Annotated in this window: 48 protein-coding genes and 1 tRNA gene (2 of these 49 cut by a window edge); 23 read left to right on the top strand and 26 right to left on the bottom strand. The window is 29.9% G+C overall.

Annotated elements, in window-relative coordinates; translation table 11 throughout:
* The 14 genes from BMY86_RS09800 to BMY86_RS09730 form a co-directional block, all read right to left on the bottom strand.
* On the bottom strand, positions 1-473 hold the 5' portion of the coding sequence (locus BMY86_RS09800; protein ID WP_091468405.1) for a DarT ssDNA thymidine ADP-ribosyltransferase family protein. The gene continues 208 nt to the left of window position 1, outside the view; 473 of the gene's 681 nt are visible here — the first part of the coding sequence; it begins with the start codon at positions 471-473; the stop codon falls past the left edge of the window.
* 11 nt (positions 474-484) lie between these two features.
* Positions 485-2,002, bottom strand: coding sequence for a 3'-5' exonuclease (locus BMY86_RS09795; RefSeq protein WP_091468402.1), 1,518 nt, complete (start codon positions 2,000-2,002; stop codon positions 485-487).
* Positions 2,003-2,045: 43 nt separating this feature from the next.
* Positions 2,046-3,626, bottom strand: a complete 1,581-nt coding sequence (locus BMY86_RS09790; RefSeq protein ID WP_091468398.1) for an ATP-binding protein — start codon at positions 3,624-3,626, stop codon at positions 2,046-2,048.
* 12 nt (positions 3,627-3,638) lie between these two features.
* Complete coding sequence (locus tag BMY86_RS09785; protein WP_091468395.1) at positions 3,639-5,642, bottom strand: AAA family ATPase; 2,004 nt, start codon at positions 5,640-5,642, stop codon at positions 3,639-3,641.
* 5 nt (positions 5,643-5,647) lie between these two features.
* On the bottom strand, positions 5,648-5,860 hold the full coding sequence (locus BMY86_RS09780; RefSeq protein ID WP_091468391.1) for a DNA modification system-associated small protein: 213 nt from the start codon (positions 5,858-5,860) through the stop codon (positions 5,648-5,650).
* 19 nt (positions 5,861-5,879) lie between these two features.
* The gene (locus tag BMY86_RS09775; protein WP_091468387.1) at positions 5,880-7,490 is read right to left on the bottom strand and encodes an AAA family ATPase; all 1,611 of its coding nucleotides are present in this window, start codon (positions 7,488-7,490) and stop codon (positions 5,880-5,882) included.
* A 4-nt stretch (positions 7,491-7,494) separates the two neighbouring features.
* Entirely contained in the window at positions 7,495-8,133 is a 639-nt protein-coding gene (locus tag BMY86_RS09770; RefSeq protein WP_091468384.1) for a hypothetical protein, read from the bottom strand.
* Between the two features lie 15 nt (positions 8,134-8,148).
* On the bottom strand, positions 8,149-10,308 hold the full coding sequence (locus BMY86_RS09765; RefSeq protein ID WP_177177162.1) for a PIN domain-containing protein: 2,160 nt from the start codon (positions 10,306-10,308) through the stop codon (positions 8,149-8,151).
* Positions 10,301-13,939 (bottom strand): DEAD/DEAH box helicase, encoded by a 3,639-nt coding sequence (locus BMY86_RS09760; protein WP_091468376.1) that lies wholly within the window; start codon positions 13,937-13,939, stop codon positions 10,301-10,303. The genes BMY86_RS09765 and BMY86_RS09760 overlap by 8 nt, the downstream gene beginning before the upstream one ends.
* Before the next feature lie 228 nt (positions 13,940-14,167).
* On the bottom strand, positions 14,168-16,462 hold the full coding sequence (locus BMY86_RS09755; protein ID WP_091468372.1) for a DEAD/DEAH box helicase: 2,295 nt from the start codon (positions 16,460-16,462) through the stop codon (positions 14,168-14,170).
* A 6-nt stretch (positions 16,463-16,468) separates the two neighbouring features.
* Positions 16,469-18,223, bottom strand: coding sequence for a site-specific DNA-methyltransferase (locus BMY86_RS09750; RefSeq protein ID WP_091468711.1), 1,755 nt, complete (start codon positions 18,221-18,223; stop codon positions 16,469-16,471).
* Between the two features lie 2 nt (positions 18,224-18,225).
* Positions 18,226-20,070 (bottom strand): DUF262 domain-containing protein, encoded by a 1,845-nt coding sequence (locus BMY86_RS09745; RefSeq protein WP_091468369.1) that lies wholly within the window; start codon positions 20,068-20,070, stop codon positions 18,226-18,228.
* 429 nt (positions 20,071-20,499) lie between these two features.
* Complete coding sequence (locus tag BMY86_RS09740) at positions 20,500-21,210, bottom strand: hypothetical protein (protein WP_245745648.1); 711 nt, start codon at positions 21,208-21,210, stop codon at positions 20,500-20,502.
* A gap of 1,255 nt (positions 21,211-22,465) precedes the next feature.
* Positions 22,466-23,518: a hypothetical protein gene (locus BMY86_RS09730; protein ID WP_091468359.1), complete on the bottom strand. Its 1,053-nt coding sequence runs from the start codon at positions 23,516-23,518 to the stop codon at positions 22,466-22,468.
* A gap of 881 nt (positions 23,519-24,399) precedes the next feature.
* Here BMY86_RS09730 and BMY86_RS09725 point away from each other — a divergent pair.
* The gene (locus tag BMY86_RS09725) at positions 24,400-25,047 is read left to right on the top strand and encodes a hypothetical protein (protein WP_143065637.1); all 648 of its coding nucleotides are present in this window, start codon (positions 24,400-24,402) and stop codon (positions 25,045-25,047) included.
* Between the two features lie 460 nt (positions 25,048-25,507).
* Here BMY86_RS09725 and mnmE read toward each other — a convergent pair whose 3' ends face one another.
* From mnmE to BMY86_RS09695, 6 genes are all read right to left on the bottom strand, one after another.
* A complete protein-coding gene (gene mnmE / locus BMY86_RS09720; protein ID WP_091468351.1) occupies positions 25,508-26,902 on the bottom strand; it encodes a tRNA uridine-5-carboxymethylaminomethyl(34) synthesis GTPase MnmE in 1,395 nt (464 codons plus the stop codon).
* A 414-nt stretch (positions 26,903-27,316) separates the two neighbouring features.
* Positions 27,317-28,435 (bottom strand): DNA polymerase III subunit beta, encoded by a 1,119-nt coding sequence (gene dnaN / locus BMY86_RS09715; protein ID WP_091468708.1) that lies wholly within the window; start codon positions 28,433-28,435, stop codon positions 27,317-27,319.
* 70 nt (positions 28,436-28,505) lie between these two features.
* Positions 28,506-30,188, bottom strand: a complete 1,683-nt coding sequence (gldG, locus tag BMY86_RS09710; RefSeq protein WP_091468704.1) for a gliding motility-associated ABC transporter substrate-binding protein GldG — start codon at positions 30,186-30,188, stop codon at positions 28,506-28,508.
* A 2-nt stretch (positions 30,189-30,190) separates the two neighbouring features.
* The gene (gldF, locus tag BMY86_RS09705; RefSeq protein ID WP_091468348.1) at positions 30,191-30,916 is read right to left on the bottom strand and encodes a gliding motility-associated ABC transporter permease subunit GldF; all 726 of its coding nucleotides are present in this window, start codon (positions 30,914-30,916) and stop codon (positions 30,191-30,193) included.
* 208 nt (positions 30,917-31,124) lie between these two features.
* The gene (locus BMY86_RS09700) at positions 31,125-31,421 is read right to left on the bottom strand and encodes a putative quinol monooxygenase (RefSeq protein ID WP_091468345.1); all 297 of its coding nucleotides are present in this window, start codon (positions 31,419-31,421) and stop codon (positions 31,125-31,127) included.
* 184 nt (positions 31,422-31,605) lie between these two features.
* Positions 31,606-32,436 carry an SAM hydrolase/SAM-dependent halogenase family protein gene (locus tag BMY86_RS09695; protein WP_091468342.1) on the bottom strand — a complete coding sequence of 277 codons (831 nt, stop codon included), beginning with the start codon at positions 32,434-32,436 and terminating at the stop codon, positions 31,606-31,608.
* A 108-nt stretch (positions 32,437-32,544) separates the two neighbouring features.
* Between BMY86_RS09695 and BMY86_RS09690 the strand changes: the two genes are divergently transcribed.
* The 3 genes from BMY86_RS09690 (at position 32,545) to BMY86_RS09680 (ending at position 35,108) form a co-directional block, all read left to right on the top strand.
* A complete protein-coding gene (locus BMY86_RS09690; protein WP_091468340.1) occupies positions 32,545-33,495 on the top strand; it encodes a PhoH family protein in 951 nt (316 codons plus the stop codon).
* Between the two features lie 51 nt (positions 33,496-33,546).
* A complete protein-coding gene (locus BMY86_RS09685) occupies positions 33,547-34,059 on the top strand; it encodes a hypothetical protein (RefSeq protein WP_091468337.1) in 513 nt (170 codons plus the stop codon).
* 101 nt (positions 34,060-34,160) lie between these two features.
* Positions 34,161-35,108: a phosphoribosylaminoimidazolesuccinocarboxamide synthase gene (locus tag BMY86_RS09680; RefSeq protein WP_091468335.1), complete on the top strand. Its 948-nt coding sequence runs from the start codon at positions 34,161-34,163 to the stop codon at positions 35,106-35,108.
* 87 nt (positions 35,109-35,195) lie between these two features.
* On the opposite strand, the gene BMY86_RS09675 is transcribed toward BMY86_RS09680, so the two are convergent.
* A complete protein-coding gene (locus BMY86_RS09675) occupies positions 35,196-35,912 on the bottom strand; it encodes a tRNA threonylcarbamoyladenosine dehydratase (RefSeq protein WP_091468333.1) in 717 nt (238 codons plus the stop codon).
* Positions 35,913-35,922: 10 nt separating this feature from the next.
* The gene (locus BMY86_RS09670) at positions 35,923-36,570 is read right to left on the bottom strand and encodes a TatD family hydrolase (RefSeq protein WP_091468330.1); all 648 of its coding nucleotides are present in this window, start codon (positions 36,568-36,570) and stop codon (positions 35,923-35,925) included.
* 93 nt (positions 36,571-36,663) lie between these two features.
* Here BMY86_RS09670 and BMY86_RS09665 point away from each other — a divergent pair, with 93 nt between their 5' ends.
* The 4 genes from BMY86_RS09665 to BMY86_RS09650 all read left to right on the top strand — a co-directional run bounded on the left by BMY86_RS09665 (position 36,664) and on the right by BMY86_RS09650 (position 41,103).
* The gene (locus tag BMY86_RS09665) at positions 36,664-37,902 is read left to right on the top strand and encodes an MDR family MFS transporter (protein ID WP_091468325.1); all 1,239 of its coding nucleotides are present in this window, start codon (positions 36,664-36,666) and stop codon (positions 37,900-37,902) included.
* 65 nt (positions 37,903-37,967) lie between these two features.
* Positions 37,968-38,327 carry a BlaI/MecI/CopY family transcriptional regulator gene (locus tag BMY86_RS09660; protein WP_091468321.1) on the top strand — a complete coding sequence of 120 codons (360 nt, stop codon included), beginning with the start codon at positions 37,968-37,970 and terminating at the stop codon, positions 38,325-38,327.
* Position 38,328: 1 nt separating this feature from the next.
* Positions 38,329-40,017 (top strand): M56 family metallopeptidase, encoded by a 1,689-nt coding sequence (locus tag BMY86_RS09655; RefSeq protein ID WP_091468316.1) that lies wholly within the window; start codon positions 38,329-38,331, stop codon positions 40,015-40,017.
* 132 nt (positions 40,018-40,149) lie between these two features.
* Complete coding sequence (locus BMY86_RS09650) at positions 40,150-41,103, top strand: hypothetical protein (protein ID WP_091468312.1); 954 nt, start codon at positions 40,150-40,152, stop codon at positions 41,101-41,103.
* 146 nt (positions 41,104-41,249) lie between these two features.
* Here the strand turns inward: BMY86_RS09650 and smpB are convergent, their stop codons facing one another.
* Entirely contained in the window at positions 41,250-41,708 is a 459-nt protein-coding gene (smpB, locus tag BMY86_RS09645; protein WP_091468309.1) for an SsrA-binding protein SmpB, read from the bottom strand.
* Between the two features lie 125 nt (positions 41,709-41,833).
* On the opposite strand from smpB, the gene BMY86_RS09640 reads away from it, so the two are divergent.
* The 4 genes from BMY86_RS09640 to BMY86_RS09625 all read left to right on the top strand — a co-directional run bounded on the left by BMY86_RS09640 (position 41,834) and on the right by BMY86_RS09625 (position 43,126).
* Positions 41,834-42,112 carry a hypothetical protein gene (locus BMY86_RS09640; RefSeq protein ID WP_245745646.1) on the top strand — a complete coding sequence of 93 codons (279 nt, stop codon included), beginning with the start codon at positions 41,834-41,836 and terminating at the stop codon, positions 42,110-42,112.
* A 13-nt stretch (positions 42,113-42,125) separates the two neighbouring features.
* A complete protein-coding gene (locus tag BMY86_RS09635; protein ID WP_091468302.1) occupies positions 42,126-42,761 on the top strand; it encodes a hypothetical protein in 636 nt (211 codons plus the stop codon).
* A gap of 90 nt (positions 42,762-42,851) precedes the next feature.
* Positions 42,852-42,998, top strand: a complete 147-nt coding sequence (locus BMY86_RS09630; protein WP_091468298.1) for an SsrA-binding protein — start codon at positions 42,852-42,854, stop codon at positions 42,996-42,998.
* Between the two features lie 54 nt (positions 42,999-43,052).
* Positions 43,053-43,126, top strand: a tRNA-Arg gene (locus BMY86_RS09625).
* Positions 43,127-43,259: 133 nt separating this feature from the next.
* Here the strand turns inward: BMY86_RS09625 and BMY86_RS09620 are convergent.
* On the bottom strand, positions 43,260-43,493 hold the full coding sequence (locus BMY86_RS09620; protein ID WP_091468295.1) for a helix-turn-helix domain-containing protein: 234 nt from the start codon (positions 43,491-43,493) through the stop codon (positions 43,260-43,262).
* Between the two features lie 81 nt (positions 43,494-43,574).
* Between BMY86_RS09620 and BMY86_RS09615 the strand changes: the two genes are divergently transcribed.
* The 11 genes from BMY86_RS09615 (at position 43,575) to BMY86_RS09565 (ending at position 55,621) form a co-directional block, all read left to right on the top strand.
* Positions 43,575-44,504, top strand: coding sequence for a hypothetical protein (locus tag BMY86_RS09615; RefSeq protein WP_091468292.1), 930 nt, complete (start codon positions 43,575-43,577; stop codon positions 44,502-44,504).
* 164 nt (positions 44,505-44,668) lie between these two features.
* Positions 44,669-45,838, top strand: a complete 1,170-nt coding sequence (locus tag BMY86_RS09610; protein WP_091468289.1) for a site-specific integrase — start codon at positions 44,669-44,671, stop codon at positions 45,836-45,838.
* 3 nt (positions 45,839-45,841) lie between these two features.
* A complete protein-coding gene (locus BMY86_RS09605) occupies positions 45,842-46,153 on the top strand; it encodes a hypothetical protein (protein ID WP_091468285.1) in 312 nt (103 codons plus the stop codon).
* A gap of 51 nt (positions 46,154-46,204) precedes the next feature.
* Positions 46,205-46,666, top strand: a complete 462-nt coding sequence (locus BMY86_RS09600) for a hypothetical protein (protein WP_091468282.1) — start codon at positions 46,205-46,207, stop codon at positions 46,664-46,666.
* The gene (locus BMY86_RS09595; RefSeq protein WP_177177161.1) at positions 46,663-47,685 is read left to right on the top strand and encodes a hypothetical protein; all 1,023 of its coding nucleotides are present in this window, start codon (positions 46,663-46,665) and stop codon (positions 47,683-47,685) included. The genes BMY86_RS09600 and BMY86_RS09595 overlap by 4 nt, the downstream gene beginning before the upstream one ends.
* Before the next feature lie 420 nt (positions 47,686-48,105).
* Positions 48,106-48,396: a helix-turn-helix transcriptional regulator gene (locus BMY86_RS09590; RefSeq protein WP_091468277.1), complete on the top strand. Its 291-nt coding sequence runs from the start codon at positions 48,106-48,108 to the stop codon at positions 48,394-48,396.
* 1 nt (position 48,397) lies between these two features.
* On the top strand, positions 48,398-50,737 hold the full coding sequence (locus BMY86_RS09585; RefSeq protein ID WP_091468274.1) for an N-6 DNA methylase: 2,340 nt from the start codon (positions 48,398-48,400) through the stop codon (positions 50,735-50,737).
* A 128-nt stretch (positions 50,738-50,865) separates the two neighbouring features.
* The gene (locus tag BMY86_RS09580) at positions 50,866-52,113 is read left to right on the top strand and encodes a restriction endonuclease subunit S (RefSeq protein ID WP_177177160.1); all 1,248 of its coding nucleotides are present in this window, start codon (positions 50,866-50,868) and stop codon (positions 52,111-52,113) included.
* Positions 52,113-53,897, top strand: coding sequence for an ATP-dependent nuclease (locus tag BMY86_RS09575; RefSeq protein ID WP_091468266.1), 1,785 nt, complete (start codon positions 52,113-52,115; stop codon positions 53,895-53,897). The genes BMY86_RS09580 and BMY86_RS09575 overlap by 1 nt, the downstream gene beginning before the upstream one ends.
* Positions 53,898-55,244, top strand: coding sequence for a restriction endonuclease FokI C-terminal domain-containing protein (locus BMY86_RS13180; RefSeq protein ID WP_245745644.1), 1,347 nt, complete (start codon positions 53,898-53,900; stop codon positions 55,242-55,244).
* Positions 55,245-55,279: 35 nt separating this feature from the next.
* The gene (locus BMY86_RS09565) at positions 55,280-55,621 is read left to right on the top strand and encodes a hypothetical protein (protein WP_143065636.1); all 342 of its coding nucleotides are present in this window, start codon (positions 55,280-55,282) and stop codon (positions 55,619-55,621) included.
* A gap of 378 nt (positions 55,622-55,999) precedes the next feature.
* Here BMY86_RS09565 and miaE read toward each other — a convergent pair whose 3' ends face one another.
* Both miaE and glyA read right to left on the bottom strand, forming a co-directional pair.
* A complete protein-coding gene (miaE, locus tag BMY86_RS09560; protein ID WP_091468697.1) occupies positions 56,000-56,587 on the bottom strand; it encodes a MiaE family protein in 588 nt (195 codons plus the stop codon).
* A 95-nt stretch (positions 56,588-56,682) separates the two neighbouring features.
* Positions 56,683-57,671, bottom strand: partial view of a serine hydroxymethyltransferase gene (gene glyA, locus BMY86_RS09555; RefSeq protein ID WP_091468260.1) — the 3' portion only. The gene runs 286 nt beyond the window's last position; only the last 989 of its 1,275 coding nucleotides appear in the window; its start codon lies beyond the right edge, outside the window; the stop codon is at positions 56,683-56,685.

Below are 57,671 nucleotides of genomic sequence, written 5' to 3'. Positions count from 1 at the left end.
CTTGAATTATAAGAAGTTACAACATTGATCGAATTATCGAAAAGTTTTTTAAATTTTTCAAAATCACCTGTTACTCCAACATTTCTTTTGTTATGACTATTTGCTGCATTAGTAACAGAAAACAGTGTGTTTTTTTCATAAATATATTTAGGATTAATTTTCAAAACACACCAGGTTATATGATTATGTTCAGATGTTTTTTGTTGGAATCTACTAAACAGAAATGAATTAGGATGTTGTATTGAAAGGTTTATGTAATTTTTATCATCGAAACGAAAATCATCAGTAAATTCGATGTAGTCAAAAATATCTGTTTGATAGATATCGAATTGTTCAAGCAAAGCCCTAGATAATATTTTACCCTGTTCGAATATGCTAAGTAGATTTATACTAGGTGTAAAGTGAATTAAATATTCAATTCCTCTTTTAGTTATTTCATTTTCAAATTCAATATGATTATTTTTTAATTCCATAATTTCACAGTTTAAAATGGTAAATCATAGTCAGGAAAACTGGATTGATTGGAAATCCTATTAACTACATCAAGATATTTTTCATCTATTTCAGCCAAATAACGAGATGGATTGCCACTAGATAGAAGATATAGTTTTTCTCTAGTTCTTGTCATTGAAGTATACAAAAGTCTTCTTTCAGTTGAAATGTGAAATTCATCATCAGGGTCATTAAAACCCTCTGGATATGGAATTACATTATCATTCAAATCTATTATAAATACATTGTCAAATTCTAGACCTTTAACCGATGATAAAGTGCAAAGTTTAACCTTATCACTTTCAAAATCTATTTTTGAAGGATCAAATAATTCTTGTACTTCAAAACTATGAGTCTCTAAATAATTTTTAATACTTCTTATTCCTGTGTGGTTACGATGCAAAATTACAGTTGAATTTATGGTAGTATTTTTCTTAAGTTCATTCAATTCATTTATTAAAAATTCACATTGTCTCTCCCAATTTTCAAAATAAGCAATTTTTGGTTTATCACCACCTGGCCTGGCACTTTCAACAGTAGTAAAGTCTGTTTTGTCTTTTTCATTCGATAACAATGAAAGTGCTGCTTTTATAACGGAAACAGTGTTTCTGTAATTTTTTTTAAACTCTATAGTCCTTCCTCCTCTAAGATTTAAACCAACTTCACTCCAATTGAATCCACTTTTATAAATTCTTTGTGCTGCATCGGCAATAATTGACAAACTTTTTGTTTGTTCCGAAACTAATTTAGTAATTACTAAAATTTGTGCCTTACTAAGATCCTGTGCTTCATCAACAATTATATGAGAAAAAGGAGGGGTAAAATTTATTTTTGAATTGATAATTTTAAGGCATAATAAAGCATAATCCTCAAAATCCACTAATCCTTTGCTAATCAATTGGTCATTATAATCAGAATAAATATTCCAAATAATTTCTTTATCGTTTTTTGTTACCCTGTCACTAGTTCCTCTACCTGTTCTTTTAGCATCAAGATATTCTTCTTTATTTTGAAATGCTTGTCCTTTCATCCATGAAATTTCATCTACGAAGAAATCAATATTTTTATTAGTTATATTATGAACAGAATATTTTGATTTTACAGATGCGATTAAATTTTTTTGAGAAGAACCCATAACAGTTTTACCATATAAAGGTATTCCATTTGCTTCTATAAAATGGTAAGCCCATCTGTCAAAATTAATGACACTAACGCCATTAATACCTATTGGTTTTATAGGATTAATTTCATCATTATACTCATTATATCCACCTGATATAGACGATTTAATAGCATTAATGTATTTAACTAATATTTTATTGTAAGTGAAAATTACAACTTTTGCCTCTTGAAAAAGGTTTGATTGAGTATCAATCAAATGTTTAGCTCTGTAAAGAGCAACAGTAGTTTTACCACTACCAGCAACACCCTTAATTTGAATAGGCTCAGTTACTTGTAAAAACAAAACTCTTTTCTGCTCTCCAATTAGTTTGATTGGTCTTAGTGGCATAATATTTTTTTTTAGTTATAATTTAATAATATAGAGAATGGAATTATATCAAATGTCTTACTTTAATTTTCTTATATTTTTTACCTAATCCCATTAGAATGGCATCGTTGTTTTTGATAATGAGTTCTCCTTTTTGAAGGCCTGCAATGGCTTGTTTTATTTCTACTAATTCACTTCCCGATACTCCATACATGTCTTTTAGTACACTATCATTGATGGATTGTTGTTTCATTATTAATGGATATTGGGCGTTTGCGTAGAAATCAAAGAATTTACTTTTATAAGCATCCATGTTTTGGGTTGCAAGTATGATACTCATGCCTTTGTTACGACCTACAGCTATTAAATCGCGAAGTGGTTTGTTATCAAAGCCTAACATGTAATGCGCTTCATCAATGATGGTGAAGTGGCGTAGTTCTACTTTTTCTTTGTCATTGGCCTGTACAGGTAGGTTTTCATATATAGCATTTAGTTTAGAAACTATGAAATATACTATGGCTTTACCAATTGGACCATCGTTTGGAAATTTATCCATTTTTACAATGAAGCTGTTACCGATTAAGTCGATACGATCTTCGTTTGAAAACAAATTGGAACGTTCTAATTGACTCAAAACTGCTTTTACACTGTCGGTTTTTTCTCTGTCTTTTTCGGGTTGAAGTTCTGTATAACTTTCGATTATTTGAGTAAAATTGATAGGTTTCCCTTTAGTGTCTTTATATGCATTAATTATTGCTGATGACAGTCTTTCACTCATATTAGCACTAATAGTTGCTCTGTCTATTGATAACAAAGCATTGGCTAATTCTGTTGAGTATAGGTTGATTTCATTTTGTGTTTTGCCTACAAAATTTTTGAAAGGTGTAAAAGGTAAAGGGTCTACCATTGGGTCTAAAATAGCCGAACGGTCTACTTCAAAATGACGCAACCAATCGTTGTTTGCCATGTCGGAAAACTCTCCTTTGTAGTCAAAGAACAAGAAGTTAACTGGATAATTACTTTCTACAGATAGTGAACGCATTTCGTTCATTAATACTGCTAATAAATTTGATTTACCAGAACCTGTAGTACCTGCTACCAAAATTTGTGTATTGGTTACATTTTTACTATTCATATCTAAATAGGCATTGATGTCGCCATCATAACTACCGATATTTAAATTTAAGAATGGAATTTGACCTGCTTTTATAGACGCTGCAGTGCTTACTTTTAACCAATCATGTAAAGTATTACCTTTCATCAGAATGTCAAAACCTCTAAATATTTCAGCATTTACCACTTTACTTTTTGAGATATTATCTTCCCAATTGATATCTAAATTGTGGTATCTTAACTTAATTAATGATGCTAGTATTCCGTTTAAATTGTGAACTGTAAATAGCGTTGGGTGAATACTATTTGAAGACATTTGCATGTTCAAATCGTCTTTTGTTCTTTTTTCTGTGTCGGACAAACCTGCGATTAAACACATACGCATCAATTTAGCATTACCTTTAGGGGTCACGTTTTTATGATTGTCTGTATAGTGTTTTAAATTTATATATTTTTCTAAACGTTCACGCAAATCATTCATTTTTGAATTTAGTGCTTCCGCTTGTCTTAAACCTGTTTCTATTGCTGCCATAACTTACTAGTATTAATTTGGGAAATACCCTTCAACTACTTCTGTTAATTGATTTTCTTTATCGCGAACTAATGTGAATTTTTTTGCAATAAAATTTTCAATTTTTTCTAAATCGATATGTTTTCTTATTTCGCTATCGGTACTTAACAAAATGGTTTGATGTGATAACTTAGGGAAATAGTTTTCTAGAAGAGAAGCTCTACTACTTTCATCTAAATATCCCATTACTGTATCAATCATTACAGGTGGATTATAATCTCCGAAATAATGTAAAGATTTTAAAAGCACCTGGATAATAATTTGTTTAGATGCTGCATTTAATTCCTCTAAATAGATTTCATTACCTGCTTTGTGATAAATTTTGAATGAAAGATTACTTAAATCTTCTGATAGTTCTACACGATCAATTTGATTTTCATAAGCCACTAATGTTGTATTTAAGTCATTTTTCATGGCTTCTTCAATGCGTGACTTTTTGTTAACCAATAATGCGTTTGATACTTTTGTAAATAATGGTCCTAATTTTTTAAGCAATTCCAATTTTGGATTAGGAACTTCTTCATCTGATAAGTCGAATTTTTTGATTTTAGTATCTAATTTTTCAATATCGGATTTGTAGCCTTTGATAGTTTCTTTGTGCTCTTTTATTTTTAGTTCGTTTGCCTCGAAGCTTTGAATGATTTCATCACCACCGCCAACATCACTTTTTCTTAAATCTAACAACTGAATTTTTAAATTTGGTAAAGTAGCTAGTTCTTTTTCCAAACTTTCTTTTTGCTGTTCTATTATGTTAAATTGATTGATGCTAGACCAACCCAGTAATTGTTCCAAATTAGTTACATCATTTTTATCGATAAAATCATAATCGGTTTTGGTATTGTCTTGATTTGATTTTTTTATGATGTATTCTTTAAGTAATCCTTTTTGTTCGTTTGTTAGTTCTGATTCTATTAAATTGTTTTCTTTTAAGAATGCTATTACTTTTTCTGAAATTTTAGTAATATGCTCTGGTTCAATAAAATCATTGTTGTTTTTTTGACTTTTTTCAGCTAAAATTAACTCGATTTCATTCTGAATGATGGAAATGAGTTTAGGTATAAATACCTGAATTTCTATATCATTTAAGAATCTTTCTGATTGTTCTATAAATAATGTTTCTCTGTTGAGAATGTCTTCTATTTTTCTTTCTACTAGTTGTATTTGTTCTTTGATATTTGCTTGTAGATTTTTACCTTCTTTAGCACTTTCATAGAACTCCTTTTGACTTAATGAATAGCTTAACGCACGTTCGTAATGCGTGTTGGTTGCTACTATTAATTCTTTAATTTTCTTCTTTTCTTCTAATAGATTTTTGTATTGATTACGTTCTTCTTCAATTTCAATACCTTGTGCAATGTATTCTTGTGTTAAAATATTAGTTGCATTGCCTAATTGAATGTATTTATTGAACCCCATTACGTTTTCAATATTTTCTTTGATGACTCTGTTCAGGTATTCGTCTTTTAATAAATTACCTGCTTCCATAGCATCAAACAAGAAATATTTACTCAATTCTTGTGGTAGATTGGCTTTGATGATTTTATTTACTTCGGCTTCTTTTTTTACTCTTTCTGCATGAGGCGTTGCTGTACCATATTGAAACACATCGCCATTAAGATTTAGTGTTACTGCTTCAACTGGGCTGTTTTGTGCATTGATGGTGTATAAACGCTTGATTATGTATTTGTAATCATTATGAAGCACTTTACCTGTGAAGTGAATTTCAAGTTCGATTTTATTAGAACTATTTCCTTCATTTTTTGCTCTTTCTCCAGCGTTTTGTAATTTGTTGAAGTGTTCAAAGTCTTTCACTTTTAAACCGTAAAGGGCATAGTAAATGGCTTGAAACAAGGTGGTTTTACCACCACCATTTTCACCACCAATTAAAATAATAGGCTGCTCTTCGTTAACCGTTAAGTCTAAATCGAGCTCGCGATAGGTTTTAAAATTTTTGGCAATAATTCTGGTAATTAGCATAATCCTTATATTTTGTTTAACGCCTTTTCGATGATTTTTTCAATCTTTTTGCTGTCAATATCTTCGTTATTGATTTTTAGATTGTGGAATTCTTTTAATATATTTTCTTGTAACCATTCAAAATCTAAGCCTTGTTCTTCTGTTAGATTTTTAATGATATCCATATCTTCTTTACGGATTCCGTAGTGAATGAATGCTGTATCTAAACCTTTACTCATAGTTCTATGTTTTTGAAAATTAGAAAATATCTTCTTCTTTTTCTCGTTTTGTTTGAATTATTAAATTTTCAGAATCACTTTCTGCGACTTCAAATTTTTCATTATTTTTCTCAGCACTTGCTAATCTAGCTCTAGTTGAAGCCCATTCTCTTAATCCATCAATTTTTTTCTTCATTGTTTGTGCAAGTGGTACAATTTGTTCGATTGCTTTTTCTAAATGAATAATAGAAATTTGATGGTTTTCTGGGTTGTCTATATAAGAAAGAAACATAGCCTCTTTTACAACTTCTTCAATTTCAGCACCATTAAAATGTTTTGTTTTATCTGCTAAATTATCAAAGTCGGTAATGTTTGATTGACCATTTTTATCTAAGTGTATTTTTAAGATATTTTTTCTTTCTTCTTTTGACGGTAGATCCACAAAGAAAATTTCATCAAAACGTCCTTTTCTCAATAATTCAGGTGGTAAATCACTTATATTGTTTGCTGTTGCCACAACAAAAACAGGTTTTGTTTTTTCTTGCATCCAAGTTAATATTGTAGAAAAAACTCTTGAATTAGTTCCTCCATCTTTTTCACCACCGCCTACACTCAGTCCTTTTTCAATTTCATCAATCCATAAAACACATGGAGCAACAGCTTCTGCTGTAGCAATTGCTAAACGTATATTGTTCTCACTACTTCCAACTTCAGCTTGAAATACTTTTCCAATATCTAATCTTAATAATGGTTGTTTCCACTCGGTAGCCACACATTTAGCTGTTAAACTTTTACCACAACCTGGAACCCCTAATAGAAGTATTCCTTTTGGTTCTTTTAAACCAAAGTTTTTTGCTTTTCTTTCGAAAGCTTTACTTCTTTGTTTTAACCAATTTTTTAGATTATTTAATCCTCCAACACTTTTTTCAAGTTCCTCATTTACTTGATAGTAATCTAAAATTCCACTTTTTTTAATTATCTGTTCTTTTTCATTAGCTATAATTCTCGCTGCTTCTTTACTATTTAATCCTACTTTTTCTTTGGCTAACCTAAAAGCTAAATCTGCTTCCATATCTGTCATTCCTAAAGCAGAATCGATTAGAAAGTTTTCTAAATCGGGATTTACATTTTCATTTGAAATGATAGTAGATAATCTAGTTTTTAAATCATCCTTGTCAGGCAGTGGAACATTGACAATTGTAAGATATTTTTCTAACTCATCTGGTAATTTTAGAAAAGGAGAAAGTAGAATTAAATGTTTGTCATACGCTTTTAATATGGAAGATAGTTTACGCAAGTAAACAATTACTTTATCATCTCTAAAATATTTATGGAAGTCTTCTACAATATAAATTTCTTTGGTCTTATTATCGGTACTCTCAGCATCTCTTTTTATGAATTCTAAAAGTTCTTGATAGCCTTTAGTTTCTCCATACGCCTTGTGTCTTTCTACTTTTTCAAGTCTATTGTTTTGTGTTTTTAAATGTGTTTGTAAACCATCAACATTATCCCAAGAATAAAATGAATAATCTAATTCAAAAGCAATTCTTCTTAATTTTTGCATAACACGACCATATTCAGAAGTGGTCAAATAAAGCAAAGGGTAGTTTGCTTTCAACATATCTTTAATATCTTCAAATGTATTGTCCATGTTATTAGTTTTTAGCGATTATTTTATTATTGATTGTACAATATGATTTTGTTTTATATCGTTCTGGAACTTCTTTTCTTTTAATTTCTATTCCTTCACGTCTTGTTGTACCAAATGAATGATCAATTTTTGACATTGCTTCATCTGCTAATTTATGTAAATCTTCTGGTATATAATTAGAATCTGTTATTACAGTACCATCATTTAAAATTGTAAATTGAATTTCGGTGCGTTTTTCATCTTCATTTTCAATTTTAGAATAACCCACCATATAAAAACGTTCTACTTCATCAGAATTAGCAATAAAATCATAATCTTTCTTGAATGTAAAGCCTGCTGCTTCAAACTCCTTTAGAATTGTTTCTTTTGCATATATTCTGTTTAATTCATAAAAAGTATCTTGTAATTCGAGTACAAATTCTTTAGCATTTTTGATGTAATAATTGTTGTAGCTGACCATATCACCTTTAACTTTTAAAAGGTATTCGCCTCTTAAATTTTCTTTTTGATTGGCATTAAGTACAACTAATTCGTTATTTATTATTTCATATTTCCATCCTAAATTATCACAGGCTTTCATAAGCACTTCTTGATTCATTACTTGTGGATTTCTAAGAAATTTTGAGGATTCAAAACAAGACATACTCTATTTTTTTAGTTATAAAAATTTATTTGCAAATTCTTGATAATTTAAGACTTTCATTTCTACTGTTTTGGCTTTTTCAATTAGTCCTTTATCTTCAGTCACTAAGTAACCTTTTTGATCTTGATACATTAAGGCCGTAGCAAGTATCATGTTATCCGGTGATCTTTTATTAAAATCTGGTGGTAACAAATTTAAATTTGCTTTTGTTCTGTGGATATTATTACTCTTTGAAGAAGATATACTTCTAATAATTTTTGTTGCCGTTTCTTTGAGTTGTGGATTGGTTTTAAAACCATCTAACTCGTCCAATACTTTGGCTGCAATGATTATTTTATGTTTCTTATTAATTTTTGAAATTATGTCAGGATCATTTATGAAAATATTTGTGTCAATTATGAAAGGGTATACCCTTTTAGCTTCTTCAAATTCTTCAATTTTATTATCAATATTTAATTTAATTTGTTCAAAACGATTAACTAGCTTTTTATTGTTTTTATTAATTTGAGTTTTTATTTTTTCTAGTTTTTTCTTTAGATTATATCCTTCATTTTCATTAGTAATCGTCTCTAAATCTTCTTCAAATTCATCAAAATCTTCGTTTATTTGCTCTTCAAGTCTTTCTAATCGGTTTTCTTTAAAACTCTCTATCAATTGAAGCGCATCATCAATAGTTTCTTCATACATGCCTAAACCTTCAAATACTCTTAGTTTTACATTGTAAAAATCTAGTTTTTCAATTTGTTCAATTGATGCTATATCTTCTTCCATGTCGTTTTGAATACTTCTATTTATTTCATCACAGATTGATAGTGCATAATCATTAGAAAACTCGGTTTTGATATAATCTTTTATTTTAATTCCTCTATCATCCAATTTGTTCTTATTGAAAAATGATTTGGAATATTTTCCTATTTCGCCAATTACAATTTCATAATAATTTGCATCCTCATCTGTTTCAATTATGAAAAACGAATTTTTTACATTCTTTTTAGTAATGAAAAAATTATCAGAATCATTTGCTAGCGCGAGTAAACTTTCATATCTAGCATCATCTTCATCTTTCAAAATTTCTGGAAATACAATAAATATTTTAGATTCGATGTTTTCAATTTTTTGTAAAATTTGAAAAATTTGGTCAAAAATAGATTCAGAACAAAATGTTAAACATATGTACAAATCATATTTGCTATGATGTGGAACTAAAGAACTAAAATTATTTAAAAAGAAATATTCATCAAATAAATCTTTAGTTAACAACTCATTTTTTACTTGAATTAATGGATTGTTTTTATCAATATGCCTTATAGCTTCTTCATAAACTTCATTATATTTTACTTCAGATTTTACAGTTTCCTTACTATCTAAAGCTGCTAGGATTTCATTTTTAACATAGCTCTCATTATTTATCCATTGGCTAAATGATTTTTGTGTTTTTTTATTTTTCTCATCAAAACAATAAGCCTTAAAAATCTTTTCGTGACTATCATAAGTTATTGCAATGGGGTATGTTTTGTAAAAATCTTGTTTACTTACAACTATTGCATCAGTAAAAGAATTTTTCTTTTCAATATTGTATATATCGGGGATTTGCGTTGCTGCAATCTCTTTTATAAAATCTTCATCTTTAAAATCGATTGAAATTCCAAGATAGTTATGTACTGCGATTCCTTTAGTAAATTCAAAATTTTCTTTTGCCTTCAAATTATCACCTGTTGTGTGATCAAAGTATAATTCAAAGGGTTTATTGATTGTAACTTTAAATTTAGATTTCATTTTAGCATATTCTCTTCCAGTAGGTGTAAGTCTGCATCTTGAAAAATTGATATCACCACCTTCAATCATTTTACCAAACTCATCTGAAGCAAGAGACTGTAATGCTTCCATTAAAATTTCTTTTTCAGCAACATCTAAATACCGTTTTGGATTTGAAGATTCATAAACATTCATACCCAAAATATCACCAATTTGCTCAAAGCTCAATTGTTCATCTATTGTTAATAATTGACAAATTACTTTATCAAAAGGAGTAAAAGGAATAGCCTCTGTACAAGTAGCTAAATAATTGACTTTAGAAAAAATAAAATCATAATTTAGGTGACCTATGTAGATTTCACCTGTTGTCATGACATTTTCTAAATGCTTATATATTTCTATGTCTAACTCTTTATGCATTGTATTTGTTAAGTTTTTTGTAATCATCAATTATTATTCCTTCTTGACGAATAATTTCAATAGCGTTTTTGTAAATAGCATTTCCGTTTTTGTCTTTATACGATTCGAAAAACTTCAAATTACCTACAACGATTAATAGTCTTCTTGCCCTAGATAGTGCCACATTTAAACGTTCTGGAGCTTTAGCAAAACCAATGTCATGATTTTTTTCAATTAGTCCTGCCTTTAAAATTTTATTACTTCTAACCGTTGAGACAATTACAATATTTCTCTCCATTCCTTGGAATTTATCTACTGTTTTAAGTCTGATAGGGATGTTTAAATCTTTTTGAGCATATTTTTTAACATCAATTAGTTTTTTTAATTGTTGACCATAAAAACTAATTATTCCAATTTCTTGTTCTTGTAGTCGTTTATCTTCGTCTTTGATGCTGTTAAAATGGTTGAAATATTCCTCAAAACCTTCTGCATTTTTCAAATAAATAAGTGCTCTTTTTACCGCTTCTACTTCCTTTTCATTTACTCTAGAAGTACTTACTAATTCTTCAGGTTCGTCTACATTTATCCAAATAGTATGCACGTCTGGTTTTATAAAGTCTTGATTTATTAGTCCATGATATCTTGAGAAAGGATTTGACAAATCTTCCGAATCGGCATGTGTAATTAACTCTTGAGCAGGTTCTAATCCTTCATCTGTTTCACCCGTATAAAATTGTTTGATTACATTATTTATTTTTGGATGCATTCTATATTGAATATTTAAACGAGCTGCAATTGATTTTGGTACTTTTGGATTCAAAATAAGACGTTCAAATTGACTTGTTTCAACAAAATCTTTATCAATTTCTTCCGCTAATTTTAAAGCTCTTTCTGTATTCAATTCTAGTAATGCTTCTTTAAATTCTTTTTCATTAAGCATTGGTGGCAATTGTCGATGGTCGCCAATAACGATTGATTTTTTTCCGAAACATAGTGGTAATAACATTTCTGGTGGAGTTGCTTTACTCGCTTCGTCCATAATTACCGTATCAAATTCTACATTTATCCAATTACGTTTATTGGCTGCATCTATTTTGAACGCCTCTTTATTATTGAAAATGAATTGGTAACTTTTAGCAAAATCATTACTACCACTTGAACTACATGTACTACCAATGACATTAGCATACTTAAAGTACTTATCTTTAAATAATCTTTTCACTGAAGCTGTAGGTTGTGACAATTCAAAAGCCCAATCTTTTAAAGCTGCTTCATACTTATGATTGCTCTTTTGATGTGATTTCTCAGCAATACGATTCATCCAAATTTGGATAGCATTGTTATATGGGTTGTCTTGTATCAATTCTTCTTCCTCATCATTTTCTTCTAAAGAGTCATCTTCAAACTCAACTGGAACGAAATTATCATCCAACCATTTCATTATTCTGTTGATTGAATATTTTTTTCCTTCTTCCTCAAATTTGGTATCTTTTCCAAAACGAAGAGGTTTAACTAACGTATGCTCTTTGTTTAATAATTTTTCCAACGCATTATCAACCGCTAAGTTTGTTTCTGAAGTAAGCAATATCTTTTGGTTTTGATTTTTACTAATCATTTGCCAAATCAGTTCTGCTATAACGGTGGTTTTTCCTGTTCCTGGTGGACCTTGTAACAAGCACAAATCTCTTGCGTGTAAAGCTGCTAGAATAGCTTTACGCTGAGAATCGTTTAATTGTAAAAGTTCATTTTTTCTTATTGTTTCCCACTCTTCACTTTGTGGTGTTATATCTTTAAAAATTTCTTCTGATTTACTTGAATCAAAAATAAATTCTCCCAATCGAGGGTTTACTGATTTGCCATTTGGTCTATCTGTAGGGGCTACAATCTTAGCCATAGCTTGTTTTAACCAATTTGTTTTTGCTTGGTCTCCTTTCAAATTAGGTAATACTTCACGAATTGGTTTATTATCCTCTAAATAGTCCAATAGTTTATCTACTGTTTTATTATCTTCTTTACCTCGTAATGCCAGTGAAAATGTTAAGCTTGTTGTGTCCGATTCGTAAGCATTTAATTTACCAATTGATAGGTAACTTTTAATTTTTTCACTTTTAGAAGTATCAATTAGAAATTCTACATTGGCTAACTCATGAATTCTGTCTTGTAAAACTTGTTTTTCTGTTTTGGTTTTAACCAAATTGGTTTTTACTTTAAATTTAAATTCAGGATCTGTTGGAGATAAACTAAAATCAAATTTATTTATCTCTCTTATTTTTTTAAACTTTTCGAAAAATTCTTCATTTGTTTCAAAATCAAATGAAATAGTATCAGAAAGTTCGTTTAAAACCACATTAAAATCTAAAAAATATAAATCTCTTTTAATATCATTCCAGAATTCCTCTGTGAATTTTGAAATTACTTTATTTTCTGATTCAACTCGTTTTTTTTGATAGTAGTATTTTTTTCTAATTCTAACTTTATCTTTTCCAAAAATCTTTTTCAATGTCCAATTAAAAACAGTTAAATCCTCTTCGTTTTCAGTAGTAATTTTGAAAACATTATTGCTTGGTTTAGGCAGTACTTGACCTTTTTCAAAAAGTTCATTTCTTTTACTTTCTAATACGTCTGAATTACAAAGTACTAAAAATTCACCCACCACTTCTTTTAGCTCATAATTTTGACTATCAAAATAAGATTGAAGTGTTTCAAAAGGGACTTTGTTAGCCGTAACTTCCAATAGAACTGTTTTTCTTTCTTTCTTTTCAATTTCTATTGTTTTACAATCAATGTCAAAGTTTAACGCCTTGAAAACATTTTTAAATCTTGTTGAAATAGATATTGGCTTTAATTTTAATATTGCCCCAATTGATTTTTCTCTTTCAATTATTTGGTTGAATTTTTTATGAATTACCGCATCCAAACCTCGGTAGATGTCATCAAATTTTAAAAAGATGTTTCCTTCTTTGTCAAATGTTTCTTTGATACTAAATTCATTTAGTAATTCTTCTTCAACCTCTTTGTATTCTCTACTTTCTTTAACTTCTAAATCAACTTTGAACTTGTATTTTGTTGTAATTCCTTTTTCATTATTGAATTCAACAGGATGGTGGTATTTTCTAACTTTAAAGGGTTGGGCATTTCGTTGTAATAACAAGTCTTGTGCTTCAATCCATTTGTACCAAATTTCTCTATCGTTTTCTAATTTAGCAATAGGAGCAATTTCTAAGTTATTGATTCTTTCGTAGAGATTTTTTTGTTCAATAATAGGAAAACGAGATTCGTTTTGATCTATAAAAATCAATTTACAAACTTCTTCGATATAGTATTTACTATCTTGAGGTAATGCAATAGGTTGAACAATTTTTGATTTCTTTTTACTTTTAACAGCTGCCTTATAACTAAATGTTTGCGCATCCCATACTACAACAAGGTCTAATTGAAACCCCTCAGCTTCGAAAGGAATAACAATTTTTTGTTCTTTGTCATTTACTTTCAAAAAGTAGGCCTTATATTCAACATCTTTAAGAAGTGATTTTATCTGTTCTATTGTTGTGGTGTTGCTTCTATTAAAATCGGTAATTAAAATATCGTGCCATCTAACAATGATTTCGATTGCTTTTCCTCCTCCAAAAATATCTTCGTGTAGTATAGCCATATGGTTTAATTAATTTGTGTTTTTAATTGGCTCTTATTTTTAATTTATATTACTTTACTCCTGTATAAATTTTCCTCTTTTTTACTCTTGCCTTTTATTACATGGGTAATTTTTGCTGTTTTTTTAACATGAACTTTTAAACGTGTTAACTTTTTCCGTTTTTTTTAACATGAGTTTCTAAACCCCATAACAATTTAAATTACAGTGATTAGTATATAAATGTTATTCTTATGCGTTAACAGGGTCAAATCTATCCCAACCGTTCGTATCTTTTGTATTGGTGATTTTGTTTTTGCAATACCACCAAGTTGTTGTTCCATTATTATCTTTAGGAATTAAGATTCCTCCAATTGTTTTATGGCCTTTTTCATTTCTTTCTGCAATAAAATCTATTAGTGCATTGTGTTTTAAATGGGCATTGGCTGGGTCGCTACCTGCTGTTTTGGTATCGAATAAACAAGTAATCCCCGTTTTACTTAGTATCACAAAATCAACATAAAACAAACTTTGTTTGCCTAGATAATCCTCATAAGGTATAGCAAAGTGCTCTTTTGCTTTTTCTCCATTTTTATACCACCAATGTAGATTTTCTTTTTGTTCTTCTAAATATGCAGCAAATCTTACTTCAGGAGAAGAAGCTCTTTTGTATTCATAAAAAGGTTCTAATGCATGTTTTTCTACATTCTCTTTTTCATCATATAATTCATTGTAGATTCTTTCAACAGGAACTTCCCATTTGTAATTTTGAATATCTTTTGTGGCTTTGTTTGCTTTTTCTTCTTGCATTTCTTGATAACGCTCCTTTGCTTTTTCAATTAACTCGATGAAAATAGGTTGGTTATCGTTAAACAACATTATTTTAATAGCATCATACTCGATGATACCAAAATAATCTTCAAAGAAATATTTCATAGCTCCTTCTAAAACAGGAGTACTATCGACCGCTGCATAAGGAGCCGTTAATGAACGACAAAAATCTCTAAACAAACGCGCTAATTCACTAGGCGTTTTGGCAAAACGAGCTGTTTCTGTAACTAATTGTGTCTCTACTTCACCAGTTAGTAATACATTTTCAGGAATTACAATTTCTATGGTATTAATATCCGTGTAGATGAATCGCTTTTTTAGTAATTGCTTATTGGTTTCGAAAAAATGGTCTGAACCTATTTCTCTTTTTACTTCCCAATTTAATTCTGCAATTTCATACAAAGCAGTTCTAAATTTTGCCCCTAAACGATTTCTAACAATACGAGTATTGATGTAAGTAGAGTCTAAATGAACTGGTATGTAGTTTTCAATTCTACGCGCTTTGTTCATGGTGATATAACTCATATCATCTTGAACAACTTCTATTTGATTTTTACTTAAATTGGTAAAAACATATCCTTGATTTAATAATGGATTAGGATAATGCTTCTGTTCTGGCATACGCAAAATTCGACCTACAGTTTGAATTGTGAATTCAGTACTTTTTAATTCTCTAAAAATTAAAAGAACCCCTGCACGAGGACAATCCCAACCTAAAGCTATGGCTTGTTTGAATAATAATACTTCCACCATATTATCTGGTTTTTCAATATCGGCTACATTGTCTTTTCTGCCTGATAACCAAACGGCTAGTTTGTTATTGCTAACCGTAATATTGTAGTTGTATTCTAAATTTTGCAACACCACATCAATATATTTTTCATCGTCGGCTGTGTTGTTATCACTAGAATCGTTTGGTAACTGGATTAATAATAAAGGATTGATTTTTACACCTAAATTTTCATAGGCTTGACGTAATTCTTCTCTTTTTGCTAACGCTTGCTCTAATAAAATTTCTTCTAATGAACGCCCTTGTTGCTGTATAGTATCTAAAGCTGGATTTAAAATAATTCCTTCTTTAATCATTTCTTCAGCAATAACGTCTTGACGCTCTACTAAAGTTCTGTAATCACTATTAGTTGTAGGTGTTGCCGATACTCTAATTTCTACTTTTGGATATATTTTTTGTAATACTTCATTGGCACGTTTTGCTGTTTTTGTATTCGCAAACATGTGTTCTTCGTCTATAATGACAATGATTTCTGTATCGTTTAATTTGGCTTTATTAATGAAACTATAAAGATTTTTATTGGTTTCATTTTCTTTAATCATCGTGTTTTTCTCTTTGTTAATGCTTTCCCAATTTACAAACAACACTTCGTTTGGTAGTAATTCATCGTTAGAAACATCTTCAAAGAAAATAGGTTTTATGGAACGCATTTCGGCAAAAAAGCCTTTCATAGCGTTGTAACTTTGAATGTATAATTTGTTAGGTGCTATCCAAATAAAAGCTGCTTTGCGTTTTTCTAAATCATAGCGTTCTGGTAATTCTTCACAAAACTTATTTAGTAATGATGCCATCATTACCGTTTTACCAGAACCTGTGGGTGATTTGAAAATTAAATTTTGTCTTGCACCCGGTCTTTTCAATAATTTATATAGATTTTTCGTAAGGTCGTTTACGGCTTCTTCTTGGTAATTTTTTAAATGTATCATTTTGGCTTATGCTTGGTCTTGATTGAACAAATTATCTTCTTCGCCTACAGCATCTTCCTCTAACATAGGAACAACTTCACGTTTCTTTTTAGGCAACACATTTTGATACGCTTTGTAAATAGCATCTGGTAAGGCACAAAGGGTAATTAATGGCAAAACCTCTTCAAAGTCTTCCGTGAAAGGATATTGCCCATGGCTGAATACATATACTTTTACAGGGTTGTCGTTTGTTTTTTGAGTATGTAAAATTTCAATGATTTCGAAACTATCTTCAATACGCACTTCATCATAGATCACAATAAATTGCGCTGTTTTACTAGTAAACGCTTTGAACCATTTTTCTTTTGAAGGAAACGCTGTATAACAATCTTCTTTGATGCATAATAGTTCTGTAGCTAAATAAGTTAATTCGCGTTTGTTTTTCAAAGAGGTATCACGACTCACAAACTCGCTTTTGTAATAACGTAGATTGTTATTTTTTAATCCTTCTACTGCCACACCTTTTGCATTGGTATACCCTTGAATAACGCGTTTGTTTCTCTCGTATGTTACTTCTTCACAAATGTTATTTTCGTTGTTGGTTACTAAAATACACTGACGGTTGCCGCCATCTTTGTTTAATTCCATAGTTGCGTGAAGTGTGGTTCCTGAACCTGCGAAGAAGTCGAGGATAATTTTATCATCAAATTTATTTGTTGATAACTCTAATATTCTTTTAATTAAACCTGTAGGTTTTGGAAAAATAAAAGCAGCATTAGTACCAAAAATTTCTTCTATTTCCTTTGCAGCTTCATCATTTGAAGCAACATCTTCCCACCATGTATTGGCAATTTGACCTTGTAATTCAGATAAAAATATTTTAATACGAGGCATACCATCACCACCACGAGGAATTACAAGTCGATTTTCAGTAACATATTTTGCAAAAGTTTCTTCAGAGCAACTCCATTTAGCAGTAATTTGTCTACCATTTGGCATAGTCAAAGTGTGTTCTCTGTTTGAAGAATTTTTTGGTCTGGCTAAAGGTCCTGTTTGATACAATCCTCTTGGATCATTATCAGGATTACTAAAACCCTTTTTTATAAAATCATCCGAATATTCTAATTTATTTAATGAAAAGTAATTTATGTTTTTTGAAATTATAAGTAAATATTCATGTACTGGAGCTATATTTTTTGCCAAATTAGCTTGCGTTTTTCTTCTTCTTCTAACACAATTAGCTATAAAATTATTCTCTGTAAATATTTCATCACAAAGTAATTTTAATTGTGCTTGCTCATTATCATCAATAGAAATAAATATAACACCACTTTCATTCAACAATCGTTTAGCTATTTTTAACCTTCTGCTCATGAAACTTAACCAAGTAGAATGTCTAAAAGGGTTTTCTTTATCTATATATTCATCTTTGAAAGTATCATTATATCTAAAATCTTTATTTCCAGTATTATAAGGCGGATCAATATAAATAACGTCAATTTTACCTTCGTGGGTAAAAGTTAATGCGGTTAATGCGTGTAAGTTGTCGCCTTCAATTAAAATATGGTTGGGGTAATCCTCACCATTGATAATTGCTTTGTCTTTAACTTCCTTTAAAACAGGAAGATTTTCTCGTAGTTGTTCTTCAACGGCTTCTGGTTTGTCTTCCCAAACTAAACCGTATTTCTTTTTAGTGTTTACTAAATTGATTAGGTAAGCACGTTCGTCTTGCGAAATGCCTTCGAGTTGTTTTATTTTTGAGATAAGGTCTTGTTTGTTCATGGTTAATTCCAAATAATTTTAATAATGTCGGCTAATAATTTATGTCTTTCTTCTAATTCTTCTGGACCAAAAACTTCCATAGCTCGTAAATTCAAGTTGTATTTATTTTTAAGCTGTATTAAATCCAAATTAGAATGGTAGGTATCTGGGTGTAAAGTTGCATTCCAATATAAGGTTTGCACATAGGTTCTCAACTTATTTGTATACGTTTCATTACTACTACTAATATTAGCATTTCCACGCAATAATAGAAGGCCACCTAAACGATTACGCTCTCTTTCAAAAAGTTCTTCGTCGTTAGCAAACAAACTCAAATTTTCATCATTATGCGCTAAAATATGTTCAATGTGATATCCATTTACATGACCCGTATTTCGTACTAAATTGTGAAAAGACTGTTGCATTTCAGCATTTGAATTTTGACAAATAAAATAGTCAATTCTTGCAAAGAAATAGCGGCTAAATCGTGTACTTAAATCATTGTATCCTACTTCTTTAAAATACATGTAATTGAAAGGTTCATGTATTACAGTTGCTTTTGCATTTGATAACAATTGAGTAATTTGATTATCAAAAGCAGGTTTGATTTTTTCTGCTGGTTGTTCTCTTAGTTCCGTTACTAAATGATAGATAATCTCTGTTATTTTATTACTATCATAACTTCTCTGCAATTGAAGTAAAACAAATAAACGATCAAACTCTTTGGCAATTAATTGAATTTTTAAATCTTCTTCAGGGTCATTAAATTTTATAGCAGAAAGAAGAATTAAATATTGTGCGTTCAATTCGTTCAGACTATTAAAAAACACAGGCTCAAAACCAGGTCTTAAATCAATAGAAAACCACCATATTTTATGATACAAATTGGTAAAATAAACAAACTCATTTTGTAAAAAACGTTTTATTTGAGCTGGATTTCTTTTTAAATTAAAAAAGTTATCTGCTTCATCCGAAAAAATAGCACGATGATAATCTTTTTTATCATATTTAACCGCTAATCCTCTAGAGTTTGCAATTTTTGAACGTATGTAATATTCAAAAAAACTATCAATTTCATCTTCTCCAATTTCATTGATTTTTGAAACTTGTGTTTCCCAAAGTTTATTTAAATCTAGTAACTTTAATTCGTCCTTATCGATTTGTCCCAATAATTTCCCTTTCAAAATTTCATAGGGTTTTAATCGAACACCACGGTCATTGATAACTTCAAAAACCATAGGAACATCAGCCTGTGAAACCTCTAATTTTACTAATTGTAATCTTCTTAAAAAATAGTAAATAAAAGTCTCTAACTTGTGTTTAGAATCTAAATCCTTTTCTAACCATGATTTGATATACTTTGAGTTTTCAACCATGTTTTTAGAGGTTATACCAATGGTTGTATCAATAGTTTCAAAAGGTTCTCCATTTAAAAGTTTCTCTAATGTTTTAGCATGACCTTCGTGATTTAACCAAAATATTTTTTTAGGACCAACGATACCAAAAATTTTTGATTTAACCCATTCAGACAAATCAGAAGACTCTTTAACGCTTTGTTGGTAGAGTTGAATTAATATCAATGTTATAGTGGTTAACCTTTGTTGCCCATCAACAAGAAATACTTTACCATCAATTGTGTTGGTTACATAGGTATTCAAATAATACCATCCTATTTTATTAGCGGCATTTTCTGGCTCCATACTATCCTCAATTTCAAGATAGTCTGAATTGAATTTATAAAATACATCATCAAGTAATCTTTCAACAGGATCTTTCAACCATTTGTATTGTCTTTGGTAAAAATCAATATTGTATGTTATGGTTGAAAATACATCTTCAATACTTTGTGGAATAGGTGAAATTGCCATAAATTTTTTTTATTTTATTTAGTTTTTTCATAAACTTCAAACTTACCAATAATAATACATACTTCCAATAGGTAAAATTACCTGTTTTTAATTATTTTCCTACATTTTTTTGTAAGAGAATACCTGTTTTTTAATAAATAAGTGTCAACTCCAACAAAACCAATTCATTAGCATCACAAAAACAAATTAACAATCAACAATCAACAACAAACCATAAACCATTAACAATTAACCATAAACCATAAACAACAAACAATTAACCAAAAAAACTCTTAAACTTTAATTCTCTGCAACTCTGTAACTCTAAATCTCTGCAACTTTGCAAAAAAAAAACTCCCCACCATCACAGCAGGGAGCTTTATTATAATTTGCAAAGCAAATAAAAATCCTATCTCACAAATTCGTAAATCGCAATTCGTAAATCGTAAATTAAGAAATTTTCAAAAGATTCAACACATTAAACGCTCCATTATTCAGCATATACTGCGTACCATTCACTTCCTGAAAAAATTCAATCAAAATAAAATGCATATTCGTACCGCCTATAGTTGGAGTAGAAGTTGGAGTCAAAACCGGACTTATAATCCCATTCGTTAAAGGATAAACCGTTTCGGTACTTTGAGTCAATTCATACGCTCCAGTAGCAAAATCAACCTGTAAAAAACCAACTTGAAGACTAAAATGCGTGGCTCCATCCGGACTTCTCATTTGCTCCAACGGATTATACCCAGCAATACTAACCGCTCCAGTACCCGTATCTACAGTAATAATCGAATTCAATACACTCCCCAATGTGGCACGAGCATTAAAATCAAAACCTTCCAATAGGGTAGTGGCTGTCGGATTCGTCAACCCTTCCGCTACATTACGTAATCCTCTGGCACTTACACTGTCCAAATTCTTAATTTGTCCCATAACTTTCACCAATCGACTCGTCATCTTACTGTCTTTCGCTTTAAAAATCATAGGACCCAAAGCATTTCGCAATAATTTACCCGAAGAAGCAATACTGCCAAATTCATTGCCGTTTTCTCGTGTTCTCGCAAAGGCTGGGTCGTTCATAATTCTATTCTTACTCACGCCACCCTTTGTACGAACTAAATATCCTTCAGAACCTTTATAAAATGTAAGGTCTTCCATCGTACCTTCAAGCTTAATCAAGCTTTTTAATTTTGCCATAATGTTTTTTTTAAAATTAGAAAGGCACAAATCTAAAAGCCTAATAGTACCCTAAATGTCAAATATGCCATTCAATACAGTTTAGTGCAACTTTTTCCGATATTACTTCATTTCACTGAAAAAGAATAAAAATTCCAAAAATGCATTTTTAAACCCAAAAACTACAAATTTGCCATAAACAGCAACTTTTGCCAAATTAGGAAGTTAATTATCTGATTTACAAATTCTTAATTTTAATGATAAAAAAGATAAAAAGGCATCTAATAAAATAGGTTTATGTATGCCGAGTGTATGCCGAGTGTATGGTTTAAGTATGCCGAGTGTATGCTAGAAGTATGGATGAAGTATGTCAAAGGTATTCCACATGTATCAAAACAAAAATTAGTTCTCCATAAAAAAATTAGGAATTTCCAAAAAATAAATTAATTTTGACTCATATTTGAAAGAAATAACCTACAATATTAATATATGAAAAATAAATATGTATCACCCCCCAACAAACAACCATAAACAATAATTTAATATCCAACACCTTTAAACCCTTAACAACAAACCACCAACAACAAACAATTAAAAATAAACTATTAACAATAAACAACAAACCATTAACCTCCAACCATAAACCAAAAACCACCAACCACCAACCATAAACCATAAACCACCAACAACAAAACCCAAAAATTCAACCCCTCTACTAAGCTATGCCAACAAAACCATTAAGAATTTGTATTTCAACAAAAGATATAATGATTATTGAAGAATGTTCACAACGCAAAGCCTCACAAAAAATGAACGACATGCGCATATTCTTCAATAAAAATTGCAAGAATTGCAAAATCACATTTAAAGATTACGCTACCTATTCCAGAATCCCCCTCGAAGAGTTAGAACCCTTCCGAACAATCGGTTACAACCATTACCAGAAAATATCATAATCATACTTAATCAATAACAGAAAAATCGCTTCAATACAGCGATTTTTTTGGTTACACCCCTAGTTAACCGAAACTTACGTTTCTCCTCTTAATATCATATCCTTAAGGGGACAATTCCACTAAGAAAATTTATTTACAACGTTTGTCTCCCGAAGCTATGGGAGACAAACTAGACGTAAAATTATACCTCTTTAAATTACCGAAATATTAAATCCCTTAATCCATTTTATCTGCGTGAATAAAATAAAACATCGATTTCAGCATAACAAAATTGAGTGTAATTATTTACTCGATAATAATTGAATTCCAACCGCAAACTTTTCAGTTCTCAAGCTTGGTTCACTAGATAAATTGGTTCTGCAAATAATTCTGTAATTGTTCAATAAAGTAACTCCGAAAGAAATATTCGAATTTAAAAACCATCTATTGTGATTCAATTTTAGGTTATCATAAAAAGCATTGTTGCCTTTATATGCAGTTACATCTGTTAATAAGAAAAAGTTGAATTTCTTTTCTTCTGTAGAAAGTCCAATATAATTGGTTAAGCCAATACTACCATTAAAAGTACTCACATCTACATTATTTCCAAAGCCACTAATATCTGAAGCCGCTTTACAACTTAAATACAAATAATCTGTAAAAAAGGCATCAGTATAAGATGTAATTATGGGTAAAGTAAAATCCAAATAAAAATTACCACCACCACCAATTAACCTTTCCAAATTGTCATTCTCAATTTTAGCTTTTGTAGTATCTGTAGCCACTGATAAAACTGAACCAAAAGAAACTCTAAACCAACCACATCTATCAGCTATTAGCTCCGATTGAACTATGTTTGAATTGTCGTTTAATGTGGCTGAAAATGAATTTAATAAAGTCGTTTTTTCTAAACTAGAAGCATAGTGTGTCTCATAAAAATGATTTCTAAAGTTGGAGTTTTTTGTTGGTAACCAGTAACGCTTTTCTACATGTAATCTTTTCTTTTCCAATTCAATTTTTTCTAAGGCAATTCTGTTTTCTTCAATCTCTTCAGAAATTTGGATCATAGCATTTCTGTCTGAAATCACTTTTTTTTGTTTTTCTATTAATTTATTGATTATATAGATAATGCTATCCTTTTTCTTTTCATAATGTGCTTTATAATTTTTTTCTTCTTCTGTTTTAATGTTAGGTTTTTTATTGTTTTCAGCTTTAATACTATCATTAGTTCCTTTTGTTTCAGATTCTGTTTTTACAGAATAATTTTTAACTTTTTTTTCATTAATTGAAGGTATTTGCGAGTAACTAAATAATGTAGCAAAGCAAAAGACTAGGGTAAAAATAATTTTTTTCATAATGTTTAGATTTTAGTTTTATTCTATAAATCTAATTGAATTGCATCTTTTTCATTTACGGCTTTCCCGTAATTTGTAGTATTTTTTCGCAATTTGAGAGTTGCGTTTAAAGTATAGTTTAAGTGTTTGTATCTTAAAACCACAGGACTGAAATCGAAGATTCAACGAAGTTTAAAGGTCTCAACTTTGTAAATTTGACTTGTGTGAGATGCTTTGCAGTCCCGAAGTTTCGGGAGACAAACTAGAAGTCCAACTTATGTGTTCTCATTTTAAGCGAAGCGCCTGTCATTAGCTTCGCTCCGTTCGACAAGCCTCGGGTGCGAGGTACGAAGCAATCAAAAAAAAACTATGTGCCTATGTGGTTAGATTACTTTACTTCGACAAGCTCAGCACAGGCTATTCATAATGACATGACTCATATAACTTATATGTTTTCCAAATCCCAAATCCAAAGAGATGCTTTGCAGTCCCGATGCTTCGGGAGACAAACTAGAAGTTCAACTTATGTTTTCTCATTTAAAGCGAAGCGCCTGTCATTAGCTTCGCTCCGTTCGGCAAGCCTCGGGTGCGAGGTACGAAGCAATCAAAAAAAAACTATGTGCCTATGTGGTTAAATTACTTTACTTCGACAAGCTCAGTACAGGCTATTCGTAATGACATGACTTATGTGACTTATATGTTTTACAAATCCCAATTCGTAAATCATAAATCCCAAATCGTAAATCCCAATTTATTTCCCAAAATAATTGTAAATTTGATAGTTAGCCCAAAGCATACCATTTATTATTTACACCATGGAAAAATCAAACCTTGTAATATCCTATCATACCATGCGAAAAGCAATTGGTTGGATTGCTATTTTGCTTCCCTTTGCACTCATCATGGGAGAATATATAATTAGTCAATTAGATTTACTAAACAACCCATGGTTTGTAAAAACGAACGAATGTTACCAGGTATATACCTATGGCAGTCCGTTTAAAGCTTCTATAAGTCATTATTATTACAGTTCGGTAGGAGAGATATTCACAGGCGCATTAGGAACCGTAGCCTTGTTTTTATTTTGTTATAAAGGACATCCACTACGAAAAAGCGAATTCGGATTATCCGATAAAGTCATGAGTAAATTAGCAGCCTTTTTTGCCTTAGGAATAGTAGCTTTTCCAACCACTTCCAAACATTGTATCGAAGATAATTTACGAGTGTTTACCAGTAGTTTCAATACCGGAATCATCCATTTTGCTTTCGCTGGATTGTTCTTTGTAACACTAGCCTTTATTTCCATATTCAATTTCAGACGCACCAAAAAAGTCTCAGAATTCGGCACCAAACCCGCACACAATATTTACAAGTATTGCGGTTACGTCATGCTAATTTGTGTGGCACTCATCCTAATTTACAGAGTCTTTTTAAGAGATCAATACGAATGGCTCGATTCCATTTATCCCATCCTTATTTTAGAAACCATAGCCCTAATTGCATTTGGCGTTTCTTGGCTAACCAAAGGAAAAGTGTACAAGGATTTTTAAATATTATTTTGGATTTACGATTTTAAAGTGATGCTTTGCAAAATAACAAACTAGAAGTCCAACTTATATGTTTTCATTTTAAGCAAAGCGCCTGTCTTTAGCTTCGCTCCGTTCGGCATGCCTCGGGTGCGAGGTACGAAGCAATCTATAAAAACCTATGTGCCTATGTGGTTAGATTACTTTACTTCGACAAGCTCAGCACAGGCTATTCGTAATGACATGACTTATATGACTTATATGTTTTCCAAATCCCAAATCGTAATTCGTAAATCCAAAGAAATGCTTTGCAGTCCCGAAGTTTCGGGAGACAAACTAGAAGTCCAACTTATGTGTTCTCATTTTAAGCGAAGCGCCTTTTATTTTATTTAATCCTATGTGGTTAGATTACTTCGTTCTTCGTAATAATATGACTTATATGTTTTCTAAATCTCAAATCGTAATTTGTAAATCGTAAATAAAACTATTTCCCGATACAGAAATTAGCAAATATATTACCCAATAACTCATCATTAGTCACTTCACCTGTAATTTCACCAAAGTAGTGTAGGGCAGTGCGGATATCTATTGCAATTAAATCAGAAGATAAATCAGAATCTAATCCCCATTTCACTTTCTGAATTTCTTCTAACGCTTTCAATAACGAATCGTAATGACGCGAATTGGTAACAATAGTTTCATTATTACGTAATGCACCAGTGTTAACAAAGGATAGTAATTCATTTTTCAATTCATCAATACCTTCATTGTTTTTAGCACTAATTAATAGTAAATTATCAATTTCAGTATGTAATTCTGCTTGTAAAGCTTCAGGTAATAAATCTTTTTTATTGATTAAAGTCAGTAATGCTTTTTGAGGGTATTGGTTTTTAATACGCTCTATTTCTATTTTTACAGCTTCTAAACTACCAGCTTCCATCATCCCACTTCCATCCAAAATAAACAACACCACCTGTGCTTGCTCAATCTTCTCAAATGTTTTCTGAATACCGATACTTTCTACTACATCTTTCGTTTCTCTAATTCCAGCCGTATCAATAAATCGGAAACCAATTCCGTTAATCACTAATTCGTCTTCAATGGTATCTCGAGTAGTTCCTGCAATGTCTGAAACAATAGCGCGTTCTTCGTTTAATAAAGCATTTAATAATGTCGATTTACCAACATTCGGTTCACCTACAATAGCAACAGGAATACCGTTTTTAATTACATTACCCACAGCAAAACTGTCGATCAATCGTTTCAAAACAAATTCAATTCGATTTAATAATTCGTAAAACGCCGTTCTATCTGCAAATTCAACATCTTCTTCAGCAAAATCTAGTTCTAATTCAATTAAAGATGCGAAGTTTAATAACTCTTCTCTTAATTTCGCTATTTCATTACTAAAACCACCGCGCATTTGTTGCATTGCAATTTGGTGACTCGCCTCATTATCAGATGCAATTAAGTCGGCCACCGCTTCCGCTTGCGATAAGTCTAATTTAGCGTTCAAAAAGGCACGTAAGGTAAATTCACCCGCTTGGGCCATTTTTGCGCCTTTACGAAGCAATAATTGTATAATTTGTTGCTGTATGAAAACCGAACCATGACAAGATATTTCCACTACATTTTCACCTGTGTACGAATTCGGACCTTTAAAAATAGAAAGTAATACTTGGTCGTAAACCTTAGAACCATCCACAATATGCCCTAAATGTATCGTATGCGTTTTTTGTTTGGTAATATCTTTCCCCGAAACCGATTCAAATACTTCAGCTGCAATAGTTATTGCATTAGCACCAGATAATCGAATAACAGCAATAGCTCCTGCACCTGATGGTGTAGCTAATGCAACAATGGTTTCGTGTGGAATCATATTTTTGGTTTTGTTTGCAAAGATAGGAAAAGTTAGAAGTTGGAAGTTGGAAGTTGGAAGCTTTTTTAATAGTTTGTTTTTAACGTCAAAAGCTACTGCTCTAATCCTTTTGCTACAACGTAAACCCAAACTTGTCATGCTGTAAAGCATTTCTAAAACTATTTGAATAAACGTTCAACTTATGTGATCTCTTTCAAGCGAAGCATCTAAAAAAGAAACCTATGTGCCTATGTGTTTAAAAAAAACTTATATGACTTATATGTTTACCCATAAAAAAAACCACAAAAGCAACAAAGCAATTGTGGTTTATAATAGTAGTTAGGTTAGTTATATATAAATTCGAAATTGGAAAGTTGTAGTTTCCTCATTCTATTATGTATACTCATTTTTTGTCACCCTGAGCTTGTCGAAGGGTTAGTTATTCAACATAACTGGCATTACTAACATAGTAACAGTTTCACCTTCGTCTAATCCGTCAATAGGAGTAAGGATTCCGGCTCTGTTTGGTAATGACATTTCTAATTGAATTTCGTCGCTTGTTAAATTGTTCAACATTTCTGTTAAGAAACGAGAGTTGAAACCAATTTGTAAATCGTCTCCGTGGTAATCACACGTTAAACGCTCGTCTGCTTTGTTTGAGTAATCGATATCTTCAGCAGAAATGTTTAACTCAGTACCAGCAATTTTTAAACGAATTTGGTGTGTCGTTTTGTTAGCGAAAATAGCCACACGACGTACCGAGTTTAAGAAAGTAACACGACTTAAGATTAATTTATTTGGATTTTCTTTTGGAATAACCGCTTCGTAATTTGGATATTTCCCATCAATTAAACGACATGTTAATATGTAGTTTTCAAATGAATACGTAGCGTTTGAATCGTTATATTCTACTTTAACTTCTGCATCTGAAGTAGCTAAAATCCCTTTTAAAATGTTTAAAGGTTTCTTAGGCATGATGAATTCTGCACTTTGAGAAGCTTTTACATCTGTACGTGCATATTTAACTAATTTATGAGCATCAGTTGCTACAAAAATTAAACCTTCAGTAGAGAATTGGAAAAATACACCACTCATAACTGGGCGTAAATCGTCGTTTCCTGTTGCAAAAATAGTTTTTCCAATTGCTGTAGCTAATACTTCAGCAGGAACTAATGTAGTTGATGGATCTTCTAATACTACTGCTTTTGGGAATTCTTCTCCAGCAGCGTAAGCAATTGCATATTTACCAGAGTTTGAGCTAATTTCAACTGTATTGTTTTCTTCAACAGTAAAAGTAAGTGGTTGTTCTGGAAACGTTTTTAAAATATCTAATAAAAGTTTTGCTGGTATAGCAACACTTCCTGTACTATTTGATTCAATTTCTAAACTAGCCGACATAGTTGTTTCTAAGTCAGAAGCCGAAACGTGTAATTGATTGTTATCTAATTCAAATAAAAAATTATCAAGAATTGGTAAGGTATTGTTACTGTTAATAACGCTTCCTAAAACTTGTAATTGTTTTAATAAGTACGAACTTGATACTATAAAATTCATCATTTTCTATTTTTTTTGCTTTACAAATATAATGGGTTACACTTTAATCTAAAAATATACTTATTAACAACTATCTGTTATATTTTTTCTTTCTTAAATAGGTAAATGTAAATCCAAAAATTCCTAATAATACTATTGGTAATGCTACTGTTAACATCTGAGTTTGTGTATAATTTTCTTCTACACTTACTTTATCTAGCATAGGTAAACTTACATCTTTAGTTCTAATGTTAATAAGTCCGCTATCGTCTAACAGGTAATTTACACTATTTAAGATGAATTCTTTGTTTCCGAAAAAATTACTCGTGTATTTGTCATAACCCAATTCAATAGGAGCACCTTTATCCAATTGATTTTTAATAACATCACCATCAGAAATCACAATCATTTTGGTTGGCACACTTTTCTTTAAGAATTTATCTTCTTTAAATGGCAAAATACGATTGTTGTACATAGAAGTAAACGAACCTTCTAAAAGTACTGCAACGGGTAAAAAACCACCATTATTATAATCTTTTTCAGAAACTTGCTCGGTTACCATTTCTAAAGAAACTTTTGTTGGTAAACCTATAGCTTTTGAATATTTAGAACTTTCTAATAAAACCGTTTTTTTAATATCTGATTTTAATAATTCGATAGGTGAGGCAAAATCAAATTTTACACCATCTGTGTTTTTAACGATAGGATGTTTAGATGCTGGATAAATAAAAGGCGCAAATTTCCAATTGTAAGGTTCAATATTGCTTTCACTTCCTTCATTACCTGTTGCAAGTTTTAAAGGAGTTCCCACTTCGTCTTTAATCAATTGCGGATTAATTCGTAATCCGTATTTGAAAAACATATCCGTTAAGTTTAAATCGGTCGGACCTACAATAGCTGAACCTGTTTCGTTATATAAACTTTCCATCTCAGCAGTAGAACCATCAATTAACCAAAGTGTTTTACCACCTTTCATGATAAATTGATCTAAAACTTGTTTTTCTTCTTCTGTAAACTTTTCTCTTGGTTTTGCAATAATGGCTAAATCGTAAACATTTAATGCTTTTAACGTTTCATTAGGTTGTTTAGCAACTGAATCAAGGGTAATTGGTCCGATGTAATAATTATCACGTACTGTTTTTAAGAAGTCGGCAATAAAAATATCATCTAACTCGGCATTTCCTTTAATTACTGCAATTTTACGTTGTTTTTCTTTTGTAATTTTATTGATAGCTTCCGCAAAAGCATATTCTAAATGTTGAACAGAACTTTCTACTTTATCTTCCGTAGAAGCACCCATCATGTTTTTTAATAATTGAACTTTCGCTCCTTTATCGCCATAATTCGCAACCGCCCATGGGAAAACTACTTCTTGAGATTGTCTTCCTTTTTCGGTAACCGTAACATTTATAGGCATTAATCCTCTTTCGAAGAATTTTTTCATAACGTCCATTCGCTCTTCCTCTTTTTCAATAGGATTAACAAATTGGAACGTAATATTTGAGTTGTAAGCTGAAAATTCTTCTAATAATTGACGTGTTTCGTTTTGTAATTTTTTAAAATCAGCAGGGAAATTTCCTTCTAAAAAGACATCAATAATTAATGGAGAATCTACACCATCTACAATTTTTTTAGTGGTTTCTGAAAGCGTATATCTTTTATCTTGAGTAACGTCAAATCGCTTGTAAATATAATAACTCGCAAAGTTTAAAAGGAATAAACCAAGCGCTAAAAAACCTAATTTTTTTAAACTATTTTTTTGAACTTCCTTCATCATTACCATTTAAGCGATTTAAGTTGATATACCGTTGCAGCTAAAAATACAACTGTGATACTGATAAAATAAATAATATCTCTTGTGTCTAAAACACCACGACTCATACTTTTAAAATGAAAATCCATTCCTAAGGTTTTAATGAAAGAACCGAAACTTCCAAATAAGTTTGATAAACCATCAAATCCGAAATAGAAGAAAAAGCATAAGAAAACGGCAATTATAAAAGCTACAATTTGATTGTCAGAAAGAGTAGAAGTAAATACTCCAATTGCAGTATACGCTCCAATTAAGAATAATAATCCGAAATACGAACCAATTGTACTTCCGTAATCGAATGTGCTTTGTGGAGCTGTATAGCTAGAAACGATAAATACATAAAACAAAGTAGGAAGTATTGCAATAAGAATAAGAATTAAGGCTCCTAAAAATTTACCATTTACAATTTCCCAAAGACTTAATGGTTTGGTGAATAAGATTTCTAAAGTCCCTTGTTTTTTTTCATCCGAGAAACTTTTCATGGTTACTGCTGGAATTAAAAATATAAGAATCCATGGAGCTAATTTGAAAAAAGGACTCATATCAGCATATCCCGAATTTAAAATATTAAAATCACCATCAAAAACCCAAAGAAATAAACCATTAAGTAATAAAAAAATGGCTATAACTAAATAACCAATTGGTGAACCAAAAAAGGATTTTATTTCACGTAGCAATAATGCCTTCATTTATTTTAAAATTTAATTGACAAATGTAATTTATAAACTTGAAACTTGAAACTTTAATTTTAATAATGAGTTTGTGTTCTTGTTTTTGCCACGAATTCACTAATTTATTTGTCTTGTTAATCTATTTTTATTCGAATTATTCATCGACAAAGTCGATGCGAAATTTTTTATCTAATTTTTTTAATTCGTGAATTCGTGGCTCTATATTTTAAACCAAAGTTGCTAATTTATTCACACTCCATGCTTCTGGTTTATCTGCAAAAAGCGATTTAGTATACGTCCAAACTTCATTAAATAATGCCGATTTTCGATATTTTTCTAGCGCTTCTTCATCTCTCCAATAGCTATACGTAAAGAAAATTCTAGCATCGTTTTTATCTTGATATAATTCTAAAAACTCATTGCCTTCAAAATTTCTTATCTGTTGTTTAATTTCTTCAAAATTGGCTAAAAAAGCCTCTATCTTATCTTCTTGAAACGTAAGTTTCACTATTCGTACAAACATATTTTTGTTTTAAATTCAATATTTAAATTCCAAATTTCATATCAAAAGTCTTCGACAAGCTCAGACTGACATTATTTTTCATAACAAAATTCGTAAATCCCAAATCGTAAATCCCAATTCTTAAATCCCAAATTCCAATTCTGTCACCCTGAGCTTGTCGAAGGGTCAAATCGTAAATTCCAAATTATTCCACAAACTCCACCATCACAACATCCTGCATTTTCAAACCTAATAAGGTATTGGCTGAACCTGTACGAGCAGGATTACTTCTGTAAATAGCAATTTCTAAAAATCCAGCTTGATTGAAAATAGCAATTTCATTTCCTTCCATTGATTTTAAAGCTGATGTGGTATTGTTTTTAAAATCTGAATAATGATTTTTCACATTTCTTATGGAATGCACTGAAAAACGAATTTCATAATTTCTGCCATTAGCTGTTTCTTCAATAAAACTCTTAGAAATATTCGTAACACAATTTCCAAAATCGTCTATATAAACCACATTTCCACGAATTGATTTTGAATTCTGATCAACAATTGGTGCTAGAACATTCATTTTTTTAATACTAGAAATAGGCGTCCCAATAACATTAAGTTCACCATTTTTAGCTAAATGAGTAGCCACCATGGCAAATACGTCTAAATCTCCCGACCCGTTAATTAAGAGATCGTGAATGTTAATCTGAACAATTTTTTCAGGATTTATTTTATTGATTAAACTTCCAAAAATACCATTATCGGCTCCGATGAAGTAATGTCCGTCGTAAAGCATAGCAATATGAAACGTATCGGCATTTTGAGATGCATCTACGCCAACTATATGAACGGTACCTTTTGGAAAATGCGAATAGGAAGCAGAAAGTAAATAACTTGCTTCTAAAACATTGAATTTGTCAATAGTGTGAGAAATGTCTATTACGTTGATTTCAGGTAAATAGGAAAATATTTTACCCTTAAGAATTCCTGCATAATGATCTTTTAAACCATAATCTGTTATAAGAGTAATTATTGACATTCTATTGTTTATAACTTATTTGAAATCGAATATTTGTTTTTGCTATATTTGAGAAAGACAAAACTAATCTTTTTTTTACAGAATTAAAACAATTTAAATTTATAGCCTTTGAACGAAAGAATAATTGAACTGGAAAACATTGCACCTAAAGAATTTTGGGGCGCACATGATAGTCATTTAGAAACTATTAAGAAGTATTATCCAAAATTGAAAATTGTTGCTAGAGATACAACTTTGAAAGCTTTTGGAGAAGAAGAGGTTTTAGATGAATTTGAAAAAAGGTTTAGACGTTTAATGACGCATTTCACTAGATTTAATCAAATTGATGATAATGTAATTATGCGTGTAATTGAAGGTGATGCTCAACAAACAGGAGTAATGGATTCGAAAGATGAGATTCTTGTTCATGGGTTAGGAGGTAAGCTAATTAAAGCGATGACACCGAACCAACAAAAATTGGTAGATTACGTTCGTAAAAACGATATGGTATTTGCCGTTGGTCCAGCTGGAACAGGTAAAACTTATACCGGAGTGGCTTTAGCTGTAAAAGCATTAAAAGAAAAACAAGTTAAACGAATTATTTTAACAAGACCCGCTGTAGAAGCAGGTGAAAACTTAGGATTTCTTCCTGGTGATATGAAGGAGAAATTAGATCCGTACATGCAGCCTTTATATGATGCCTTACGCGATATGATTCCGCCTCAAACGTTAGAAGATTATTTGTTGAAAGGAATAATTCAAATTGCACCATTAGCTTTTATGCGTGGTAGAACATTAGATAATGCCTTTGTAATTTTGGATGAAGCTCAGAATACAACGCATTCGCAAATGAAAATGTTTTTAACACGCATGGGTAAAAACGCTAAGTTTATCATAACGGGTGATCCAGGACAAGTAGATTTACCAAGAAGAACGATATCTGGATTAAAAGAAGCCTTACTTGTTTTAAAAGATGTGGATGGAATTGGAATAATTTATTTAGATGATAAAGACATTGTGCGTCACAGACTTGTGAAGAAAATTATTGACGCGTACAAGAGTATAGAGAATAATGATTAAAATAAAATAAGACTTTTTTCGTTGTAATTTAAACCCTCAAATTTATTACATATGAAAAAAGTCATTTTATTTTTAGCCGCGCTAAGTATTGGTAGGAGTTACGCTCAAGAAATTCCTAAAGTAGAAATTACTCCTAAAAACTCATGGTTTAAAGCTGGTTTGATATCCGGAATTCCCATGGAAAAAACAAAAGATGTTGCTTCTTTTAATGTTGGTTTAGATGTTAGAGCGCAATATTTATTCGATTCGCATTTGGCAGTCGGAATTGCTTCTGGTTACAATCATTTCTTTGCTAAAGATGAGTTTGAAGATTTTGGGATTATACCTTTAGCAGGATATACTCGCTATTATTTTCAAAAAGAAGGTGTGTTTGTGGGAGTCGATTTTGGTTATGGTTTTTTAACTAATAATGATGAAAGTTCTGGTGGGATGTATTTTAATCCGCAAATCGGATATCATAATGATAACTGGAATATTTACGGATATTATCAAAATACGTTCTTAGATAATTTCAACATTCGAGCACTCGGAATCGGAGCCACATATAATATTAAATTTAAATAATCACACTAAGGAGGAATTTTCCTCCTTTTTTATTTTATAAAAATTTTCACAAAGAAAATAATTCATTTACTTTTGCACTCAACTAACAACAACACAACAAAATGAACACAATTACCACTACAAATTTTAACTTTACAGGTCAAAAATCAGTTTACAGAGGAAAAGTAAGAGAAGTATATAACATCAATGACGATTTATTAGTTATGATTGCTACAGATAGACTTTCTGCTTTCGATGTTGTTTTGCCAAAAGGAATTCCATACAAAGGTCAGATTTTAAACCAAATTGCAACAAAATTCATGCAATTAACGGAAGATATTGTTCCAAATTGGTTAGTGGCTACTCCGGATCCAAATGTAGCAGTCGGACATTTATGTGAGCCTTTTAAAGTAGAAATGGTAATTCGTGGTTATTTATCGGGTCATGCTGCGCGTGAATATGCTTTAGGAAAAAGAACACTTTGTGGAGTGGAAATGCCAGAAGGATTAAAAGAAAACGATAAATTCCCAACTCCAATTATTACGCCTACAACAAAGGCTGATAACGGTTCGCATGATGAAGATATTTCTAGAGAAGCAATTTTAGCTAACGGAATTGTAACAGAAGAAGATTATTTAGTATTAGAAAAATATACTAGAGCGTTATACCAAAGAGGAACTGAAATTGCAGCTTCTCGCGGTTTAATTTTAGTAGATACAAAATACGAATTCGGGAAAACAAAAGACGGTAAAATAGTTTTAATTGACGAAATTCATACACCAGATTCATCTCGTTATTTTTATGCTGATGGTTATCAAGAAAGACAAGATAGAGGAGAAGAGCAAAAACAATTATCTAAAGAATTTGTACGTCGTTGGTTAATTGAAAACGGTTTCCAAGGTAAAGAAGGACAACAAATCCCAGAAATGACTGAAGAATACATCGCTTCAGTTTCAGAAAGATATATTGAATTATTTGAAAACATTATCGGAGAAAAATTCGTAAAAAGCGATATTACAAATATTGAAGCTAGAATTCAAGAAAACGTTGAAGCTTATTTAGCGAAGTAAATATTAAAAAAGGCTGGTTATTAATCAGCCTTTTTTTATTCAATAAATCTAACAAGTTTCAAAAACCTGACAGGTTTTTTTATGCTATTATTTCCCAATCAAGTGTTTTACAACTGTTTCTGCTGCATGTAAGCCAAAAAGTGCCGGCATCCAACTATTTGTACCATAAAACGATTTTTTGAAGTTGGTACCGTCTGTAGTCTTTAAACTTGTTTCATCAGGGTGTTCTAATGAGTAAACCGCTTTAACGCCACTCGAAATCCCTTCTTTCTTCAATCTTTTTCTAATGTTTTTAGCAAGCGGACAAACGTCTGTTTTACTAATGTCTCTTACTACAATTTTATTTGAAAGTAATTTTCCTCCAGCGCCCATGTTACTAATAACTTTAACCTTTTTGCGCTTTGCAGCAACGATTAAATTTAATTTTGGTGTTACGCTATCAATACAATCTAAAACATAGTCAAAATCTTCTGTAACGATTTCTTTTGCACGTTCTGGAGATAAAAACTCTTCCACACGCGTTAAGTTTAATTCTGGATTAATATCCATTAATCTGTCGCCAACAATTTTTACTTTTGGTTGCCCAACTGTACTGTGTAATGCAGGTAATTGTCTATTGATATTAGTAATGTCAACAGTGTCTCCGTCAACTATTGTCATGTTTCCAACGCCAGCTCTAGCTAAAAATTCGGCTGCAAACGAACCTACACCACCTAATCCAACAACTAATACGTTTGAATTTCTTAATCTGTTTAAGCCTTCTTCTTTAAATAATAACTCGGCTCTCTCTTGCCACTTTGCCATAACTTAATTTTTATTGTTTAAAAACTGTTTGGTAGTTGTTCCAAACAATTTCTTTCATTTCTTCTACTGAAATGTTTTTACATTTTGCTGTAAAAGTATAAACTTCTTCTAAACTTTCCGCTATTGTATCTGTTTCTAAGAAAATTTTTTCATTCGGAATTTGTTTAAACACCTCTCCTAAATCTGGATTTCGAAGTAAATATTTTCCAAATGATAAATGAAAATCCTGATTCAATAATTGTTTCGCCACTTGATAGTTTTTTGAAAACCCATGAATGATGAAAGGCGAGGAGAGACCACTGTTTTTTTTGCAAGAAATCACTTCATCAAAAGAAGCAACGCAATGTAAAATAACAGGCTTTGAAACCTCGTGTAAAAGTTCTAATTGCGACTCAAAAACAGCGATTTGTGTACTATAGATTTTTTCTATACGTTTATCTAATCCACACTCTCCCAAAGCAATACAGTTGTTTAGTAAAAGTTTTTCTTTAATTATTTTTAAATCATCACTCAAACGATTTTCATCAATATGCCAAGGATGAATTCCGATCGAATACAACGGAATTTCGGCTGAAAAGTCATTCGGATATTGATTTACAATTTCTAAAATATTTTCAGAATGGGTATAAAAATGAGTATGTAAATTGACAAATTTCATAGCGTAAAAATGCGTTTTTAATTAGCATTGTTTTAACAAAAATAGTACTTTTTTGAGAAGTATTTTACCTAAATTTGTAACAGATAGTTTATTATGATTTCAAAAGCACTTCAAACGTATTTAAATAATTTCAAGGGATTTTCTAGAGAAATTTGGATACTTACAATTATTACATTTATCAACAGAGCGGGTACAATGGTTTTGCCATTTTTATCTAAATATTTACACGAAGATTTACATTTTTCACTTTCTCAAGTTGGAACTATTATGGTGTTTTTTGGAGTTGGATCTATGTTGGGTTCTTGGTTAGGTGGAAAGTTATCAGATACTATCGGTTTCTATAAAATTATGATATTTAGTTTACTGGTTAGTGGCCTGATGTTTTTTGGATTACGTTATGTTACTTCATTTGAAGGTTTTTGTATCAGTATCTTTCTTTTAATGTCTGTTGCAGATATGTTTCGTCCTGCAATGTTCGTGTCTATTGGTGCCTATGCTAAGCCTGAAAACAGAACTCGAGCCTTGACTTTAGTTCGATTAGCAATCAACTTAGGATTTGCAGCTGGTCCGGCCTTAGGTGGTTTAATTATTATGTCTATCGGTTATAAAGGTTTGTTTTGGGTTGATGGAGTAACGTGTATATTGGCAATTTTAATTTTTTGGTCGAAAGTAAAAGAGAAAAAGAAATCAACTTATTTAGATAAAGAACATCCTGGAGATGTCTTAATTGAATCGGTTTTTAAAGATAAAATATATTGGCTGTTTTTAATCACGACTCTAATTGTAGGGATTATGTTCTTTCAATTGTTTACAACTATTCCGATCTATCATAGAAAACAATTTGGATTAACGGAATTGGAAACGGGTTTATTATTAACCTTAAATGGAGTGTTAGTATTCTTTTTAGAAATGCCAATTGTAAATTATATCGAAAAAAATAAAATAGATAAACTCAAAGTTATCATATTGGGAAGTTTGTTAATGACTATAAGTTTGTACTTGATGTTAATTAATAGTTGGGCTGGAGTACTTATTATTATGATGTTGTTTATGACATTCGCTGAGATGTTCAATTTTCCATTCTCTAACGCTTTTGCAATGAGTCGCGCACCCAAACATCAACAAGGAAGGTATATGGCTATATTCACGATGAGCTATAGTTTGGCACATATTTTAAGTGCTAAAGTCGGAATGGCAATTATTGATAATAAAAAATATGGTTATCAAGGCAATTGGTTATTCATGGGAACACTTGGTTTTATTGGAACTTTAATCGGACTTTACGTTTATTATTTAGTTCAAAAAGAAAAAGCAAACGTTAAAATTAGTTAAATAACTATAAATTTAGTTGCGTAACTAAAAATATAGTTATAAGTTTGTGTAACAAAATTAATGTTATGCAAAAATTAACCAATAAAGAAGAAGAAGTAATGCACATTTTATGGAGGCTTAATAAAGCTTTCGTAAAGGATATTTTAGCAGAAATTCAAGAAGATAAGCCTCACTACAATACCTTATCTACCATTGTAAGAAATTTAGAAGAGAAAAAATATGTTTCATACAATGCTTACGGAAACACGCATCAATATTTTCCGATAGTTGATATTGAAGATTATCGAAAAACATTCATGAAAACGGCAATACAGAATTATTTTGGTAATTCGTATAAGAATTTGGTTTCGTACTTCGCAGAAGAAGAAAAGATTTCTGCTGACGAACTTCGTGAAATTTTAGACATCATCGAGAAAAAGAAATAGTATGGAAGCTATTTTTACTTACATATTAAAAGTCAACGCTCTGCTTGTGTTGTTCTATTTGGTGTACCAATTAGCACTTTCCAAAGAAACGTTTTATAAGCATTCTAGATGGTTTCTATTATCGGGATTGTTTGTTTCAGTTTTACTACCATTGTTTACAATCACTAGAGTAGAATATTATGAAGTAAAAAGAGTTTTGAGTAATTCAGTAGAAAGTAATGTGCCCGTAATGATGCCAGTTTCTTCAGAAGTTGTTCAAGAACCAATGCTTACCAATCAAGAGATAATGTTTCTTATTTACGGAATCATTTGTTTTGGATTTTTACTGAAAACACTATTTGATTTTTTTAAATTGTTTAAAATCATAAAAGTTTCCAATTCCGAAAAGAAAAACAAATTAGTATATGTAAATTCTACATTAGTAAATACACCTTTTTCATTCTTTAATTATATCATTTTCAATGAGGAACTCATCAATCCTGTTGAATTACAAAATATCATGAAACATGAAGAAGCGCATTCTAAACAAAAACACAGTTTCGATACACTTTTAGCTCATGTGTTTATTATCCTATTTTGGTTTAATCCAGTGGTTTGGTTATATCGAAAATGTATCGTTCAAAATTTAGAATTTTTAGCTGACAATTATGCTATTCAATACGTTTCAGATAAAACACAATATCAAAAAACCATGTTGAAAATCACTTTGCAAACACAACAAATATCAATCATTAATACATTTAATCAATCATCAATCAAAAAACGAATCGTTATGTTAAACACAAATCAATCAAACAGAAAAAATGCGTTTAAATACGCAATTGTAATTCCCGTTTTAATAGCTTTTATTATGTTGTTTCAGGTAAAAGTTATTGCTAAAGAAAGAACTTCAGGATTGTTACCAAGTAGTTCTCCAATACAAAATAGTCAGAAATATGTAATTGAAAAATCGACTACCGATAAGCAGTTAAAATCGTATTCAGATAAATTTAAAGAAGAATATAAAATGAATTTAGATTTTAAAGGCGTAAAAAGAAATGCTGATAAAGAAATAACTGCTATAAATATTACTTTAGACGACAATAATGGAAAGAAAGCCAATCAGAAAATTGTAGACGATAAAGGAATCGAACCTATACATATTACTGTTTCTAAAGGAGAAAATAATGCTTATAGTTTTGCATTTGGAAAAAACGCTGGAAATCATGAAGAAAGGGAAGTTGTAATTGTTAGAAAAAATGACAAAGGCGAAATTGAAGATTTATCAGAATTAGAAGATATTGATGTTTCTATTGAAATGGCAGATGTTGAATTTCCAGATATGCCAGAACCTCCATCTATGGATTTTGATATTCCAACTCCACCAGATGTTCCGAACGTTCCAAATGCACCAACTCCGCCTAAAAATCCAAATGATAAAAAAGCTTGGGCTAAATTTGATAAAGAAATGGCTGATTTTGAGCAAAAAATGAACAATCAAGATTGGAAAAAATATGAAGCTTCAATGAAGGTTTTCGAAGAAAAGATGAAGGCTATTGAACCAAAAATGAAAGAATTTGAAAAAGAAATGAAAGTGTTTGAAGAAAAAATGAAACTTCAAGAAAAACAGATTGAGAAAAAAGTTGAGAGAAAAATGAAAAAAATCGAAATCGACACTAAAGGTCCAAAAGGCGAAAAAGGAGAAAAATAGTTAGTTATATTAGAAAAGGATTGTCAAACTTTGACAATCCTTTTTTGTTAAATCTCGTTAATTAACAAAATTTTTAATTTTCATTTTTATTAAAATTATATTTTTGAACATCAAATTAATTAAAAACAAATTATGAACGCTAAATTATTACTACAAGGATTAGTTTTGGCAACTTCTTTAGTTGTATTGCCAGAAGTTTCATTTGCTCAAAACAATCGTATGCAGCAAATGTCTAATGTGAAAAACAATAGTTTTGAATTGCGTATTGATAAAGATATGACAGATGCGCAATTGAAACAAGACGAATCAGATGCTAAAAAATTCGATTTTGAAGTTTCTTTTTCTGGAGTGAAGCGTAATGATAAAAAAGAAATTACAGCTATTAAAATCGCTTATAAGGATAAAGATGGTAATTCTGGGAACTATAATGTGGGATCAGATAAACCGATAGCACCAATTTCATTAACCAAACAATTTGATGGTTCGGGTAAAGGAAATATCAATATCCAATCAGGTAAATCTAAAAATAATATGTTTGCAGGTTTTGGAGATGATTTTGGTCCAGGTGGATTTGAAATGTTATTTAATGATGAAAGGTTTCAAAATCTAGATCAAGACATGTTTAAAGGATTGTTAGATAAACAACAGTTTGCTTTTACAGATAAATTTGGAGATTTAGAGAAACTTAGAGAGTTTCAAGGTTTTGATGGAGATTCTTTAGGTGGGAATTTTAAAATGTTCCGTTTTAATGATGGAGAAATGCAAATGGATAATCCTGATATGAAATTGGAAGAAGAAACGGAAAAAGATGGAATGATTACTAAAAAGTATTCTGATGGAAAAGGAAATACCATGATTTTCTCTGAGAAAAAATGGAGTAGTGATGGTAAAATGGACGATTTAGACAAAATGAAAAGCGATTTAGGTGATCAAAAGAAAAAGATTATCATCGAGAAGAAAATAGAAAAAGAAAGCGCTAAATCGGACTTAGACAACTTAAAAAAGGAGTTAGAAAAAACAAAAGCAGATTTGGAAAAACTAAAAACAGATTTGCAAAAAGATAAAGGTACTAAAGGGAAAAAGTAATTTTTTGAGTTTCAAAGATTAAAGTTGCAAAGTTTCAAAGAATCAAAGCACATAACAAAAAGCCAGAATTTCAAACGAAATTCTGGCTTTTTTATATCTATAATTCAAAATTTAAAATTCGTAAATCCCAAATCTTAAATCGTAAATTATCTATATTCTTTTTTAATACGAGCTAAATCGCGCTTCGTATCATTTTCTTTCATTGTTTCACGTTTATCGTAATTTTTCTTACCACGACATAGCGCAATTTCAATTTTAGCTAAACCTTTTTCATTCGTATATAAACGTAACGGTACTATAGTTAAACCTTTATTATCCGAATCTTTATCTAGTTTTTTAAGCTCTTTTTTGTTCAAAAGTAATTTGCGTTCACTTTTTGCTTTATGATTATAATGTGTTCCAAAAGCATATTCTTCAATGGTTGCATTAATTAAAAACAACTCAGTGTGATCATTAAATTCGCAAAAACTTTCGGCAATAGAAGCTTTTCCTAAACGAATCGACTTTATTTCAGTTCCTGTTAAGACAATTCCGGCATCATATTTGTCTAATATTTCATAGTCAAAACGTGCGCGTTTATTTAATATGTTAATGTTCTTTTGCATGATACTGCAAAATTAGGTTTTATTTTTGAAAGAAAATATTTAATTTTATAAAATACATTTGCTCATATTTCTAAAAAAATGTAACTTTATAATACTTAACCAAACTAAAAATTAAATAAATTATTATGAGTGATTTCCAACTAATTGAAAAAGAAGAGGTTGCTTCTTTAAAATTTCCACATAAAGATGTTATGTCAGACAAAGACGATAAGATCCAAAGAAAGATTGATTTAGAACGTGCTTTAACATTGGGAAATTTAGAACATTTAAAAATTAAAATCTTTTTTGAAGATGATTCTTCTAAAAAAGTTACTGAAACTACTGTTTGGGGAATAACTGCAGATGAAGTTATCCTTAAAAGAGGGGTTATTATTCCAATAAATAGAATTCATAAAATAATTTAATAAAGCAGATACTATGAAAAAAGTCCTTTTATTATGTTTAGCATTGATGTTGTCATTTGGTGCTACAGCTCAAGAAACATCAGCTGGAGAAAAAAGAGCTAAGCTTGAAAAAGAAAAACAAGCTAAAATGGCTAAAGACAAAAAAGCAAAAGAGAAAAAAGAAGCTGAAGTAGCAAAAGCAAAAAAAGCTGAGGCAGACAAGAAACAAGCAACTAAAGATAAAGTAGCTAAAGAAAAAGCGGCAACTAAAGCTAAAGTAGCAAAAGAAAAAGAAAAAGAAACTAAAGCGGCTGCCGATAAAGTAAAAGCAGAAAAAGCTAAAACTGAGAAAAAGAAAGCAGATGCAAAAGCGAAAGCAGCTAAAGCAAAAGAAAATAGCGCTTCAGCAACTGGTACTGCTAAATCTACAGCAGGAAAAGCAGGAGCTGCTACTAATAAAGCAGAAGCAAAATCTAAAGTAACCAAAAAAACGCCAGCAGAAATTAAAGAAGATGTAAAAGAAACTGCAGCTTCTAAAGCAGCTGAAAAAAAAGTTACAGATAAAGTAACAGGAACATATAACGGTAAAAAAGTGTATACTGGTCCGAGAGGTGGAAGATATTACATTAATAAAAATGGTAATAAAACATATATCAGTGATGATAAATAATTAAAATAACACCTTTTTAACACAAATCCCATTTTGATTTAACCTCAAAATGGGATTTTTTTTAGTAGTTTTGCGCCAAACAAAAAAATAATGTTCAAAATTTTAGCAAAAATTAATAAAGTAATTTTTCCAAGTTATTCTAAGCAACGTCTTGATTTAGCGAAAGCTACAAAATTGCAAAAAGCAATAATTGCTTGGAGATATTATGTTACAATAAACGCGTTAGAAAAAAAATAAAAATTATTTTTTTAAATTTAGAATTTAGTTCTATATTTGCACTCACAAAAAACAGGCCTCGTGGCGCAACTGAATAGCGCACTTGATTACGGCTCAAGAGGTTACAGGTTTGAATCCTGTCGAGGTCACGACTTTTAAGAGTAAAAATCTCTTAACCCACATTAAAACCCGCTATTTGCGGGTTTTTTGTTGGACATTAATGGACTTTAAAGGACAATATTGGACAACTTTATTCCCCTAATTATTCCCCTTTGTAAATTTTCATAAATCTTTGAAGAATTCACCCAAAGAAATTTGGTGTATTTCTAATACCTTAATCAAAGTCTTTAATGTAATATTCTGACCTGATTCTATTCTCCAATATTGAACTCTATTTAGTTCGTTTTCAAAGGCAAATGTTTCATAACTCGTATAACCCCTTGATAATCTGAGTTCTTTAAGTTTTTGAGATATTTCCTTGATTTTTAAATCTATATTTCCATCTAAATTTTCCATAGAGCGGAAAATTGGAAATAAAGTCGCTTAAAATTTACCGCATATATTATACAAATTATTATCTTAGCTGAAATTTTTAGTATGGATAGAATATTTTTTTCAGCATTATTTGTAATATTATTTGTAAATAATACAATTGGACAAAAGGTTAGTAATAAAGTTGGAGATTCAATTTATGGAGATTTTAATGGGGATAAAAAATTTGAATATGCCTACAGAAAACTAATTAAAAAAGGATTTGGAAATCCTGTAGAAAATGGAAGCCCAAGCGAATATGAAATTAAGTTTAGTGATAAAAGTATAAAGCCTATTAATGTAGGTTGTTGTTGGTTTAAATTAATAAACGAGGGCGACCTAGATAATAATGGTTCTGATGAAATTTCTATAATACAATCTCCCGAAAATGGTTGTATTGGATATATTAAAACATATTCTATAAAAAACGATAAAAAGACGGATTTAATTAACTCATTCAGCATGTTTATTTGTGCTGAATTCACCGACGATGAACTACAAAAATTAATTGTACTTGAAAATAATATTGTTTACTACCACGAAGCTGACCCGAATGATGAAAATTTATTGAATGACAACGGGGATAAAATTATTTTTGAGCGATTAAAAAAGATAAAAGCTTTTGAAAATAAAACTAAAGTCAAAAAGACTAATGATGTTTTAAATAGCTTAAAATCTAATAAAGATAAAACTAGTTCAGAGAATGGAACTGGCAAAGGAATGGAAGAAAGTTCTTTAGGCAAGAGAAAAGCAATTGAAAAACCTACCCCAGAATATAATTGTAAAGAGCAAGGTAAAATAATTGTAGAGATTACTGTAGATAAAGATGGAAATGTAATTAAAGCTTATGCTGGTACTAAAGGAACTACTAATTTTTCTAAATGTTTATTACAAGCATCTAAAGAAGCTGCTTTAAAAACAAAATTTGAACCGCTATTAAATGAAAATATTAACCAATTAGGTTACTTAACTTATAATTTTTCTTTGAAAGAGTAAAACCCTCTTAACCCCTGTAAAATAAGCGACTTTGACTAGGTCGCTTTTTTTTTACCCAAAATCAAAATGTTAAAATTGGGAAATCGCCAAAAAAAAAATTGATTTCCGAGTATTATGTAAAGAAAGCAAGTTTGAATTATTAATTTTTTAAATTTTAAATACAAATGAAAAATTCGTTTTCGGTTAAAGCTATTTTAAGAAAAGAGCAACCAAGAAAAGATGGAACTGGAAGATGTCCTATTTACTTTCAGATTATTTATCGTAGTGGAAAAACTAAAACACCATCAGGAAAATTAATTCACCCTAGTTTATGGGATGAAAAGAAAAAATGCCCAAAAGATTCATTATTAAAAAATGTACTAATGAAAGAAGAAAGTAGAATCTACAAGATTCTTTTGGAAATGGAAAATAATGATGAAGAATTTACAAAGGAAACTATCTTGAAGAAAATTAAAGGAGATGATAAAATTAAAATCAACAACGACTTTTATTTTCATTTTGATGAAATTCTTAAAAATAAGTTTGCTATTGAACAATTAGCTATCGGTACACAAAGACATTATAAACAATTAAGAGATAGATTGAAATTGTTCAGACCAAGACTAACATTAGATGAAATTGATACAAAATTTTTTGATGATTTTATCTACTTCATAAAAATAGATTTAGAAACAGGTAATTCAGGAACTAATAACTATGCAAAGTATTTTAAAACTATCTTGAAAAAATTAGTTATTGATAAAAAAATAACAGAAAACCCGAGTATAAATTTTAAAAAATTATATGAAGAACCACGAATAAATTTTTTAAACCCAGAAGAATTAGAACAATTAAGAAATGCTGATTTAAAACTAGGGAACTTAACCAAAGGTCTTGAATATACTAGAGATTTGTTTTTGTTTAGTTGCTACACAGGATTGAGAGATTGTGATATTAAAGATTTGAAGAAAAAAGATATCATTGATAAAAAAGAAATTAAAAGGAGGCAAATTAAAACAAAAAAAGAGGTTTCTGTACCTTTCAATGATTACTGGTTAGAAATATTAAAAAAATATGATTTTGATAAAAAGAAAGACAATGATTTAGTATTTGAATTAAAAAGTAATGCAGTTCTAAATAGACATTTAAAAATCATTGGAAAAGTAGCTAAAATTAAAAATAAAATTAATTTCCATGATGGACGCCATACGTTTGGTTCTATTCTAGCTTTGAGAGGAATGCCAATTAACTATATAGCTAGTGCTATGGGACATCGAAGCATAAAGACTACTCAAATTTATATGAATACTGATAAAGATACTTTGAGCAAATTAATGAAAAATGTAAAATTTTAATCTATGGAAACTAAAATACAAATAAATCAAAAATTGATAAAAAGAAAGATTCTTGAATTGGCTAAAACAAAGAAAGAACTGAATATTGAAAAAGGTAAAAATATGGCTGAAATAGTCAAGGTAATGAAACCAAAATTACCAACCGATATTTTGGATCTTGATGACATAAAAGAACAATATGGATATTCTAAAAAAACTATTTATAGATACCGATGTAAAGGTCTAAAATATTCTAAAAGTTCAGAGAAAGGTTATGTGCATATTGTTAGAAAAGATTTAGAAGATTTTTTAAAAAAGGATATGTATGATGTGTAAAAAAGCAAATTAAAAAAATCGTAAATAGTATTAACTTGAAAAATAATAAATATGAAAATATATGATACCATCTTATGTTGTGAAAATTATAATCCAATCAAAAAAATAAAATGGATAAGAGATGTCTCATCTGACACTAAAAATTTAACATTTTTTAAAGCTGATTTGTACAATAGTGTTAGGAAGAGAAAAAAGTATTCATTAAGACTATGGACTATATACAATGAACTTGATAATTCTTGTGTCTTATTAATTATGGGCAAATTAAAGTTTTGGTTCCATCAAGAATATTTAGAAAATGAATTAACAGATGAAGAATATGAAGAGTGTTTGAAATTATTACATACAGAACTTGATTTGATTTTTACTCCAAGAAAAAGAAGACTTTTTAAATCAAAACATATGCTTTTATATCATAAAAATGATGAGTATAGATATCGTATTTGTATGGATTATCATAGTTATGAAAAATTAAATAGACTTGAAAAACACTTAAAGGAAACATGGATATGATAGATAAAATTAAATTAATGGCTGAAAATTTTAATCCCGACTTCATTAAGGAAAATTTTAGATGGAGAGAGATTGAAATTGACGATGAAGAGTTTACAGAACTTGATTTTGAATTAAATAGATATTTACAAACTAATATAACTAAAAAATCAAAGATGTTTAGTTTAAGAATGCTATTGACTGAAAATTTAAGAACTGGTACTTATTCATTATCAATAAACGGAAGTATTAGAAAATGGTATTTTGATAAAAATTCCCGAAAAGACTTAAACTATTACGAATTTATTGATTGTATAGAAATACTGGGTTGTAAACTTGGTTTAAAAAAAGGTGAAATCTGGAGAATGTTTAAAGTTACCCAATTGGAAATTGGAATTACTTTATTATTAAAATCATTTACTAATGACATACTAGATTGTTTTGTAAAATATAGAAATGCTAAAAGAGATGATAAAAATGTAACCAGTGTTTACTTTAGATTTACTAATTACGATTTGTTAATTTATGATAAATATCTTGAAATTTTAGGCAAAAAAGAGTTGACCAAAACGGATAAAAGAATTATCAGTAAATATCTAATGCTAAGATTTGAAATAGACATTAATAAAGTTAGTATTCCTATTTTTAAAATGAAATATCACAAATTAAGTTCATTAAAATCGAATTGGAATGAATTACCAAATGAACTTTATAAATATCTGAATGCAATTAAATTTGTCGATACTATTTCAAAGAAAGAAGTAATCAATGAAAATAATAAACCGAAAATCTCTAAAAATGATTTTATAAATTGGAGTTTTTATTCTTATATGAAAATTACTGGAATACATAAGACAATAATGGACTTTAATGAAATGGTTTTGCCAAATAATAAATCTAAACATTTTAATGACATAATGAATATATACAAATCGCATATTATCAGTGAAAGAGATTACAAGGCTATTATTTTATATGAATTAAAGAAGAAAACAGACAGGTTATATAATAAGGGTAACTTTCGATATATAAATACCTAATGTAAATATAACAAGGTATATAATAAATAAAATACCCTTTTAGAGCCAAACGAAATTGAAAAATAAGCCAAAGCGATTATAAGATAACAAGGACATAATAAATTAACTGCCGATTTGTTTTTAATTTGTTTTGATTTTGGTCTTTTTATTTGATTCTATGATTTAATTAAATAAAAAACCAATTCTATTTTTTAAAAAAATAATAATTGGTTAAAATGATTAAAAAGAGTTATTTGATATATGAGAAAACAAATCGTTTTTTAATTCATAGATATAAAATTAATTTTAGTTCAGCCCCATTAGATTAAACATCTTTTGGGGCTTTTCATTTTAAGTTTTTATTGAATTATACTAAACGCCCTACTATATCTTGTATTAATGGAATTGTTTAACGATATTTGACAAGTCAAATTTTGTACTATGTCAAATCAGTTTGGTAATAAAGTAAAAGAACTTCGTGTAAAAAATAATTTATTTCAGAAGCATTTAGCTAATGCTCTAAATATTGACACTCCCTTGTATAGTAAAATTGAAAGAGGAGAACGAAAGGCTAAAAAAGAACAAATCCCCATTCTTGCTAAAATCTTAAAAACTAGTATTGATGAATTAACAACAGTTTGGTTAGCCGATCAGGTACTTAATTTAGTAAAAGATCAAGCGAATGTAGAAAAAGTATTAAAATCGATTTCAAATACAATCAAGAAAAAATAAAATGGCATTAGAACTTCAAATAAACGGGAATAAAATATTTGCTCCTTTAAAAGGAAAAGAATTAATTAAAACTCCTGAAGAGGAAATAAGACAAAAGTATATTGTCAAATTAGTTAATACTTATGGTTATGAATTAGAACAAATGGCACAAGAAGTAAAATTAACTGGTGCTAAAAGAGGTACAGGTAGAGCAAGTGCTGATATTGTGATATGGAGAAGTAAAGCTGATAAAAAGAATAGTAAAAACCCAATAATAGTTGTAGAATGTAAAGCTGAATATATAGAAATTAAGAGCGAAGATTATTATCAAGGTCAAAACTATGCTCGTTTCGCTAACGCCCCTTTCTTTGTTACTACTAATGAAAAAGAAACCAAAATTTTTAAAGTAAATCTTGATGTAACGCCAAAAACTTTAAGTGAAGAAATTTTAGATATACCTTTTGCAAAAGATGCTAATAATGATGATAAAATAAAAAAATTATTAGAACAAACCAAAGCTTTTGAAAGAGATGAATTTTCAAAATTGCTGTTTCAATGTCATAATGTAATTAGAAATAATGATAAACTTTCGCCAGAAGCTGCATTTGATGAGATAAGTAAAATTTTATTCATGAAAATTAGGTATGAAAGAAATCCTGATGAAGAAAATATTTTTACTCTAAAACAATTTGAAAAACAAGAAGCTAATTACGAAAAAAATATTAGACCTGTTAATATTAAACGAAATGGTCCTAAGGATGATATTCCATATATGGATTACTGGTTTGAATTAACAAAAGACGAATTTGAAGAGGATGAACTTTTCGATAAAAATGAAAAAATAAAAATTAAAGAAGCATCTTTTAAGGAAATTGTAAAAAAATTACAGAAATACAATTTGTCTACTACAAGTGATGATGTAAAAGGAATAGCTTTTGAACAATTTTTAGGTGGTACTTTTAGAGGTGAATTAGGACAATTTTTTACACCTAGAACTGTTGTTGATTTTATAGTTGATGTATTAGACCCTCAGGAAGATGAGATTATTTGTGACCCTTGTTGCGGTTCGGGTGGTTTTTTAATTAAAGCATTTGAATATGTTAGGGATAAAATAGAACAGGATATTAAAAAAGAAAAGGAAAAAGTGAATAAAGCTTTTGACGAAATAGCCGAAAATGCAACTGAGAAAGAGCAAGAAAAATTAAAGGAAATTTCAAACGAAATTATTCATAAACTAGGCTACGAAACACAAATTCGTAAAAGTACTGAACAGGAACAAGCAAGAGAAAATAATAAATTCATTTCACGACTTGAAAAACTTTCTGCTACTTGCATTTTTGGTACGGATGCTAATCCTAGAATGGCTAGAACAGCCAAAATGAATATGATTATGCACGGTGATGGACATGGTGGTGTACATCACAGAGATGGCTTATTAAATATTAATGGAATTTTTGAAAACCGTTTCGATGTTATTTTAACGAATCCCCCTTTTGGCGCGAGAGTTGAAAAATCTTTACTTATAACTAAAGCGGATCAACTGATTGATGAAAATAGAATAGCAAAATATAAAAAAATGTATGGAGAAGAAGTCTATTCAAAAGCTATGCAACAATTAGAATTTGATGAAGAATTATCGAAAGGAAAGCCTGTATTAGATACCCTCCATATTGGTAGAAAAGGTATGAGTGGTTTAACTGAAGTACTATTTATAGAAAGATGTATCAATTTGTTGAAACCTGGAGGTAGATTAGGAATTGTATTACCTGAAGGTGTATTGAACACACAGAATTTAGGTAAAGTAAGACAGTATTTTGAAAGCACCTCTAAAATTATATTGATTACTTCCATACCGCAAGATGTATTTATGAAAAGTGGAGCTACCGTAAAATCAAGCTTGGTTTTCCTTAAAAAATTTACAAACGAAGAAGCTAATATGTGGAAAAAATATTCCAAAGAAGCCACATCAAAAGTAAAATCAAAATATCAGACTGAATTAAATGAAATAGAAAGTAAATTGACATTAAGAGGTAATAATTCACCTGATGCCGAAATTAAAAAAGAACTGAGAGCTAAAAAGAAAAAAATTGAAGATGCAATGGAAGTAGAGATACGAACTATTGTAAAAGAAAAGTTTGATTATGACATTCCTATAGCAACTGTTGAAAAAGCAGGGATAAGTAGCACAGGAGCAGTTACCGATAATGAGTTGAATGATATACTTAAACAATATACACCTTATCGAATCTCAAACAATCTTTGGAAAGAGATAAAACCAGTTTTTGAGTATAAATGGAACAGTAAAACAGGGAAAATAGAACGTATTAAAAACCAAAACGAAACCGTAACAATTGAATTTTAATGACAGCTACAATGCCCAATATTGAATTTGTACAATTCTCCAAGTTATACAATTGGAGTGTACAATATTTATCAGAAGACACCTTTTCATACAACCAAGATTTTCCATTAGTTGCAATTGGTACTTTTTTGAAAAGAAATAAAAGAACCATCGAAATAAAGAATGGTGCAAAATATAAAAGGGTTACTATTAAAACCAACAATGGAGGTGTATTTCTTAGAGATATTGAAGTAGGCGAAAAAATTGGTACAAAAAATCAATTTACAATAAAAGAGGGTCAGTTTTTAGTTTCTAAAATTGATGCCCGAAATGGTGCATTTGGTGTAGTAACCAATGAAGTGGATGAAGCAATAATTACAGGTAACTTTTGGGCTTTTGATGTGGATTATTCCTTAATCAATCCTCATTATTTAGCACTAATTACAACTACTCCAGAGTTTATTAAGTTTTGCGAAAACAGCAGTACAGGTACAACTAATAGACATTATTTACAAGAAGATTTGTTTTTGGCTGTAGAAATTCCTTTACCACCATTAGATGATAAAGATGCTGAAAAAAGAAACTTACCCAACGCTGTGACTCAAAAAAAGTTAGTTGAAGAATATAATCATAAAATAGCCGAAGCAGAAGCAGCAAAAATCAAAGCAAAAGAGAAAGAGTCTGAGATTGAGAAATATTTAATGGGAGAATTAGGCATTGGTAAATCCAATATTGGTAGCAAAAAACAAGGTTTGCATTTTACTAAATTCAAAGATTTATATAGATGGGATGCAGAATATATTTTAAATGAAAAAGTTACTTTAAATAGTCAATATCCACTTGTTGAATATAGTAACCTTTTTACAAATCTTTACAATGGTATACCTGCCAGAAATTATGCATCAAAAGGTATTAGGTTTTTAAAAGTAGCTGATATTAAACATAATTACATTGATGATTCTAATACTAAATTTATTAACTCTTATAGAAGTAATGACTTAATAAATGAAAACACTTTATTAATCACAAGGAAAGGTACGGTTGGCAACTCAATTTTTATTAAAGAAAATAAAAAATATTGTGCTTCATCAGAAGTATTTATAATAAGGCTTGATAGTACAGTTGTAGATGGAGAGTATCTAAGTGAAATTAATCTTTCAGACTTTGTAAAACAACAGTACGTTGAAAAAAATACAGGTACTATAATGCCATCAATTTCACAAAATAAATTATTAGAAATAAAAATCCCACTACCAAATAGTCTTGAAAAACAAAAACAAATTGTCAATTACATAAAAGAAATTAGAAAAGCTGTTTTTGATTTAAATAAAAGGTGCATTGAATTGCAAGAAAATGCCTTACTTGATTTTGAATACCAAATTTTTAAACGCAATTAATGAAAATACATAGTTTACAAATTCAAGGTTATAAAAACCTAAAAGATAAAACCAAAGCCAGTTTTGATTTCTCAAAATGCACCAATTATGTTGCCCTTATCGGCTTAAACGGCAGTGGAAAAAGCAATGTGTTAGAAGCTATCAGTATTATATTTTCTAACCTATATCAAAAAACATCTACTCCATTTCAATATGAAATTGTTTATGAATTAAATGGAGATATAATTAAGGTAGAAAATGATGTAATGACAGTTAAAAAAAGAATAAAAAGAGAAAATCATTTTCAATATTTACCATCTAATGTCATTACATCTTATAGTGGTGAGGAATTAAGGATGTGGGAGGAAATATATTTTTCTTCTTATTCAGCATTTTTTAGGGATATTAAATCATCTACAGAATCCGCACCCGAAATGCTATACATTAATAAATATGTTTGGGATTATGCATTAATAGCACTTTTGTCTTCTGATAAACCACAAGTAAAATCCTTTATAAAAGAAGTATTAAAAATTGATCCAGATAAAGTAACGATTTCATTTAATTTTAAGGATGATAATATAAAAACTTATCCTAAAAACAAAGCAATCTTATTTATTGAAGAATTGATAAAACTTCAATTAGATTCAAATGGAAAATTAGTTTTAAACCAAATAAACTCTATCAACCCAGATGCACTAGACAATAAAGCTTTAGTAAGACGATTGTTTTATAATCTTTTTATTGCAGGAATGCCTGTAAAAAATGAAAAAGCTAAAATTTATACAGAAAAAATTATTCTTAAATCCAATGTTAGTTTTAATGGAATTGATGTTGCAAAATTAAGTGAAGGTGAAAAAAAATTAATACTGATAAACTGTATTTTACATTTATTAGCTGATGAGCAAACATTAATTCTTTTAGATGAACCTGATTCACATATCCATATTGAACGGAAAAAAGAAATAATTGAAATTATAAATCAGCCCAATCATTTTACCATTTTTACAACTCATTCCCCTAAAATATTGCATTCTATAAAAGATGAAAATGTTCGAATAATTAAGACTAATGAAACCAAAGGTTTAGAAGCAATCTATTTAGCAAAAATGGAAGCATTAGAAAATTTAACAAATGGTGAGTTTACAATAATGTCAGCAACTATAGCAATAAGTTCTAAAAAACCACTTTTGTTAGTTGAAGGTAAGGGTGATGTTACCTATATAAAAACAGCAATAAATGCTTTAACTCAAAAAGGAGAATTAGACATTGATATTTTGCCATATGGTGGTGCTGGAAATGTTAAAGAGTTTATTGATGAATTAATAAAATGTTTACCATATGATAAAAAAGTTATTATATTGTTTGATAGAGATGAAGCAGGTTTAGGTTCTGAAAAAGGAGGGATGAAATCTTGTATAAAGTTTACTGGAGGTCGGACAGATAATAGAACATATGTAAAAGACAATTTAATTTTATTAATGCTACCAAAAACTGATGCACACATTGAAACAGACTTTTTAATCGAAGATTACTTTTCTATTGATAAAAAAAATGAGGTTGCTAAAAATTACATTGAAAGTGTTAGTGGGACATTCAAAAGTTTTCCTAAAGATTTGAGACAAATTATTAAAGATGAATTAGCTAAGCATTTAGAATCATACACTAAAGAAGATTTAAAAGGTTTTCGGGTTTTAATTGAAAAACTTAAAAGTATAATTGATGGAACTGAGGTTTTACACAAAGAAGAAGTAACAACTAAAATTTCAAAACAAAAAAAAGATTTAAAATTAAAAAATGAATAAATGGTAGTTGAAGATAAAATTCATCAAATTCATAAAATCTGGGATAATTACATTCAAACTAATCGTACTGTTTTAGACACTAAAGGTAATGAGTTAGTTAATATTGATGATGCAAGACGATTAGCTATTGTAGAACTCAAAAAATTTATCAAGGATTTTCAAAATGGTAATTCTAATATTTATGAGTTTAAAACAAATGTAGATAGCTATAATAAAAGAAATAATCTTTGGGGTTTTACAGCTACGAAAGGGCAAATGTTTTTTAATCAGTTAGTAAAAAATAACGAATCGAATATTGAAAGTTTGACAGCTCTTTTGAAAGAATGTATTTCTATTCCAAAGACTTTAGAGAATGCATTGTCTAAAATAGAAGTATTAGAAAAACATTGCTCTTTAATTTACAACAAAGCGAAAGATAAAAGAAAGGTTCCAAATCCAGGTTCTGTATCGTATTTTCTATCCTATTTTTGGCAAATACAAGATGAAAGTAAATACCCAATTCTTTACACTTCTTTAATTAATGCATATATAGAATTAGGACTTTGGAAAGAAACTGAAAACCAAGTTGAAGCCTACCGATATTTTTATGCTTTAAATGAGGAAATAAAAGATGTTCTAAAAGCTTACACAGGTAAAGAAAAATCGAATTGGGATGCCGAACACGCTTTTTGGAATTTTAAAGGAAATCCAAACAAAACTATTTCTACACCAACTAAAAAGGAAAACAAACCTATTGTGGAGGTAGAGTTAGAAAAAGAAAAAATAATCGCTGTAAATGCCTCTTTCGAGCTGTCAGATTATTTAATACCTAAAGTGTCTAAACTAATTGAATTAGGAAGCGAAACTGATAAATCAGCATCTTCTAAAGGAAGTGCTTACGAAAAGTTGGTTGCTGAAATATTTAAACAATTGGATTTTGAAGTAGAAACTCTAGGGCAAGGAAGTGGTAGAAATCCTGATGCAATTTTAAGACATAGAGAAGAAAATACGGCTTTTCTTGTAGATGCCAAAGCCTACTCTAATGGCTACAGTTTAGGAATTGATGATAGAGCTATAAAAGAATATATTAACCATTATTGTCCAAAACTACAAAAAGAGGGTTATAAAAAAATTGGATTTATAATAGTTAGTAATTCGTTCAAATCTAACTTTGATAGTTTTATTAATGAAATTACTTGGAACACGGATATAAAAAGATTTATTCTTTTATCATCAGAAGCCTTATTATATTTATTAGCTTTCAAAACAAAAGATAGAATTCCACCAGCTACAATTATTGAAACTTTAGTAAGCCTTGGAAATCCAATAGAAGCTAAAAATATTATTGAAGAGTTTGATGATGTGTAATTAAACTGAAATTTATGTATCAAGTTTATGATGATATGTCAGAAGCCGAATTATTGGTTTGTGATTATTTAAAACAAATGCGTGTATTTTGGATTTATGAGCAACCAGTATTTTTATCTGATAATGCAAATAGACCTAGAATTTTCGCACCTGATTTTTATTTACCAGAATTAGGTATTTACATCGAAGTTATGGGGAATCCTCATTTATCAGATTACGAGAGAAGAAGTTTGATTTATCAAAAAAATAATATCCCTATTATATTTATAGCTCCATTCCACGATAGAAATTGGCAAATGAATATTTTTGATTTTATAGAAAATGTCCATCAAGAGCGATATGAAAAAGTAAAAAGAATACGTGCAAATATTTTTTAATATCTAATGCTGTTTTTATTAAAAAATATTTTAATTGTAATAAAAAGAAAAAAATGATATTCAATTAGTTTTCCCCTAATTATTCCCCTTGAATAATTTACAATATAGAAAAATGTAGTAAATTTGTGGAGTGAAGGCTTAAAGTTACGACCCTGTCGAGGTCACGAATAAGCCAAAAGGCATAAAAAAAACGACAAGTTTACTTGATCGTTTTTTTTATGCCTTTTGGTTTTCAAAGCGGAGCTTTGCAGGATGGGCGAAGCCAATCATTGTGTGACAGGAAAAATGTTTTGGTACTTAATTTACTTAGAATAAAATCGAAGTAAACGTACTGTTGAGAATAAAAAAAGCATCAATAATTTGATGCTTTTAAATTTATTATCCATGAACCGTTGTGCCTTCACCGTATTTAGCAATAACACTTGCTTCATATTCTAACCAAGCTTTCCAACGTTTTTCAACATCAATGGTTTCTGCATATTTTCGAGCTAAATTGATGAAAGTAGTATAATGTGCGGCTTCACTTTCCATTAAATCTCTGTAAAACTTAGCCAATTCTTCATCTTTTAAATTTTCAGATAAAACTTTAAATCGTTCACAACTTCTAGCTTCAATCATCGCAGCAAATAATAAACGCTCAATTAAACCACATTCTCTGCTTCCGTCTGATGACTTTTTCATAAACTTAGCTAATTCGTTTACATAGTCATCTTTTCGTTCTCTTAGAAACTCGTAACCACGTTCTTTGATGATGTGGTGTACCATTTGAAAATGTTGCATTTCTTCAATAGAAATAGCTGTCATTTCAGTAACTAAATCTTCTTTTTCAGCATTGTTAATGATCAACATGATAGCATTAGTAGCAGCTTTTTGTTCGCACCAAGCATGATCACTTAAAATATCTTCTAAGTTTTCTTCAACTATATTTGCCCATCGTGGATCGGTAGGTAATTGTAATCTTAAAATTGACATTTTTAATTTAATATTTGAAAAGTTATATCTTAAAAAAAGGTATCATGAATAATCACAATACCTTTATTTTATTAATTCTTATGATTATTTTAGAAAACAAACATGGCTCTTTCACCCATTAATTCGTTTACTTCTTCAGCAACTTGTTCTAAAACGTCTTCATTAGTATGATTCATTAAAACTTTGTCAATTAAAGCAACAATAGTTTCCATATCGTCTTCAACCATTCCACGTGTAGTAATAGCTGGAGTTCCAACACGAATACCTGAAGTTACAAATGGCGATTTATCATCAAATGGAACCATATTTTTGTTAACAGTAATTTCAGCTTTTACTAATGCGTTTTCAGCTTCTTTACCTGAAATGTTTTTATTTCTTAAATCGATTAACATCATGTGGTTATCCGTTCCGCCAGAGATAATGTTATAACCTCTTTTGTTAAAAGCTTCAGCCATAGCTTTAGCATTTTTTTGAACTTGTAACGCATATCTAAAGAATTCATCAGATAAACATTCTCCAAATGCAACCGCTTTAGCAGCAATGATATGCATTAATGGTCCACCTTGATTTCCAGGGAATACAGACATATCTAAAACATGACTCATCATTCTGATTTCTCCTTTTGGAGTTGTTAATCCCCAAGGATTTTCAAAATCTTTACCCATCATGATCATTCCGCCTCTTGGTCCACGTAACGTTTTATGAGTAGTTGTAGTTACAATGTGACAATGAGGAATTGGGTCATTCATTAATCCTTTTGCAATTAAACCAGCTGGATGTGAAATATCGGCCATTAATAAAGCTCCAACCGAATCAGCAATTTCTCTGAAGCGTTTGAAATCCATGTCTCTAGAATATGCAGAAGCTCCAGCAATGATTAATTTTGGTTGTTCTTGTGTAGCGATTTCTTGAATTTTATCATAATTTAAAACTCCTGTTTCTTTATCTACACCATAAAAAACTGGGCTGTATAATTTTCCTGAAAAGTTAACTGGAGAACCATGTGTTAAATGTCCACCATGAGACAAATCAAATCCTAAAATTTTATCTCCAGGTTTTAAACAAGCTGCAAAAACTG

The organism is Flavobacterium urocaniciphilum (genome assembly GCF_900110615.1).
GTDB classification, from domain to species: domain Bacteria; phylum Bacteroidota; class Bacteroidia; order Flavobacteriales; family Flavobacteriaceae; genus Flavobacterium; species Flavobacterium urocaniciphilum.
This window is presented reverse-complemented; position numbering and strand designations above follow the sequence as displayed.

Bases quoted from the DNA above. Each gene is read 5' to 3' on its own strand.
- BMY86_RS09795 (WP_091468402.1), bottom strand. From the start codon at position 2,002: ATGCCACTAAGACCAATCAAACTAATTGGAGAGCAGAAAAGAGTTTTG.
- BMY86_RS09790 (WP_091468398.1), bottom strand. From the start codon at position 3,626: ATGGCAGCAATAGAAACAGGTTTAAGACAAGCGGAAGCACTAAATTCA.
- BMY86_RS09785 (WP_091468395.1), bottom strand. From the start codon at position 5,642: ATGCTAATTACCAGAATTATTGCCAAAAATTTTAAAACCTATCGCGAG.
- BMY86_RS09780 (WP_091468391.1), bottom strand. From the start codon at position 5,860: ATGAGTAAAGGTTTAGATACAGCATTCATTCACTACGGAATCCGTAAA.
- BMY86_RS09775 (WP_091468387.1), bottom strand. From the start codon at position 7,490: ATGGACAATACATTTGAAGATATTAAAGATATGTTGAAAGCAAACTAC.
- BMY86_RS09770 (WP_091468384.1), bottom strand. From the start codon at position 8,133: ATGTCTTGTTTTGAATCCTCAAAATTTCTTAGAAATCCACAAGTAATG.
- BMY86_RS09765 (WP_177177162.1), bottom strand. From the start codon at position 10,308: ATGCATAAAGAGTTAGACATAGAAATATATAAGCATTTAGAAAATGTC.
- BMY86_RS09760 (WP_091468376.1), bottom strand. From the start codon at position 13,939: ATGGCTATACTACACGAAGATATTTTTGGAGGAGGAAAAGCAATCGAA.
- BMY86_RS09755 (WP_091468372.1), bottom strand. From the start codon at position 16,462: ATGATACATTTAAAAAATTACCAAGAAGAAGCCGTAAACGACCTTACG.
- BMY86_RS09750 (WP_091468711.1), bottom strand. From the start codon at position 18,223: ATGAACAAACAAGACCTTATCTCAAAAATAAAACAACTCGAAGGCATT.
- BMY86_RS09745 (WP_091468369.1), bottom strand. From the start codon at position 20,070: ATGGCAATTTCACCTATTCCACAAAGTATTGAAGATGTATTTTCAACC.
- BMY86_RS09740 (WP_245745648.1), bottom strand. From the start codon at position 21,210: ATGGAAGACCTTACATTTTATAAAGGTTCTGAAGGATATTTAGTTCGT.
- BMY86_RS09730 (WP_091468359.1), bottom strand. From the start codon at position 23,518: ATGAAAAAAATTATTTTTACCCTAGTCTTTTGCTTTGCTACATTATTT.
- BMY86_RS09725 (WP_143065637.1), top strand. From the start codon at position 24,400: ATGGGAGAATATATAATTAGTCAATTAGATTTACTAAACAACCCATGG.
- mnmE (WP_091468351.1), bottom strand. From the start codon at position 26,902: ATGATTCCACACGAAACCATTGTTGCATTAGCTACACCATCAGGTGCA.
- dnaN (WP_091468708.1), bottom strand. From the start codon at position 28,435: ATGAATTTTATAGTATCAAGTTCGTACTTATTAAAACAATTACAAGTT.
- gldG (WP_091468704.1), bottom strand. From the start codon at position 30,188: ATGAAGGAAGTTCAAAAAAATAGTTTAAAAAAATTAGGTTTTTTAGCG.
- gldF (WP_091468348.1), bottom strand. From the start codon at position 30,916: ATGAAGGCATTATTGCTACGTGAAATAAAATCCTTTTTTGGTTCACCA.
- BMY86_RS09700 (WP_091468345.1), bottom strand. From the start codon at position 31,421: ATGTTTGTACGAATAGTGAAACTTACGTTTCAAGAAGATAAGATAGAG.
- BMY86_RS09695 (WP_091468342.1), bottom strand. From the start codon at position 32,436: ATGTCAATAATTACTCTTATAACAGATTATGGTTTAAAAGATCATTAT.
- BMY86_RS09685 (WP_091468337.1), top strand. From the start codon at position 33,547: ATGAAAAAAGTCATTTTATTTTTAGCCGCGCTAAGTATTGGTAGGAGT.
- BMY86_RS09680 (WP_091468335.1), top strand. From the start codon at position 34,161: ATGAACACAATTACCACTACAAATTTTAACTTTACAGGTCAAAAATCA.
- BMY86_RS09675 (WP_091468333.1), bottom strand. From the start codon at position 35,912: ATGGCAAAGTGGCAAGAGAGAGCCGAGTTATTATTTAAAGAAGAAGGC.
- BMY86_RS09670 (WP_091468330.1), bottom strand. From the start codon at position 36,570: ATGAAATTTGTCAATTTACATACTCATTTTTATACCCATTCTGAAAAT.
- BMY86_RS09665 (WP_091468325.1), top strand. From the start codon at position 36,664: ATGATTTCAAAAGCACTTCAAACGTATTTAAATAATTTCAAGGGATTT.
- BMY86_RS09660 (WP_091468321.1), top strand. From the start codon at position 37,968: ATGCAAAAATTAACCAATAAAGAAGAAGAAGTAATGCACATTTTATGG.
- BMY86_RS09655 (WP_091468316.1), top strand. From the start codon at position 38,329: ATGGAAGCTATTTTTACTTACATATTAAAAGTCAACGCTCTGCTTGTG.
- BMY86_RS09650 (WP_091468312.1), top strand. From the start codon at position 40,150: ATGAACGCTAAATTATTACTACAAGGATTAGTTTTGGCAACTTCTTTA.
- smpB (WP_091468309.1), bottom strand. From the start codon at position 41,708: ATGCAAAAGAACATTAACATATTAAATAAACGCGCACGTTTTGACTAT.
- BMY86_RS09640 (WP_245745646.1), top strand. From the start codon at position 41,834: ATGAGTGATTTCCAACTAATTGAAAAAGAAGAGGTTGCTTCTTTAAAA.
- BMY86_RS09635 (WP_091468302.1), top strand. From the start codon at position 42,126: ATGAAAAAAGTCCTTTTATTATGTTTAGCATTGATGTTGTCATTTGGT.
- BMY86_RS09630 (WP_091468298.1), top strand. From the start codon at position 42,852: ATGTTCAAAATTTTAGCAAAAATTAATAAAGTAATTTTTCCAAGTTAT.
- BMY86_RS09620 (WP_091468295.1), bottom strand. From the start codon at position 43,493: ATGGAAAATTTAGATGGAAATATAGATTTAAAAATCAAGGAAATATCT.
- BMY86_RS09615 (WP_091468292.1), top strand. From the start codon at position 43,575: ATGGATAGAATATTTTTTTCAGCATTATTTGTAATATTATTTGTAAAT.
- BMY86_RS09610 (WP_091468289.1), top strand. From the start codon at position 44,669: ATGAAAAATTCGTTTTCGGTTAAAGCTATTTTAAGAAAAGAGCAACCA.
- BMY86_RS09605 (WP_091468285.1), top strand. From the start codon at position 45,842: ATGGAAACTAAAATACAAATAAATCAAAAATTGATAAAAAGAAAGATT.
- BMY86_RS09600 (WP_091468282.1), top strand. From the start codon at position 46,205: ATGAAAATATATGATACCATCTTATGTTGTGAAAATTATAATCCAATC.
- BMY86_RS09595 (WP_177177161.1), top strand. From the start codon at position 46,663: ATGATAGATAAAATTAAATTAATGGCTGAAAATTTTAATCCCGACTTC.
- BMY86_RS09590 (WP_091468277.1), top strand. From the start codon at position 48,106: ATGTCAAATCAGTTTGGTAATAAAGTAAAAGAACTTCGTGTAAAAAAT.
- BMY86_RS09585 (WP_091468274.1), top strand. From the start codon at position 48,398: ATGGCATTAGAACTTCAAATAAACGGGAATAAAATATTTGCTCCTTTA.
- BMY86_RS09575 (WP_091468266.1), top strand. From the start codon at position 52,113: ATGAAAATACATAGTTTACAAATTCAAGGTTATAAAAACCTAAAAGAT.
- BMY86_RS13180 (WP_245745644.1), top strand. From the start codon at position 53,898: ATGGTAGTTGAAGATAAAATTCATCAAATTCATAAAATCTGGGATAAT.
- BMY86_RS09565 (WP_143065636.1), top strand. From the start codon at position 55,280: ATGTCAGAAGCCGAATTATTGGTTTGTGATTATTTAAAACAAATGCGT.